General features: G+C 55.9%; 32 protein-coding genes and 3 pseudogenes (1 of these 35 cut by a window edge). 16 read left to right on the top strand and 19 right to left on the bottom strand.

All coding sequences use genetic code 11. The features are described from left to right. A protein-coding gene (locus tag J2X66_RS21680) for a phosphoribosyltransferase family protein (RefSeq protein ID WP_027923134.1) crosses the window boundary here: on the bottom strand, positions 1–304 show its 5' portion. 263 nt of this gene lie to the left of the window's left edge; the window shows 304 of its 567 coding nt (coding positions 1–304); its start codon is at positions 302–304; its stop codon lies off the left edge, out of view. 257 nt (positions 305–561) lie between these two features. Between J2X66_RS21680 and J2X66_RS21685 the strand changes: the two genes are divergently transcribed. Genes J2X66_RS21685 through J2X66_RS21695 form a run of 3 tightly spaced genes read left to right on the top strand, consistent with a single transcriptional unit; the run spans position 562 to position 2,861 of the window. Then, complete coding sequence (locus J2X66_RS21685) at positions 562–1,446, top strand: universal stress protein (RefSeq protein WP_310268287.1); 885 nt, start codon at positions 562–564, stop codon at positions 1,444–1,446. Between the two features lie 58 nt (positions 1,447–1,504). Continuing rightward, entirely contained in the window at positions 1,505–2,212 is a 708-nt protein-coding gene (locus J2X66_RS21690; protein WP_310268290.1) for a phosphoribosyltransferase, read from the top strand. Further along, positions 2,205–2,861 carry an alpha/beta family hydrolase gene (locus tag J2X66_RS21695; RefSeq protein WP_310268293.1) on the top strand — a complete coding sequence of 219 codons (657 nt, stop codon included), beginning with the start codon at positions 2,205–2,207 and terminating at the stop codon, positions 2,859–2,861. The genes J2X66_RS21690 and J2X66_RS21695 overlap by 8 nt, the downstream gene beginning before the upstream one ends. A 16-nt stretch (positions 2,862–2,877) precedes the next feature. On the opposite strand, the gene J2X66_RS21700 is transcribed toward J2X66_RS21695, so the two are convergent. Further along, a complete protein-coding gene (locus tag J2X66_RS21700; protein WP_310268296.1) occupies positions 2,878–4,245 on the bottom strand; it encodes an erythromycin esterase family protein in 1,368 nt (455 codons plus the stop codon). Between the two features lie 410 nt (positions 4,246–4,655). Here J2X66_RS21700 and J2X66_RS21705 point away from each other — a divergent pair, with 410 nt between their 5' ends. Further along, positions 4,656–5,312, top strand: a complete 657-nt coding sequence (locus J2X66_RS21705; protein ID WP_310268300.1) for a c-type cytochrome — start codon at positions 4,656–4,658, stop codon at positions 5,310–5,312. Between the two features lie 30 nt (positions 5,313–5,342). Here the strand turns inward: J2X66_RS21705 and J2X66_RS21710 are convergent, their stop codons facing one another. The 3 genes from J2X66_RS21710 to arcD all read right to left on the bottom strand — a co-directional run bounded on the left by J2X66_RS21710 (position 5,343) and on the right by arcD (position 8,333). Beyond that, on the bottom strand, positions 5,343–5,873 hold the full coding sequence (locus J2X66_RS21710) for a GNAT family N-acetyltransferase (RefSeq protein WP_310268302.1): 531 nt from the start codon (positions 5,871–5,873) through the stop codon (positions 5,343–5,345). Positions 5,874–6,211: 338 nt separating this feature from the next. Beyond that, the gene (locus tag J2X66_RS21715) at positions 6,212–6,754 is read right to left on the bottom strand and encodes an Hsp20/alpha crystallin family protein (protein WP_310268304.1); all 543 of its coding nucleotides are present in this window, start codon (positions 6,752–6,754) and stop codon (positions 6,212–6,214) included. Between the two features lie 88 nt (positions 6,755–6,842). Further along, the gene (gene arcD, locus J2X66_RS21720; RefSeq protein WP_310268306.1) at positions 6,843–8,333 is read right to left on the bottom strand and encodes an arginine-ornithine antiporter; all 1,491 of its coding nucleotides are present in this window, start codon (positions 8,331–8,333) and stop codon (positions 6,843–6,845) included. A gap of 279 nt (positions 8,334–8,612) precedes the next feature. Between arcD and J2X66_RS21725 the strand changes: the two genes are divergently transcribed. The 10 genes and pseudogenes from J2X66_RS21725 (at position 8,613) to J2X66_RS21770 (ending at position 19,675) form a co-directional block, all read left to right on the top strand. After that, positions 8,613–10,895: a heavy metal translocating P-type ATPase gene (locus J2X66_RS21725; protein ID WP_310268307.1), complete on the top strand. Its 2,283-nt coding sequence runs from the start codon at positions 8,613–8,615 to the stop codon at positions 10,893–10,895. 158 nt (positions 10,896–11,053) lie between these two features. Beyond that, positions 11,054–11,563: a cupin domain-containing protein gene (locus J2X66_RS21730; RefSeq protein WP_310268309.1), complete on the top strand. Its 510-nt coding sequence runs from the start codon at positions 11,054–11,056 to the stop codon at positions 11,561–11,563. Between the two features lie 619 nt (positions 11,564–12,182). Further along, on the top strand, positions 12,183–12,602 hold the full coding sequence (locus tag J2X66_RS21735; RefSeq protein ID WP_310268313.1) for a hypothetical protein: 420 nt from the start codon (positions 12,183–12,185) through the stop codon (positions 12,600–12,602). Between the two features lie 118 nt (positions 12,603–12,720). Further along, on the top strand, positions 12,721–14,019 hold the full coding sequence (locus J2X66_RS21740; RefSeq protein WP_310268316.1) for a site-specific integrase: 1,299 nt from the start codon (positions 12,721–12,723) through the stop codon (positions 14,017–14,019). 228 nt (positions 14,020–14,247) lie between these two features. Next, a pseudogene (locus tag J2X66_RS21745) lies at positions 14,248–15,681 on the top strand (ISNCY family transposase). Further along, positions 15,665–15,907 carry a transcriptional regulator gene (locus tag J2X66_RS21750; protein ID WP_310268320.1) on the top strand — a complete coding sequence of 81 codons (243 nt, stop codon included), beginning with the start codon at positions 15,665–15,667 and terminating at the stop codon, positions 15,905–15,907. The pseudogene J2X66_RS21745 and the gene J2X66_RS21750 overlap by 17 nt, the downstream one beginning before the upstream one ends. 582 nt (positions 15,908–16,489) lie before the next feature. After that, a complete protein-coding gene (locus J2X66_RS21755) occupies positions 16,490–17,458 on the top strand; it encodes a hypothetical protein (protein WP_310268322.1) in 969 nt (322 codons plus the stop codon). A gap of 267 nt (positions 17,459–17,725) precedes the next feature. After that, positions 17,726–18,307, top strand: coding sequence for a LemA family protein (locus tag J2X66_RS21760; RefSeq protein WP_310268325.1), 582 nt, complete (start codon positions 17,726–17,728; stop codon positions 18,305–18,307). Next, on the top strand, positions 18,304–19,491 hold the full coding sequence (locus J2X66_RS21765; protein WP_310268328.1) for a hypothetical protein: 1,188 nt from the start codon (positions 18,304–18,306) through the stop codon (positions 19,489–19,491). The genes J2X66_RS21760 and J2X66_RS21765 overlap by 4 nt, the downstream gene beginning before the upstream one ends. A 37-nt stretch (positions 19,492–19,528) precedes the next feature. Then, complete coding sequence (locus J2X66_RS21770) at positions 19,529–19,675, top strand: phosphoribulokinase (protein WP_310268331.1); 147 nt, start codon at positions 19,529–19,531, stop codon at positions 19,673–19,675. A gap of 330 nt (positions 19,676–20,005) precedes the next feature. Here the strand turns inward: J2X66_RS21770 and J2X66_RS21775 are convergent, their stop codons facing one another. Next, positions 20,006–20,614 (bottom strand): hypothetical protein, encoded by a 609-nt coding sequence (locus tag J2X66_RS21775; RefSeq protein WP_310268334.1) that lies wholly within the window; start codon positions 20,612–20,614, stop codon positions 20,006–20,008. A 329-nt stretch (positions 20,615–20,943) separates the two neighbouring features. Here J2X66_RS21775 and J2X66_RS21780 point away from each other — a divergent pair. Continuing rightward, positions 20,944–21,081, top strand: a pseudogene (locus tag J2X66_RS21780) (AAA family ATPase); the annotation flags it as partial. A 98-nt stretch (positions 21,082–21,179) separates the two neighbouring features. Here J2X66_RS21780 and J2X66_RS21785 read toward each other — a convergent pair. From J2X66_RS21785 to J2X66_RS21835, 11 genes are all read right to left on the bottom strand, one after another. After that, the gene (locus tag J2X66_RS21785; RefSeq protein WP_310268337.1) at positions 21,180–23,441 is read right to left on the bottom strand and encodes a P-loop NTPase fold protein; all 2,262 of its coding nucleotides are present in this window, start codon (positions 23,439–23,441) and stop codon (positions 21,180–21,182) included. Positions 23,442–24,096: 655 nt separating this feature from the next. Beyond that, complete coding sequence (locus tag J2X66_RS21790) at positions 24,097–24,702, bottom strand: hypothetical protein (protein WP_310268340.1); 606 nt, start codon at positions 24,700–24,702, stop codon at positions 24,097–24,099. 98 nt (positions 24,703–24,800) lie between these two features. After that, complete coding sequence (locus J2X66_RS21795; protein ID WP_310268342.1) at positions 24,801–25,073, bottom strand: hypothetical protein; 273 nt, start codon at positions 25,071–25,073, stop codon at positions 24,801–24,803. Between the two features lie 394 nt (positions 25,074–25,467). After that, on the bottom strand, positions 25,468–26,418 hold the full coding sequence (locus tag J2X66_RS21800; protein WP_310268345.1) for a hypothetical protein: 951 nt from the start codon (positions 26,416–26,418) through the stop codon (positions 25,468–25,470). Between the two features lie 110 nt (positions 26,419–26,528). Then, on the bottom strand, positions 26,529–27,458 hold the full coding sequence (locus J2X66_RS21805) for a hypothetical protein (protein WP_310268349.1): 930 nt from the start codon (positions 27,456–27,458) through the stop codon (positions 26,529–26,531). Then, the gene (locus J2X66_RS21810) at positions 27,455–30,727 is read right to left on the bottom strand and encodes a toxin VasX (RefSeq protein WP_310268352.1); all 3,273 of its coding nucleotides are present in this window, start codon (positions 30,725–30,727) and stop codon (positions 27,455–27,457) included. The genes J2X66_RS21805 and J2X66_RS21810 overlap by 4 nt, the downstream gene beginning before the upstream one ends. Continuing rightward, entirely contained in the window at positions 30,724–31,575 is an 852-nt protein-coding gene (locus tag J2X66_RS21815; RefSeq protein WP_310268356.1) for a DUF4123 domain-containing protein, read from the bottom strand. The genes J2X66_RS21810 and J2X66_RS21815 overlap by 4 nt, the downstream gene beginning before the upstream one ends. Further along, entirely contained in the window at positions 31,572–33,641 is a 2,070-nt protein-coding gene (gene tssI / locus J2X66_RS21820) for a type VI secretion system tip protein TssI/VgrG (protein ID WP_310268358.1), read from the bottom strand. The genes J2X66_RS21815 and tssI overlap by 4 nt, the downstream gene beginning before the upstream one ends. Positions 33,642–34,364: 723 nt before the next feature. Next, the gene (locus J2X66_RS21825; protein WP_310268362.1) at positions 34,365–37,175 is read right to left on the bottom strand and encodes a TrlF family AAA-like ATPase; all 2,811 of its coding nucleotides are present in this window, start codon (positions 37,173–37,175) and stop codon (positions 34,365–34,367) included. A 329-nt stretch (positions 37,176–37,504) separates the two neighbouring features. Beyond that, the gene (locus J2X66_RS21830) at positions 37,505–37,756 is read right to left on the bottom strand and encodes an antirestriction protein ArdR (RefSeq protein ID WP_310268365.1); all 252 of its coding nucleotides are present in this window, start codon (positions 37,754–37,756) and stop codon (positions 37,505–37,507) included. Between the two features lie 101 nt (positions 37,757–37,857). Further along, positions 37,858–39,069: a hypothetical protein gene (locus tag J2X66_RS21835; RefSeq protein ID WP_310268368.1), complete on the bottom strand. Its 1,212-nt coding sequence runs from the start codon at positions 39,067–39,069 to the stop codon at positions 37,858–37,860. A 407-nt stretch (positions 39,070–39,476) separates the two neighbouring features. On the opposite strand from J2X66_RS21835, the pseudogene J2X66_RS21840 reads away from it, so the two are divergent. Next, a pseudogene (locus J2X66_RS21840) lies at positions 39,477–39,605 on the top strand (serine recombinase); the annotation flags it as partial. A gap of 302 nt (positions 39,606–39,907) precedes the next feature. Here J2X66_RS21840 and J2X66_RS21845 read toward each other — a convergent pair. Both J2X66_RS21845 and J2X66_RS21850 read right to left on the bottom strand, forming a co-directional pair. Next, positions 39,908–40,279, bottom strand: coding sequence for a pentapeptide MXKDX repeat protein (locus tag J2X66_RS21845; protein ID WP_310268371.1), 372 nt, complete (start codon positions 40,277–40,279; stop codon positions 39,908–39,910). Positions 40,280–40,333: 54 nt separating this feature from the next. Next, the coding region (locus J2X66_RS21850) for a molybdopterin-dependent oxidoreductase (RefSeq protein WP_310268373.1) at positions 40,334–40,546 on the bottom strand (213 nt) is incomplete at its 5' end.

Raw genomic sequence — 40,546 nt, forward strand, 5'->3', positions numbered from 1 at the left:
CAAGGTCCAGCGCGCCCAGAAGCGGGTTCTCGGTCAATTCCGTGTGTGCATGCAGGACCTTGAGGTCATCGGCATAGCGCTTGACCTTCAGGGGGTACAGCGGCAGTTCTGGCTGGCCGGTCTGACGCGAAAGATGCTGCTGTAAGCGCTGTGCCAGAGGCTCGCCGCGGCGCTGGATGCCAATCAGTGCCGATTGAGCGGGCGGCAACAATATCGCCGCTTGGCGCGCCATCGCCTGCAGCACGCCATCGAGTTCATCGCTGTCGTACAAGCGCAACCGCTGACTCGCAAGTGGGGCAGACATTGCCGTCTCCTGTCGAAACCGATCAACCGCAAAAAAGTGCGGGACCACTGCCAACGTAATCCCGCTCGGCTCGGCCCTATTGATATTGATCAAGTACGGAGAAATGAAATGTCAATCCATGAGCGGCGTTCGTCCATTGATCGGTCTTGCGCAGGGATTTGATATAAATCAACGCCTGGGCGACATCAACGGAGGACTCTGAATCAAACGCTGGCGTCTGATCCGGCGCGTCAAGTCCCCCTGTCTGGAGTCAGATCATGAGCCAATATCAACGCTTGTTACTCATCATCAACCCGGCCCTGCGCCATTCCCCTGCGATAAACCATGCGGCCGCCCTGGCCAAGGCCAGCGGCGCGAGCTTGCATATTGCTGCGCTTATAAAGCCGTTGAAGATACTGTCACTGCTTGACGAAGGCGAACAGGAAAAGGCCCTGGAAAGCTATCGTCAGGACCATCGCGACTGGCTGCAGAACCAGGCCACCAAACTCCACGCCCTCGGGCTCGAAGTGACGGCGGAGGTGACGTGGGCCGACGACATGAAGCAAGACATTCTTGATCACGTCATGGAAATGCAGCCCGACCTGTTGATCAAGGAAGTGCAACACGAATCAGCGCTCAAACGCGCGTTCTTCACCCCGCTGGACTGGCATTTATTGCGCCACTGCCCGATACCGGTCTATCTGGTGGGCGGCGGTGGCCATGCCTTGCCGCGCAAGGTCGTGGCGGCGGTTGACGTTTCGGATATGGCGCCTGCAAACAGCGAACTGAACGAGCGGATCATTCAGCAAGCCACCCACCTGGCGTTGCAGTGTGATGCGGAGTTGCACCTGCTGTATGCCTGCGATCTTTCTGGGGTCTATCTGGCGGACATGGGGGGGCTGGCGCTTCAAGACATCACCAAAGAGTTGCGCACCACTGAGGAACAATCGTTCATTAAATTGGCCGGTCGGTACGGCGTCCCCTCTGACCGTCGGCATTTTGTTCTCGGGCACCCGGTCTCGGCGTTGAGCGATTTTGCCAGCGAGCAGCAGGTGGATGTGATCGTGATGGGCAGAGTCCAGTACCACGGCCTGGAAAAGCTGCTGGGCAGCACGACCGAACATATTCTGTACCAGGTGCCTTGCAGTGTCCTGGCGGTCTAGATCGGGCCAGACCATGTTGTAACGAAACGACAGGCGTCATCGCCTGGGGAGGTTTTTCATGAGTCAAAGCCCCTCATTGCAAACCACTTTGAAGGACCGGACAGACGCCGGTCGGCGTCTGGTGGAACCGTTGCTCAAATACGCACATTGCCCGGATGTCATCGTCCTCGCCTTACCCCGTGGCGGCGTTCCGGTCGCCTATGAAGTGGTCAAGGCCCTGGACGTGCGCCTGGACCTGATGCTGGTGCGCAAACTGGGCGTGCCGTCCAACCCGGAGTTCGCCATGGGCGCCATTGCCAGTGGCGGTATCCAGATCCGAAATGAAGAAGCGCTGCGGGCCCACCCGATTTCCCCGGCCGAATTCGACGTCGTGGTCGCGCATGAAACACGGGAATTACAGCGGCGCGAGCTGCTGTACCGGGGCGCCCGGCCACCCTTGCAGCTCAAGGGACAAGTGGTGATTCTGGTGGATGACGGCCTGGCGACGGGCGCCTCGATGATGGCGGCGATCCGAGCGGTGCGTATACAGGCACCTGCTCGTATCGTCGTTGCCGTGCCAGTTGCGCCGCTGGAAACGGTGGACACGCTGAGCTTTGAAGTCGATGAGGTGATCTGCCCACTCATGCCTGAATGGATGGTGTCGATCGGGTATTGGTACTTGAGTTTTCCCCAGATCTCGGACGAAGAAGTCATTGATTTGTTGCAACTGGCCTGGCAGAGAGAAGTCGCCACCAGCGCCAAAGTTCAGGGGAAGGTCGATGACTGAGTCGCACTACCGACAGCTGGATCTGAAGGACGTTGAGTTATCGGCCGAGCTGCGTCTGCCCGCCAACCCCAGCGCTCTGGTGGTCTTCGTGCATGGCAGCGGCAGCGGTCGTACAAGTCCGCGTAATCAGTATGTCGCCGAGTCGCTGGCCAGCAGGGGGCTGGCGTCGCTGCTGTTCGACTTGCTCACGGAACCAGAGCAACGGCTGGACAACCTCACCCGGGAGCTACGGTTCGATATCGCCTTGCTCGCCAGGCGACTGGTGGAAGTCATCGACTGGGTCGGTCGGGACGTGAAGTTGCACTCGTTACGAATCGGTCTGTTCGGCGCAAGCACCGGTGCGGCGGCGGCATTGTTGGCGGCGGCCCTGCGCCCGGAGGTGGTGCATGCGGTGGTCAGTCGGGGAGGGCGCACCGACCTGGCGGGGGCTGCATTGTCGCAGGTGAGGGCACCCACCCTGCAGATCGTCGGCGCCCAGGACCCGGTGGTGCTCGAACTGAATGATCAAAGCAGTCATGCCTTGCGGTGTGAGCAGCAGCTGGAAATCGTGGCGGGCGCGACTCATCTTTTCGAAGAACCGGGCGCCCTTGAAGAAGTCGCCAGACTCGCTGGCGACTGGTTCGAGAAACATCTGCACGGCCCCGACTGAAAACTCTTGATCGGCCTCACACGCCAAACGGATAGGTTTCGTCCTCCGGTTCGAGTCTCTGGCTTTTCGGCAACGCCAGTGCGGTCACGGGTTGGGTCTGTTCAATCCAGATCATGGCGTCGAACTGTTCAGCCAACATCGCTTCGAAGTAGTGACTGCCACGCTCGGTTTCAGGGCGGTAAATCACCCCGATGGCCCGTTCCAGCAACGGTTTGGACAACACCCGGCGCAGCGCTTTGCGCGTTGGGTCTCGCCAGTCGGTCAATGACGCCGGCACCCCCGTCTTGAGGAACTGATGCTCCCAACTGTCCGGGAGAGAGGGCCGGATGTCCTTGATGAGCATATCGCCGTCCCAGTCATCGGCCGCGGCCACCTGGCCACGGTCGGTGCTCATACCGATCAGCACGGCATCGCGCCCATAAGCACTGCGGCACAGCTGACCGATGTTGAACTGCCCCTTCCAGCCCATTTCCGTCGCAGCTGCGTTGCCGATATGAGAATTGTGCGCCCAGACCACGGCTTTGGCTTGTGGCCCCCGGTGCTCAAGCAGTGCCCGAAGTGTGTCGAACATGTGCCGGTCACGCAGGTTCCACGAGGCGGTCGACCCTCGATAAATCGCACGGTAATACTGTTCCGCCGCCTGCACCACCCGAGCGTTTTGCGCCGCATTGAAGAATGCCTCGTCGTTCTGGATGAGTCCGGCCAGTTGTTCAGCCAGCATGGCGTCTAGCTGTTCGATCACCGGTTGCTCACAAGGCATCAAGCCGGCACGTTCGACGAAGTGACCGTACAACGCGGGATCATCCTGCCAAGGGGTCAGACAGCCATAGCGCCGCCGGGCTTCGTGGGCCAGCTGTGGGTCGACCCGGTCCAGATAACTCAGCACCTCATGGATGGAGTTGCGCAAGCTGTATACGTCCAGCCCGCGAAACTCGACGCGACGTTCAGTGGCGAGGGTGTGGTTGTATTGATGCAGCCAGTGGGCGAATGCTTTCACGTCGGTGTTGCGCCACATCCAGGTCGGGAATCGGCTGAAGATGTGACGCTTCCACGCCGTGGGTGCCAACCCCCGGACATACTGGTCGACATGGCCTGCGTCCGGCCAGTCGGCTTCAACGGCTAAAATGTTGAACCCGTGTTGCTCGATCAACCTTTGGGTGATCGCTGCCCGGGTGCGATAAAAATCACTGGTGCCATGACTCGCCTCACCAATCATCACCACGCGCGCATCCGCATAGCGATCGAACATTTCACCAAAGGCGGATGAGTCCAGCGCCGGCAGAGGCTCGGCGTATTGGCGCAGAAGCGGTGCGATGGCAGCCTGGTCAATGTGCCGAGGTGAACCATACAGGTTATCCAGCATGTCTTGGGAGGGTGTGTTCATGACCGTCGTCCCCGTAAGGGTGGGTTACCGCCAGCGGTATTGCGCTTGCGCACAACTGCGGGAAATCAATCCGCAGGTCCTCGACACAGTGTGTTTAAACGCAAGCTTTTGTGTCGCTTCATCACCTGTTTGATTATTCCTACACCTTGATCCAGATAAACAATTGAGTTTCGTCAATGAAAGGTGCAAAGCCTTAAGAGAAGGTGTCGGGATCCAGTATGCGCGGGTTGCCGAATATACCCTGACGCAATGGCCGTTATTCCGAACGCAGGCTCGCAAGGCTCATTCTGCTCTGACCTTGTAAATGGTCTGCGTCTAGCTAGGCTCCAGCCTAGGGCTGTCATCAGCAGAGGGAATTGAACGGTAGGTGAAGGACGCGTATTGATCCGCTGAACACAGGGGCGTAGATCATGGAAGCATTTGGCATGAAGAGTTTTTTCAAGCGATCACCTCTTGCTCTTGCCCTCTGCTTGGCAGCGCTCGTGGGATGTACCCGTACGAGCGAAGAGCCATCGCAAACAACCTCGCCCATGTCCGGTATCGCCATGACCGACCAGGTTTGCGCCCAATGCCATGGACTGACTGGAGAGTCCTTCTCGCCAACGTTTCCCAAGTTGGCCGGGCAGCAAAAAGAGTACCTGGAGCTGCAGCTGGCTGACTTCAAGGACCATGCACGCAGTGATAAAACCGGGACTCAATACATGTGGGGATTTACCCATCTGACGCAGACCCAGATAGCCGAACTGGCCGACTATTTTTCAAGTCAGAGCCCCATGAAGGCGGATGCCGACACACCCGATGCCCGTGGTGAATTGATCTTTCGCCAGGGCTTGCCTGGGGCGGGCGTCGCGCAGTGCAGTTCGTGCCACGGTGCTGACGGTCAGGGCGATGGCCCGATTCCCCGCGTGGCGGGTCAACATGCCGCTTATATGAGTCGCCAGATCAAGGTGCTTCAACAGACCGGACTGCGCCCCCGGGACGCCCTGATGAAGCAAAATCATTCACTGTCGGAAGCGGATGCGGAATCTGTCGCCCATTACATGGCAACGCTGGGGGCAAAAAAATAATGGCTTTTCGCTGACAGCGCTCACGTCGTTTTACAGGTACAGGCCGTGAATCACCTGACGGGTATCGTAGGGATCGTTGCGCGTTTCGAAGCCCAGGGATCTGGCCAGCTCGCGCATCGGGGCATTGCTGGAGGCGTCGACCGCATACATCTGGTGAAAACCGTTCTTGCGCGCGGCCGTGATCAAATGCGTCATCAATAGCGTCCCCATCCCCAGATGCTTCCATTGATCGGCGACTGTCACCGTACATTCACACTTATATTCGCCCGTGCTGACATAACGGCTGACGCCGATCTCGATCAATTGGCCATTTTCGTGGACCAGTGCGATGTATGCCAGGCACTGCTTGTTGCCGGGTTCGTTGCTTTGCTTGAGAAAGCGCATGTGCCGGGACTCAGGGCACAGATGTTTGATGAAGCTGTACTCTCGCTCGCGGTCCTTTTCCGTCAGTTGCCGGATCAGCACGTGACGACCATCCTTGAGCGCTTCGATCCAGTATTTCCCTGCGACGTTGGAATAGGCTTCAGAGGCCCGATCATCAGGGTCTTTGACAGTGATCATGATGCGATCCTCCAGCCGTCTTCAAAGGTTGGCGCGCAGTGGCAAATCTCGCGATTCACTACTTTCTACTCCGCTGACTGCGCCTGGATTTGATGTGAATCAAACAGGCAGAGGGCGCAACGAACGCGGTCTTTGAACCGTTGCGTTGCACCTCGTCAACCAGGTCCATCATGAGTTGCCTCATCGTTACAGGGCAGCATTCTGGCGGTCAGACAATCAGATTCTTGCGTCGAAGAAAACATGTGATCACAGCGTTGACACACGCCTTGTTTCAGTCTTTTGCAATAAACATAAAAAGCCCCCACCGGTTTCCCGACAGGGGCAGGGCAGCCTGGGATTCACTCGCCTTTGATTGGCACGACTTTATCCGCTTTCATGGCCTCGGGCTTTTTCGGCAGCGAGATGCTCAACACTCCCTTGCTGAAACTCGCGTCGATCTTCTCGGCATCGACACCTTTGGGCAAGTTGAACACCCGCTCGAAGGAGCCGTAGTGACGCTCGCTGAGGTGATAACCCTTTCCTTTCTCTTCCTTGTCCTCTTTCTTTTCGCCCTTGATGATCAGGCTGCCGTTGGACAGTTTGATCTCAATGTTTTTCTGATCCATGCCGGGCAGCTCAGCTGTGATTTCGTAGCTTTTGTCTTTCTCGCAGATGTCCACGGCAGGCAGGCTGTGGCCGATCAATTCCCGTCGCCAGAGCGGCTCGACATCGAACAGCCCGCGACCGAATGGCGACAGCCCCGAGCCGCGATTGAAGTCCTCGAACAGGTGATCAACTTGTTGCCGAAGCTTTTCCAGGGGGCGCCAGACGTCTGTTGTCACAGGATGCTGACTGACTTTGCCGTCGCTATGAACCGGCACTTTTTTTTCACTGTTGCTCATTTTGATTTCCTCCTCTTGGGTAATAGAGATGGATCGCGAACACCCGTTTGGCGGTCCACCACGACAGAACAAACACGTGATACTGACCTTACAAGGCCAGTGTCCCGGACCACAGCATCCAGCCGGCGAAGGCTGCGGCCGTCCAGATAATGATCAACAGCCCGGTCTCAGGGCCGCTAAGCGGTTGTCCCTGGCGAGACCTGAGGGTGGACAGGTAAATCAATGAACCTGGGGCGTAGAGCAAAGCGCTGAGCAGCATGTATTTAGGCCCGGCGGCATACAGCAGCCACAGGCAATACAGCGTCGCCACAGAGGCGATGGCCATGTCGCGCAGTTGCAAGGCGCGGTGGCCGGCGTAGGTCTGGCCCTGCAAGGTCAGTTTCAGCGCATACACACCGCTGAACAGGTAGGGCAGCAGAATCATCGAGGTGGCCAGGGAAATCAGCGCAAGGTAAGTGGCGCTCGAGTACAGCGTCAGTAACAGGAACAGTTGAATGCAGCCGTTGGTGATCCACAGTGCATTGGCCGGTACACCTTGGGTGTTTTCCACGGCGAGCGTACCTGGCATCACCTTTTCCTTGGCGGGTGTGAACACCGACTCCGCCGCGAGCAGCGTCCAGGCGAGCAGGGCGCCCCCCACCGAAATGATCAAGCCGATGCTGATCAGCACTGCGCCCCATGGCCCGGCGGCAGCCTGAAGTACGCCGGCCATCGAAGGGTTTTTCAGGGCGGCTAACTCCGGTTGTTTCAGAATGCCCAGTGACAGCAGCGACACCGCAATCAGCAGCAACAGGGTGATGACAAAACCGATGACGGTGGCGCGACCGACGTTGGCGCGTTCTGCGGCGCGGGCGGAGAACACGTTAGCGCCTTCGATCCCGATGAACACCCAAACGGTGACCAACATAGTGCTTTTGACCTGATCCAGGGTGCTGCCCAGCGCGGGCGAGCCCCAGAAATCGACCGTGAAGGTTTCACGCTGGAAGGCCGCGATCACCAGGCCGATAAACAGCAGCAACGGTACGATCTTGGCTACCGTGGTCAACGCGTTGGCCCGGGCCGCAGTGCGCATCCCTCTGAGGATCATCCAGTGCAATGACCACAACACCACGGACGCGCCGGCAATCGCCGCTTTGTTATTGCCATCACCGAACAGCGGGAAGAAATAACTCAGGGCTGCGAACAAAATCACCAGGTAGCTGACGTTGCCGATCCAGGCGCTGATCCAGTAACCCCAGGCTGAGTTGAACCCGAGGAATTCGCCACCCAAGGCACGCGCATAGGCAAACACACCGTTATCCAGAGCCGGTTGACGGTTGGACAAGGTTTGATAAACCAGCGCCAGCGACAACATGCCGACACCGGTGATCAGCCAGCCAATCAGAATGGCTCCGGCGCCGGCACTGGCCGCCATGTTTTGCGGCAGGCTGAAAATGCCGCTGCCGATCATCGAACCGACCACCAGCGCAATCAGCAAACTCAAGGACAAGCGTTTGGGCTCCACCTTTCGCAAACTGCCTGCAAGTGGGTGGGCAGTCGGCGGGATGACCGGTTGGGTGCCTTGCAGGTGCGTAGCCATGGGAGCCTCCACGAAACGAGAGTTTCTGCACTCATCGAATGCGATGTGTGCGAATGCTGACTCTAATTTCTACGCGTCCGTCCAACGCCTGATTGATTTAGATCAGAAAGAAGGCAAACACCCGATTTCCCGGGCCCAACCATGACTTGTGTTGTAACGAACGCCGAAATTGCGGCGCCCCGCAGACACGAAAGACATTCGAGTCCTAAGCTCTACCTCGATGAACGACAGATGTTTTTACAGCGAGGCATGCACATCGCTTTCAAGGAACTCACTTCAATGCTCAGTAAGTGGCTGGACCCCGTTCTGTTGCTGCTCACCGCACTGACGCTGCTGGCCGGCGGCATTGCGTATGTTGCGCAAGAACCTGATTGGGCATCGAGGTGCTGGGCTGCGGGAAGTCTGGTGATGTCTGCGGTACTGCTCGTTGAAATTGTCAGGCGCCTGGCCCGGCGCGAGGCCGGTGTCGACCTGATCGCGCTGCTGTCGATCACTGCCGCCCTGGTCTTTGACCAGACACTGGTGGCGGCGGTGATTGCCTTGATGCTGGCGACCGGACGGACCCTGGAGTTTTTCACCAAGCAACGCGCTGACCGTGAGCTTCGTGCGCTCATCGACCGGGCGCCACGCTTTGCCTGGCTGCAGGAGGAGGGCGGCTTGCGCGAGATTCCGGTTGAGCAGGTCCAACTGCATCAAACATTGTTGGTGCGCATGGGAGAGGTGATCCCGGTCGACGGTCGGCTGCTAAGTCCTGCGGCCATTCTGGACGAATCGGCGCTCAGCGGTGAGTCGCTGCCTGTCACCCATCGAGAAGATGAGCAACTGCCCAGCGGCGTTTCCAACGTCGGTGCGCCCATCCTGCTAATCGCCACGCGAACGGCCGCGCAGAGTACCTACGCCGGCATCGTGCGACTGGCCGAGGAGGCACGTCGTTCGCGCGCACCTTTCGTGCGTCTGGCCGACCGCTATGCCTTGTTCTTCATCCCACTGACATTGCTGATTGCCGGATTGGCCTGGCAATTGAGCGGCGATCCTTTGCGCGCGCTGGCCGTTCTGGTGGTGGCCACACCTTGCCCTTTGATTCTGGCCGTACCGATTGCCTTCATGTCGGGCATTTCGAGGGCAGCGCGGCGCGGGATCTTGATCAAGGACGGCGCGACCGTGGAAGCGCTGGCCGGGGTCAAACAAGTGTTTCTCGACAAGACCGGCACGCTGACCAGCGGCCATGCGCGCCTGCAGTCGATAGAGGTCAACGGACTGGGCGATCCGCAGCGCCTGCTTGCCTTGGCCGCTTCGCTGGCGCAGGCCTCGACGCATCCAGTTTCCCAGGCAATTGTTGAAGCGGCCCATCAACGCCAGTTGCCGCTCAGCGTCCCGCAGACAGTAGAAGAAAGCCCAGGCTCTGGACTGTGTGGGCGCGTCGATGGCGTGCAGGTGCGTTTCGGCACATTGTCTTTTGTTCACAAAGCCCCCCCTGAAACCGACTGGGTCGCCGCCATGCTGCGCCACATGGATTACCTGGCGTGCAGTGGCAGCTTCATCGATGTGGATGGCAAACTCGCGGGCCTGCTGGTTTTTTCGGACAAGGTGCGGCGCGAAACCCCGCAGACTCTGCGTCGACTGCGCAACAGGGGCATCGAAAAGATCGTCATGCTCACCGGGGATCGCCTGGAAACCGCGGAGATGATTGCACTGTCTGCCGGGATTGACGAACTGCGTGCCGGGTTGACCCCCGAGGATAAAGTGCGGGCCGTACAGCAAGGCTGCCTGCGCACTAGCACACTGATGGTCGGCGACGGCATCAACGATGCCCCGGCGCTGGCGGCGGCCAACGTCGGCGTAGCCATGGGGGCGGGCGGTGCCACGGCTTCTGCACAAGCCGCTGGTGTTGTGCTGTTGGTGGATCGTCTGGATCGGTTGGTCGAGGCGTTGGACATTGCCCGGCGAACCCGCTATATCGCACGCCAAGGTGTGCTGGTCGGGATGGGAATGTCATTGCTGGCCATGGCGGCAGCCGCCTTTGGCTACTTGCCGCCGCTGATTGGCGCCGTGGTGCAGGAGGGCATCGACGTCGCGATCATCATTAACGCTTTGCGGGCATTGGGGCCGTTATGGGCGTTGAGGAGACGAGACCTTACCGCAGAGCACATCGATCACCTGCAAGACGAACACCAGCAACTCTCCACCGTGCTGAGCGATCTGCACCAACTGGCCAGCGACTTTGCCCAGCGCCCACTTGCGCAGGCACAGACAGACTTGCTGGAACTGGTCGACAAACTGCAAACATCACTGGCGCAGCATGAACACGAAGATGAAAACACACTGTACCCGCTGCTGACGCAAAGCATGCCGGGGGAGGACCCGATGTCGGCCATGAGTCACGTGCATCGGGAGATCTTTCGCCTCATCCATTTACTGGCGCGCATGAGCGGCGACTTCTGTGCCGACCCTGCAACGGCTTCTGCTGATGAGATTCAGCATCAGCTGATCCGTCTGGATACCCTCGTGCGGCTGCACTTTGATCAGGAAGAGGAACTGTTCCGTTATCTGGACGGGCGCTAGAAGTTTGAGTCCTTCGGGCTGCGTTGGGGTCTTGAGAGGTTCTTCCAGTTCCGAGCGGTTGCTAACTCGACTAAATGGGTATTTAGTCGAGTTATGTCGCCAAATACTGCAATCATGTAGACATATGCGTCGATAACGCTAAATAGGGGGTTTCCATAATGGCTTTAAAGACATCCGGTATAGAAGATCTGGTCGCAGCGCTCAATCTGGAACCCCATTTGGAAGGCGGCTACTACCGCAGAACGTATCAGTCGGACGATCAAAACATGGTCACAACAACCGGTGGCCAGCGTTACCGAATGACGTCGATTTTCTATCTTCTAACGAAAGATTCTCCCGTTGGGCATTTTCATCTCAACCAGTCCGATATTGTTCATTACTACCATTTGGGTGACGCCATCGAGTATTCGCTGATTTTTCCGGACGGCACATTGAAGACTGTCTTGATGGGCAGCGATGTCATCGCAGGAGAATGTTTGCAGCTGAATGTACCTGGCGGCGTTTGGAAAGCGTCGCGGCTTGTAGAGGGATCGGCAGGATTCGGTTTGATCAGTGAAGCGGTGTCGCCTGGGTTTGATTACGCGGATATGGAATTGGGTGATCGAGAAAGGCTCAGTGAAAGGTTTCCTGAGTATTCGATGTTGATAGAAAGGCTTACACGAGAATGAGAGCTTGAGGTGAATTGAGGGCTGTGAAATCTGCGTACAACCGGGCTGATTCTGAAATACGTTGTTACGTGTAATGTATATTATGTTAAACAAGATGCCATGTTCGAAATGTTCATGAGGTGTTCATTTCCACAAATCTCCGGTCGCTTTTTCACAAAAGCCCGTTTCCAAATGTCAGTGTCGCTAATTAATCGGAAAGGCCCACAATTACCTATGTTGTTGAAATTGTTAAGAAATATATTTGCTCGCATGAAGCACGGCCTAGGTTGTCGTTAATTAGCCGGAAACCACGGCTGAAAATGGTGAGATTCACAACGTTGTTAACGTAACTCCTATCAGTTCCGGTCGATTTTTCCGGTTGATTAATGGGTTTTTCCGGTTATCTAGATGCTCATATATGAACAGCAATTTCTCTCTAGCCCTTACGTGGAGGGCTTTGCAGCCAATTTCATAGGGTGAAATATTCGTTAAAAAAATGACGATGGTTTGGGCGTTTTTTCCGGTTAATTACTGCACGCCCCTCAATAAACAGCTTTAAATGAGGATGCATTGAGAGCTGGTATTTACGGTCCGACGCCCAATGCTGGATTATGGCTCTGCTTTTACACAGGAGCCTACTATGGCAGCGCATCGGAACACCGCCTTTCGGGAGCAGCAAATGCTCGAGGTCGCGAAGAAAGCCATCCTTGATAGTGGTGACTTTCTCTCTCTGGACCAAACGGCTCAGCGGCTTGTTTTGCCCCCTGTGAAGCTGGATGGTTGGGAAACGGAGGGAAAGATTTTTTCAATTCAGCATGGCGGCTGCTCACTGTTTCCGATGTATGCCTTCCTGGCCGACGCTGGTCACGGGCCGGTGCCTGGGCTGAAGGTGATACTCGATGTTTTGAGAACGAAAAAAGGAGGATGGGGAATCGCATTTTGGTTTGCTTCTCCCAGCAGTTACCTCGGAGGCAGTCGACCCCAAGATGTGCTTGTTTCCGATGGAGATGAAGTGTTGCTTGCGGCCCAAGATGAGGTGGCAGGTATCACCCACGGATAGCCAAGAAGGGTTCTACACATGTGTAATAACCGATAACGCACAGACCCGGTTGTTGCGGATTGCTAGGGCGCTGCTTAACATCGCATCAAGTCATCTCTATCGCTAATCTGGTAACCCCATGCCTGCGTCTCCGATTCCTTTGTTTGACACCTACCATCGTTTCAGAGACCTGAATTTCAGCCGTGTGTCTGACGAGCTACCTGTTATCACTCAGTACCTTTTCTCGTTTCCGTCAGAGCTAAAGGCTCAAGATGGTTACCTGGCGGTTCGCGGATTCCTGAAGTCCTATTCAAACAACGAAGCCACGTTCAATTCATACCGTACCCATGTTGAGCGTCTTCTGCTGTGGTCTCTCCTGATAGCCAAAAAGCCGCTTCTCGAGCTCAGACGCCACGATTGTGAGAATTTCCTGGAGTTTTGCTTACAGCCTCGTCCTGAGTGGATCGGTCCGGTCGTCAAATCGAGATTTACCCGGGTTGGAGGTCGCAAGGCGGCTGAAACCGACACCTACATCATCAATGAAAAATGGCGGCCTTTTAACGTCAAGATCGATAAACAGATCCGCAAGGTTGCTGCGGAGAACAGTAAAGACATAGATGACACAGCGTATAAAATGTCCGCTGGCTCGATGGGCCAGGTGTTTGCCGTGTGTGGCAGTTTTTTCCAGTACACCATTGACGAAGGTCTTATCTCAGAAGCCAATCCAATTCGGTCAGTCAAACAAAAATCCAACTATAAACAGCGCAACACGGTGATGAGTTCCGGAAAGGCGCTGACTCCGCTCCAGTGGAATTATGTGATCGAAACCGCAGAAGTCATGGCCGCAGAGGATCCTAAGCACGAGCGGACGCTATTTATTGTGGCCACCCTCTTCTCTCTCTATCTCCGAATTTCTGATCTCGTCGGTCGGGACAATTGGAAACCTACCATGGGGTCGTTCGAGTACGACGGTGAAAACTGGTGGTTCAACGTTGTCGGTAAAGGCAACAAGTCCGCGAAAGTTAGCGTACGAGACGAATACATTGAAGCCTACTTAAAGCGATACCGGACCACCCTCTCCCTTCCTCCGCTGCCGTCTCACAAAGAGAGTACTCCACTAGTCACAACTGTCAGAGGTCGAGCTGGCCTGTCAGATCGTTACATTCGTGCCCTCATTCAAATGGTGTTCGATAAATCAGTTCAGCGCATGAAGGATGAGGGTCAAACTGACTTGGAGATGGATAAACTTCGGTCGGCATCCCTGCATTGGTTGCGTCACACGGCGGCTACATTTGACGCACCCTTTCGCGATATCAAAGATCTCCAAGCGGACCTACGCCATGAAAGTATGTCGACCACTCAGAACACCTATTACAACTCGCTGGATCAGAATCGTGCCAAGTCAGTTAAGGGGCTCGGGATCAAGGACAGAGGTTAGGATTTAGCTAAAACCAGCAAGCCAGGCTGTGCTGCTCACTGCGTTCAGGACTAATCGCAGTTCGGGTGTGCGGTTTACTTGCGACTCCGTCACCCCCCTGTTGAACATAAACGCCGTTCTATCTAACGGGCGTGTTAGGGCCAAGTAGTAATGTCGCAATCCAGCCAATTAGAGATGTCGCCGTCAGCCTGATCTAGGGTTTAGCTCCTGCACCTGAGGAGGCCCGACATGGCAACGGCAGATTTTGGACGGATTACGATGAGCCTGCGTGAACTGGACCGGATCAAGGTCATTGAGTCGATTATCGAGGGTCGCCTGAAGCCCCACGCAGCCGCTCTGCGCTTACGAGTGACGTCGCGCCAGGTGCACCGGCTGGTACAACGTTATCGCCAGGCCGGTGCGCCCGGCCTGGCTAGCCAGCGCCGCGGCAAACCGAGCAATCATCAATTGCCCGCTGGTCTTGAGCAACGGGCCGTGCGACTGATTCGCGAATGTTATCCGGACTTCGGCCCCACGCTGGCCCGGGAAAAACTCGCCGAATGTCATGGCCTGCGCCTGGCTAAGGAAACGGTACGCCGGCTGATGGTCGATGCCGGTTTGTGGGTACCACGCAAACAACGTCCGCCGAAGATTCATCAGCCACGCAACCGGCGTGCCTGCCGTGGCGAATTGATCCAGATCGACGGCAGCGATCATCGCTGGTTTGAGGAGCGCGGGCCCGCCTGCACCTTGCTGGTGTACATCGACGATGCGATCAGCCAACTGATGCACCTGCATTTCACCGAGTCGGAATCGACCTTCAGCTACTTCACCGCCACCCGGGCGTATCTACAGCGTCACGGCAAACCCCGGGCCTTCTACAGCGACAAGGCCAGCGTGTTTCGCAGCAACCACAAGGAGCCCCAGGGCGGTGCCGGTCACACCCAGTTTGGCCGCGCCCTGTATGAGCTGAACATCGACAGCCTCTGTGCCAACAGCAGCCAGGCCAAGGGCCGCGTGGAACGGGCAAACCTCACCCTGCAGGATCGTCTGGTCAAGGAGCTGCGGCTGCGGGGAATCAGCACCATGGCCGACGCCAATGCGTTTCTGCCGCACTTCATCGCCGATTACAACGCACGCTTCGCCAAGGCCCCACGTTCCGATTACGATGCCCATCTACCGGTGCGCGACGACGAAAATATGGAGTTAATCTTCGCCTAGCAGGAGCCGCGGCGCCTGTCGAAAAGCCTGACCGTGCAGTACGGCAAGGTCCTGTATCTGCTCACCGATACCCCGCACAGCCGGCGTCTGGCCGGCCGCTACATCCAGATCGTTCATTACCCGGATGGGCGCATCGAACCGCGCGATGGTGCCACCGTGTTGCCGTGTGTGCCCTACGACCGGCTGAGTGAAATCAATCAGGGGGCCATCGTCGATAACAAACGACTGGGGCATGTGCTGCAGGTCGCCCAGACGGTCCAGGTCCAACGCGACAGCCGTCGCCCACCATCGCCCCCGGGGCGGCCAGGTGATACGAAACGTCTGACCAGCGTTCCAGGTCAAAAAAGCCAGCGAGATCTGTCTCCCGAAGACATCGCCGAGGCTCTGGGGATGCGTCGTCCCCCTCCCAGGCGCTGCAACGGCAAGCGAGCGAGAGGAACTGAGCATGCGCCAATCGATTAGCGCCGAGGCGTTGCACGCTCTGGTAGCCGCTGGGGCTGCCAGGGATGTGTTGGTGCTGCCGGGGCCAGACGGCATCGGCTGGCAGATACAGGTGCGCTACAGTGGCGGCGGCAAACACTACCCGCTGCGCTCGCGCCGTGAGCTGATACGGGTTTTTCGTTCGCTCGACTCACTGAATCGCTACGTGGAAAAGTTGGGTATCCCAAGGTACAGCGTTGAGCTTTAGCACATAAAGTCGAGTGCTGCGCCGCACTTCGATATCGCATCACAGTGGTACTCCAATACCTGAGCGGGCTACGACACTTACTGCTCGAAGGACACTCTGGTTGGCACCAGCGGCATCCGCTGGCGCAATCGGTCGCGCTTCGCAGGGGCGTGATCTTTTATCCTGACTAGTCGGGCTTGAACAACGGAACGGGAACGCACGTTAGGTCAAGTTGAAGCTCATGCCATTACGAGCGCTGGCACCCGCTTACCGTGCTTTAAATTACGTTTTCTGAATTGCCCCAATCCCTTTGATCCTGCGTGGTCGTCTTCGCCCGACGTCGAACTGCGATAGACGCTGATTGATTGCCCGGTACCAGATCATGATGCTGACGAAAGGCTTGAGCCGGATGAGGGGCGACTCTCATGTCCGACTCTTAAGGGACGGCGGCGCAGTGCGCTGCTGTTACCCGACAAATGTATGGTCAGCCCTGCGATTCACAGTTTTTTTTCCGGCAGGCTTACATTTACCGGGGCACTCGGCATCAGATACCTCGTTCTGTTTGGTTGTACGTACTGTTAACTTTCAATGAAAAGGCAAGATATGATCAAGATGTTTAGTGGTTATTGGGCGCAGCGCTTCGCAGACGAGATTGCTGCTGGACGCACCGAAGAGCAGATTCTGAATGAGGTGGAGATGCTTAACCTCCTGCGTAATGCCACGGGTCCGGTGGACCTATCCTTGTGCGCATCGATGCCAAACCTGCGGGACCTATACATTTGCTTACCCGAGGCTGCCGTGAGTGGCAAGGAGGCTATCGCGAAAATACCGAGACTGCGGAAGTTAGTTATTGCAGGGGACAATTTTGGCCCCGAGGATTTTGAGGCTATCGCGTGTAACCCGGAATTGGCAGAACTGACCATCAACGCGATGGAGATCTCCAGCTTCAACGCGCTGGCAACTGCTCCGAAGCTAAAGCACCTAAGTTTGAACAACGTTACAGGGAGCACCGCCGAAGCGGTCGCGGTTCTCGGCACACTGACACAATTGCGGATCAGCCAAACCGAGCTGGGGAGTCTGTCCCCATTGGCAGCAATGCCCAGGCTACGTTCTTTGGAGTTAAAGGAGATCAAGCTGGCCAACGTTAGTTTTCTAGCTGCGCCGAAGCTGGTCTCGTTTACTAGCGACGTGCTTGCAGTTGACGAGTCGGGACTCGGGATACTGGCGAAGAAGATGCAGCTGACTACATTCGACTATCCGGTCTCGGACCTGTCGGTGTTGGTGCACTGCACCAGGCTGACCAGTATCCGCGTGAACGCCACGGCGAACCTGGATTTCCCCGTAATCGCGCATCTGCCTATCACCAGCATTGATGTTTACTTCGCCACCAGCGAAACGCAGGCCGAGAATATCTTAGAGCGCGCCCGCGCGATCTGGCCCGGACTGCGTGCGACCGGATATCGTCAAGACTGGAGCATCCCCAAGCCAACTGGGCCGCATAATTTGACTTGCGAACCGTTGCGAAAGAATTCCAGCTTTCTTAAGAGGCTGTTTGGCTGGAGGGACAGCTGACGTCAACATTGGGGTCGGTTCCGGCTTACAACCATCACTGAAAATCGTGCTCAGGTATTGCGAAAACGCTTAGGGTGTCATTTCGCCCCCAGCCGGAACCGCCCCCCATTAGGTCCTGCTTTCTAGCAGCCTAACGCTTCTCCTTCAGCGGCGAACAAATGGAAACGTCCAATGGATGAAATTGGCGGGCCTGGCGGTAAACGGGCCGGCCGGCACTTCACATCTCTTTGATCATCACCAGCGCTACAAGCAACGGAAATATTCACTATGAACATAGAACTGATAATTGCGGGCGTGATTGTCCTGATCGTGGTTGTTGGGCTCATTGGTTGGATTGTGGGCGTTTATAACGGTTTGGTGATGCTGCGTAACGATGTGGATAAGGCCTTCGCCAACATCGACGTGTTACTCAAACAGCGGGCCGATCAAATTCCCGACTTGATGCGCGTCGTTCAAGTCGCCATGAACCATGAAAACGCATTGTTCACGCGTCTCAGTGAGGCCCGTCTGCAATACCTCCAGGCCAGTAGTCTCAACGACAAGGTTGAAGGTTCCAACCAGCTCAACAACGCACTTAAGTCGGTGATGGCGGTTGCGGAAAACTATCCAACCCTCATCTCGGGTCCCAATATGGTCGCGTTGCAACAAGCCATCTCGGCCGTCGAAGAGCGTATCGCCGATCGCCGCGAGTTCTTCAATGAGTCGGTCAATCTCTACAACATAGGTATCGCAACGTTCCCTGATCTGTTCTTTGCCAGGATGCTGGGTTATCAACGGACCCCGCTTTTGGTTATTGGCGACACCGAAAAACGTTATGACGGCGTGAAATTGGAGATTCCCGTGCTATGAAAACAACGGGTACGAACATCAAGAAAAAAATCTCGGCGTGGAGGATTCTTCTTGGTATTGGATTCGCCATAAGCTTTTGGGGCGTTTTCAGTGTTTGGCCTGAAGGAGTGATAGCGCTCTTTTTCCCACTGATTTTTCTGTTCATGCTCATCGACCGTTTGCGAGGGGGACTCTTCCGCACCGAGCAGCGGCTGGCGACCAGCCAAGTGCGCTCACTGGCAATAGGCCTGGTAGAACTGCGCGGTACCGTGGTAATGGGACAACCCCTCAAGTCGCCGGTATCTCACCACGACTGTGTGGGGTATCTGTGGATCGTCGAAGAAGGCAGTAAGGACAGCGACGGCAAGATGTCCTGGACCACCCTGTCTTGTGAGGCTCGCTGCAACGATTTTCGCCTGCGTGATGCGACAGGAGAGATTCGGGTGATCAGCGAGGGCATCGATTTGTTTGAAAACAAGCGACCCACTGCTTACGAGTCGATCTCGACCTATCGTCGGCAAGGTGACTTGCTTCTGATTCAGGATCAGGATGTTCTACTGGTTGGTAACGCCTGTGAAAACGATGGCGAGTTGGTGATAGCGAAAGGTCAGCAACGCGGCGCGATGTTTGGCGTCCTTGACATGCGGGACGTGGAGAACCGGCGTGTCATGTCGCCGCTGCTGCGCACGGCAGGGTTCTATGGCCTGACAGCTGGGCTGATCAGCGCTGGTATCCTCGCTCTGCCCCCTGAGTACTTATTTCAGTTGCTTAGCCTTGATGAACAGATGTCCGGGGTGGAGGCTTCGTATAAGTTTTTCGATTGGCTGTACCACGAGGGAGGAAACTTCATACCTCTCTTCGCGGCATTCGGCTGGATGGCGGTGATGTTTGTGCTGATGCTCGTCCCCCGCTTTTTTCTGCCCAAGGGTATGCGAAACGCAGTGCTTGGGGTTCTGGCGGGCTGGCTGACCTTGGGCGTTTTAGTGGGCTCGCCACTTACATTAATACTGGCCCTCAGCGGTACAAATCCGATCAAGGTGTTCTTGATATGGATGCTGATTCTGCTGGCGAGCCTGGTGTTTTCGCTTTTTGAGCAGCGAGGTTTGAAGGCTGTCGTGGCGCAGATGCTGAAGAGCAATCCATCGATGCCTCAAGCACCCAAAAAACGCAAAGCCGCTACTGACAGCGCGAACTCTGGTGAGTGAGTGTCCACGTCAGCTGGATGATCTGGAGTCGACTTTGATGCGTCACGGTTACCGACTCAAGGACTTGGTGGAGCAATTTGATGCCAAGCCTGCCGAGGTCAAAGCTCTGTTTCACAATATGCTTGACCCGGTCCGATCCGCCGAACTGCGCGATAAAATGCTGTCCGCCGGGCTGCCCATCTAACCTTTTTCAGTCGCAATCAATGCTGGTCGGCCGTGATGTATTGCAGGTCGATGCGAGTGAATGCAGGCTCATTCGCAATAAATCCCGGTTTGCGGCATCGGTTGGACGCAATTAATGTCGGCCGAAAAACGCGCTGATTGCAGGTCAGCGTGTTTTCGATTGCAGGTCGTTACAACTACCCGTTGCGCTCGCGCCGTGAGTTGGTACGGGTCTTTCGCTCTCTGGACTCGTTAAATCGTTACGTGAAGACTCTCGGTATCCGCGGGTACAGCGTTGAACTCTAAGAGTTTGTGCCTCGCCCCAGCTGCGATTGACAGCTTTCGGTCAGGCTCATCTGCTTCTCAACATCGCGAACAGCGTCGCCCAGTTCCCTGGCGCAGCATCGACTAGCGAATCAAGGTAGTTCTGTAGCCGGCCCGCTACGTCTGACAGCGACAGCCCCTCGGGTACAGGATCCTCACCGGTAACGATACCAATCAACGCCTCCGAATCTTCGTCGTTGACGCCTTCTGATCCTGCTGCGGCTTCCAGCAAGTAGCGCAGGTGATACGGAATGACAAAGCCTGGCTCGGGCGTACTTTCGCTGCGTACACGGCCTAAACAGCGAATGGCCTTAGCCAGCATCCGTGTGTCGAAGTTGCGGCTCTCTGGGTCACATAACAGTGAGTCGTCGATAGCGCAGCCCACGAGTTCGCGCCAATAGGCTTCGTCGTGCGCGCCGTCGCGTTGCTCCATGTGCTCGCTAGCAAAACGGGCCATCACCGTCGCATCAGGAATCAGTGGCGATATGACGAGGTCGCCCTGATAGTCGAAACCAAAAAAGTACAAGTCTCCGTCTAGTAACAGAGCCTCAATGCCTCCGATGTGCCCTTTACGCCCGCACAATGGTTGAGGAACTGAGGGCGCAGCAGGTGTATTTTTCTTGAAAAAGTTGAACATCTAAGCAAATCCTGGGTTTCTGAAAACTACGATATGGTCTCTGCCAGGGGAGGACACAGAATTCGACCCTGGCTATTCAGGATAAAAGATCACGCCCTGCGAAGCGCGACCGCCTGCGCCAAACGGGACGCCGGTTGTGTCAAGCACAGTGTCCTTCGAGCGGTGAGTGCCTTAGCTCGCTCAGGTTTTAAGGGGGCGTTTCCGGCTGAGCCGAAAACCGCTTAGCGTGTCATTTCGCACCTAGCCGGCACCGACCCCGCGGATGCTTGGGAGGACGGTACTGAAGGATGCTGGTAGGCCTTAAGTGCACTTTCTGTTTCATTGCTCCCCAAGTACAGCTGCACCTGACGCTGGCTTTGGAAGCCGGATACCAGACCGGCGAGCGCCCGGTGTCGGTGGATGTCGTCGAGTCCGTACTCTCACGACATATCGATGACCTGGAACCCACGTTGACGCGCAATGGTTACCCCCCCTTCTGTTCGCACAGTAATTTAAGGCTTGGCGCCCAGACGTCGAAGATTAATCTGAACGCTCAGGGATACGCACCATAACAGGCCAAGCGTGATCAGTCGTACTCGGACACCTCTCCACGTTGGTGACGCTCCAGCGTCTGCTCCACTAACGCAATGGCCTGTTGCGCGGAGGGCGTCAGGCTCGTCCGCTGGATTTGGTCTAGCCAGCTTTGACACACCGCGATCCCAAGCAGCTCGTCCAAGGTGGTGATGCGGACAGAGTGAACTTCGGACACGACCCCTCCCGAGTATTGTGTGCTTTTACTCACCAACGCTTGGGCAAACAACACAAAGCGCTCAGGTGTCGTGACCTGCCGCTTGACCCACTGGCTTCCAGCCCCATCAGCGAAGCCATCTAACCGATAGGCGAATGCCATAAAGTTCCAGTGCGCGAGGAAGGCTTCGGGGTTCTGATCCGCGTAAGCCAGCAGATCCGTGACAAACGTTAATTTGAGCTGCTCGAATCCCGCGTCTTCAAAATCTGTGGGCTTGGCTTTGCGTCGGCGCACCGTCTCCAAGGTCAATAAGTTCTCCATCACGACAAATCCCTTAGCGTTCGCGAACGCCCGCAATAGCAGTTGGCTGCGAATAGCCGGTTGCTCATGGCGTTGCAGGAATAATCGCAAGAGGCGGAATGCCTGCATCGGCGCAGACTGGGAGACAATCGAGGGGTCGCCGCCGATGACCACCTCGCCGGCGTTTAACAGCGTCTCCACTACTGCCGCGGACTGATCAAGGGGCAATTCGTCAATGTGAGTTTCCAGCCTACCCAGGATGGCCTGTTGCTGCGTTTGGTTCTGGTTGCGCAGGAGGTCGCAGAACTGATCACTATCGGTCATCAGCAGTGTCAGCGAATGCAGCAGCGAATTTGATACCCCGCCTTCCGGTAACGCGAGTTCAAAATAACGATCGAAGGTCTCAACACAGCACACCCTTGAGTCGCGTAACCACCGTGCACGGGCTGAGCCATCGTAGCTGGTGTTGCTGAAGACCCAATCCAAGGTGGGGAACAGTTGTTGAATGATTTGCTCGGCCGCGCCACGGTAGTGCTCCGGGGCACGCATCAGTATGCCTTGGATCAATGCCATGACCTGTTCTTTCTCGCCAGGGTCCTGATGCCTAGTCAGCTCACTGCCGGTCAGGATTGCCTTGTGCTGAGGCATGGCGTCATAACTGGCCGGGGCAAAGGTTCTCAGGCATTCCAGAGCAAAGAGATCCACGGCGTTGATTTCGGCCACGTCGACACCGCGCAACAACCGGCAGTGAAAGGTGAGCGTGGAGGTGTAACGGTAAACGTCGCGCAGACTGCGAAAAAACTGATTCAGCCCGCCCCGGTACATGCTTCCCCAATAACCGGCATCAAATTGGGCCGCCAGTTGGACTTCGCCGGACAGGATCGCATTCAAGCGTTCAAACAGCACCGACTGCAGGCGATCCGCAGAGAGGACTGGCACGCTAAAGGGCACCTGGATGATCTTCTCCAGGTATTCGGCACCTTTGAACCCCGCGCGCTCGAGGCCTTGCTCGACGATGTCGCGCTGGAACAACAGCAAGAACACCACGTTTGGGAAATCCATGTTGCCCTTGACCAGTTGAAACAGTGCTTTCATCTGATCCGACGAGAGTCGGTCGATGTCATCCATGACGATCAACAGTGGGTGCTCGCGCTTGGCCAGCAAGGTACGGATCTCACTGCGGATCTGGTGCAAGGTGAGCTCGGCCTCCTTGGCGGCGTTGTCCAGGCCCTCGGCACGATCGGACAAAAACTGTGCGCCGCGTTTGATCATCATGGCGCCAGCCGCCAAAGCGGTGCCGCCACTGGCCCAGGCCAGTACCGTCTGCGCCGCGGGATTCGCCAGCCAGGTGCTGAGGTACGAGGTGAACAAGGCGGAGCCCAGAAGCAGCGGTAGGTACTTGGTGACGCCTTCCACAAGCGCAGCGCCGGCATTCAGTTTTTTCCCATACTGACGCAGCACTTTGGCGAGACGCTTGCCGTCTGCGCTTTTGTCCTTGCGCCGGATGACGAGGGAAACCTCGTCGAAAAAAGAGGCGCTCAGCTTCTCTTGCCCAGCCCACTCCCAAGGGTTGAATTCGATGATTGCATGACCGGGGTCTGTCGCGAACTGACGCAGGGCCAGGTTCTTGATCGAGCTTTTGCCGCTACCCCACGGCCCCGTCAAGGCGACGACCAAGCTTTCCTTGTTCTTCCAACCCGCAATCGCTGAGGCCAGATTTTTCGCGAATGCGGATCGACGGAGCAAGTCCTGGTCATTCGTTTGGATCGGCCGGTCATCGGCGAAACCCAGATCATCCATTTGTATTCCTTAGGTCGTGGGGAGTATTTCCGTTGTAACCGCGAAACCTACAATCGATGAGTTCCTTTCTAAAGCTTCCATTGCCCTCTTTCTCTAAGGGGGGTTAAACGGATGATACGCGGTGGGGTCTTAGTCAGTTAGAAGGTTGGCAGATAAGTCATTTTTTCTCTGCCATTCAGCAATCCCTGCGCTTCAAGATTCGACTCGTCACGCTCTCCGCCAACGGAGCCGACCTCCGAGCACCAGGAGGGCTAGATGAAAAATCTCCCCAATACCCAAGAATTGCAGGCATTCGAAACACTCATAAGGTCTTTTGATTTTATGCTATGCATCGACCTTGAAGCGACATGCTGTACTGGTCCCCGGTGCCAGGCTACATGTCCCCCGGTGTCAGCCTTGTTGTCGCCCCCCCCCAATTGGATCAGGAATGTTGATCAGTGCTGTTTTTCCGTGATTAGTTGGGCAACATGCTGGAGCGATAAAGTGCTGACCAGGCCAACAGGGTCGCGCTTGGTTGCAGGGCAACACGAACCATTTCCTCGGCCCCTTGCCCTGTTCGTACGACACCAGCACACACAACATTGCCAACAGCTCACCAAACAAAAACGAAGCAGTCACCTTGACTTGAAAGCGGCTGCGCGCTTCAGGCCAGGACTTAGGATTCGGCTGAGCGATTCTTTCCCTGCGAACACGGATTAAAAATCTGGTTAATGCTCTCGCTGGTCCCTACATAGGTTTTGGTTCCTGGTACCGCCACAGCCGAGTAATTTTTGCGATCGGTGACCTGAATAAAATTTCCTTGCGCAGCCGTGAAGCTTTCAGTGTTTGGCGGCACTAGCACGCTCAGGAACTGGGCTTTTTTGTCGAGGGCCAAGGCACCTCCCACGGTAACTGGTGCCAGCATGACGGCCCAACGGTCACTGAATAGGTAGAAGGTATCGGCTGCGGCCCTGCCTCTTTGCAGGTGGGCACACTGCACATCGCTGACGTTGATGACTTTAGCTTGAAGGTAGATTCCGCCTTTATAGAGGGCCAGCACTAGCTTGGTCTTGGTTAGCACACCAAGGCCTTGCCTGGCTCTGCACACTTGCAAATCACCATATGGAAATAAGCACCAGTTGGTTTCAGTGATGGTGACGATTTCGTCTGCGCTGAGCTTCAGATCGCGTTCAATATTGGTGCGTGCTTCCGGGGTTTCGTATGGGATGGCACATGCGCTTAATAGCGCTGCGAGGGTGAGGGCGAGTAGCGGAGTTCTCATCAAGCGTCCTTTGCTGCTGCAAGGTAAATGTGAATGACGAATAGTTTTTTCATATCTTTTCCTACGTTCATCAACGCTCCCAATACCGAGCAGTTCGCTCAGCTTTTTCGGATGGTCTTGCAGATCGTTTTTCCCCGACCCGCTCGAGTAACTCGTTCAAGACAAACCAGAGTGTTTTGGTTGTGGATCAATCCCTGCACCTTGCCCCGCTTACAAGGTTCGGCCATCACGTCAGTAACAGCCTCGCTCCCCTGGAAAGTGAGCAGATTTGGAGTAATAAAGCTGATCCCGGCTCCGTGGCCTGGTGGTGCCATGATTACGGGAATGTCGGTGCCGTAACTGGTGGTGACGATCAGTTTTTCATTGGCCATCGTGATTCCTTGCGGTTTTCGCGGACGCGAAAATGGGCGTCCTTCTAACTCGGCCCAGCGGTTTGTCGGCTGGGCTTGGGGTGCCGCTGGATGACCTGGCGCGTAATTTCCCCTCAACGCTCAAGGAGCCAGCAGAGGTATAGCCTTAACGGGAGCCAGGCCTTCAAGAAAGTCGGCGCTAAGCGTTGCCGTTTCCCCCCACCGTTTTGATGCGCTCCACAAGGGCGCAACCAAGGCCGGTGATCGTTGTCTCGAATCGCTCTACAAGTTAAAGGTATTCAAAATTTAGTGTTACTCGCCTTGCAAGCCCATGAATACTGGGCTAATGGTTGTGTAGCTGAGTTTCTGTTACAAAGTCGCCCCGTTTTAGGACGTAAAAAATCACTCCACAACGTCAACAGCCCGCTTGCAGGTAGACAGAACGCTTGGCCATGTCCAGGCGCAGCCCTTCGCGGGAAAGTTGCCCCGCCTCTTTGTGGCGACGACTACGTATCCATTTGATCCACTGAAGCAACTCAACGTACCCCTGCTCCTCAATCAGCAACAAAAACCGCCGCCGCCATTGAGTGCTCGTTCTTAGACAAAGGCCACTACGCCGCTTCAGGTCATATCCCCCCAGACCATCCAAGACCCCTTGAAGGAATTCCACCCAGAGTTCCGGGTGACCCAAGTGCGCTAAAGCCGTGCCCGCTAACAGAGAAAAAGTGCTCGGACATTGACGTCGCCAACATTGAAACGTCGGTCGAGGCCGACTTTTCTCGACAAGTTGGGTATTCGTCGAGCCGCAGTTCGGGTAAGTCGCCGTTTGGATCGTCAACATGCTTTTGAGCCAGCCAATGACCGCCTGCCGCTGTTTTTCTATTTGCTCAGCTGGTTGCAGATTTTGGCGATCCTGCCGGGCGGACCACCACTGGTGCAACTCGGGGAACTCCTGCGCCATAACCTCCCTGGCCGCACGTACCCAGCGATAAAACGCGTTACAGGAAATGCCAATGAGCGGTGCAGCAGTTGGGCCGGGCCAACCTGCCAGCAGGTACACCACAAAAGTTGACCACAGGTGCATATGTTCCAGCCGGGCAAACGGCGTTCCGGTCAAACTGTTATAGCCCTTGCGGCAGGAACTGCATCTATAAGTCGGCAGGCGAAATCCTGGTTGCACACCTTTTGATAAATACACATTGGAACTGTCGCAGCGTGGGCAGCATCGATACTGCTGATAGGGCAGCTCATGCAGATGGCGGATGAACATATCCGCCACAGGACGCAGATTGACCGGCAAACAAACATCGTAGTCTGGTAACTCATCTTGCCCCGACAGGGGCGGTATCGAGCGTGTTGGCAACATGGTTTTTTCTGGCCCACAGAAACACGGACACTGCGCTGCCAGTGGCCATGGTTTAGGAATAGAAAATCAACTGTCCACTATGACGGCTGCAAAAGTCCGGCAGCTCAACATCAAGCCAGCTCTCTTGCCGTCTGCGCCGCTAATTCTGCCTCACGCGTGACAATGGCTACTTCCAACTCTAGGGAACGCTTGACCCATTGCTCGGTCGGCAGCGGTTTGGACCATTCGATGATGTCGGGATATGGCAGGTCGGGTGGCGGGTTCAGTTTCCAGCGTTCAAGCACATCTATCAGTAGCGTATTGAAAATAAAAATCCCGCAGAAGCCTTCCCACAAAGCAGTTATAAACCAGCCTCTCAACTTCGCAGCCTTGATAAGGTCGTCTAGGTAGGTAGCCCATATTCCTTTAGATCTGTCGAAGCGTGCCGTCTGATCTTCAACAGCGTCCGGCCCAATCTCCATGTAGCTACGCATGCACTCCCACAACGCCATGGCTGTGGTGCCGCCACCACAGTTAAACCCGAACCAAAAATGCTTGTTATCGTCCTTGGCCTGCGGATCAGGATTTTCAAAGCCAATAATCAATAGGCCCATCGTAGCTTTACCCGCCTGACTCACCGACGACTGCTGCGTGGCCGCCGCCGTCACGCTTTCCCAGGGGACAATCCAGTACTCGCCATCCTCTCGTGGCACACACACCTCGCGGCGTTGCCGATTAAAGCGCACCGGTAAAGGCACATCACGAAACAATCCCTGAATCACAAAGAGGATAGGGATGCCCATGATGATTAACGCTCCGCCCCACATTAGAGGGTCAGGAGTGATGTAACTCATTAATAGAAACAACATCACCCCTGGCCAGATCACCATCACCGCCGAACCGATGCTGTAGTTACCAATGTCGAGAAACACCTCGTTCTTGCGCCAGATGGTGTTGAGCACATCCGAGGGTTTTTCACCGGTGGGAATGGGTAACGGCGCCAAGTAGTCATTGCGCGAAAACATCCTTTTTTTTGTGGTGCCTGCCGGTGGCGTACTCATGCGCGGTCCTTGGGCTGCAGGTAAGTAGAGCCTGAACGCTCACTGTCGAGCGGGTAGCTTGGCACACGATCCAGTTCCGGTGTCGGATCGTCCCGCAGGGCAATCACGTCCCCGCTGCCACTCACGGTAAAGGCCACACCGCGTTCGCCGCCGATAAAGTTTCGAGCGCCCAGCAGCGCGGTCAATGGCGTACGATATCGCAAGCGCAAGGAGACCGTGCTGGGTGGTGTGCTAAGGACACCCTGCACTGAGCTGAAGGGCCCACTCAGGCGTAAACCTTGGCCTTCGTTGGCTGGGATCCAGCGACAGGTACTACCGGGCAGCCAGTGAGGTGCCATATCCCGCCATGGGCGAGGTGGTTTATAGGCGGAGTACGGGCTGTTTTTGATCAGGTCGCGAGACGCCTGAGTGTCGATCGGATCGCCGGCCATGCTCAGTTCCAGGTAGGCGCTGCTGGGCTCGGCCCCTGGCAAGTCGATGGTCAGGGCATTGATGACGCTCTGGGAGGCTAGCCCGGAAGGACCACTTGAACCGACCATCACCGAGCTGCTTTCTGCGCTGACGCGGGGGGTATACAGGATGCCGTACAGTTGGTTGAGTTCGTCTTGCTGTGCTTTGGTCGCAATAGGCTCTTGATTGCCAGCTCGGGCTTTTGACCAGCAGCAATAGTTGAGGAAGTTTTGCAGTGGGGTTTGCTGAAAGAACCAGGTGATCAGGTACAGCACGCCCAGCACGAACATGATCCAGTTCAGTGGGCCCATGCACAACGAGTAGCGCATGATCGCTGCTTCCACTTCCACTAAGCCTGCCAAGGCTCTTGCCGTCTGACCAAAGCCTAATAGCGCTTGAGCCCCATAGGCCGCTACTTGGCCCGTAACGACCGTCTTGCGCATCTGCAACCAAGGATCGATATGCGTCTGGCTGCTTTCCAGTTGTAGTTGCAGTGACTTGTATTCGTTTAGGGCCGCGCCAAATGACAATCCACCAATCACCCCACCAAACAGCGTCAAGGTCGGGGCCGCTGCTGAGCGAATCAGAAATCGATCCTTCCCCAACCCCTGCCGCACCTGACTATCAATCACCGCCGTTAACGCGGCGGCAGCATACAACGACGCAGACACCGTATCGTTGACGCGCTGGCTGTCGATCCCCTCCACGGCTCCGGCTTGACTCAAGTAGTTACTCGCATTGAGCGTGTTCAGCAGCAAGGCCGCCAGTGGCACGACCCCGCCGCTATTGGTCACAAAGGAGGAGTTCACGATGCCTGACACGCGTCCGACGCCAATGGCTTCCCCCGTGGTGCGGGCCCATTGAGTCAGCCCTTCCGCTTGTTGGCCCAGTAATCTCCAGACTTGAGTGCCACCCTCGCTTACAGACTGTAAACGAGCCTCGCTGCCCAGACGAGCAGCAACGAAGACGCCCAGCCAGGCACTGCTGAAGGTTGTTCCGCCTTTGAGCAACAGCAACGACGCAGCCAGACGGTTGACCAGCACGCTCCATGCGCCATGGGTATTTCGGGCCATGCTCGCGAGGTCATCCAGAATTGGCGCGGCCAGTGGCGCAAGTGCCTGATGGGTAGCCGCGATATTCTCGGCGGCCAGTGCGGCCATCAGCTCGCCCAGGCGAGTGGTGTTGTTAATGCCCGCATCGAGCGAGGGCGTCCAGGCGTGGAACAATTGTGTCAGTGCGCCGCCATCGGCGGCCCGCACGTAGTCGGCGTATTGTTCGGCGCCTTGGGCACGAACGCATTGGGCGGTCAGGCAACCGGTGGCCAGTTCGGTTAACCAGTGCCGAGTGTCCAGGTCATAGTAATCGACAAACCACGTGCCGCTGATTGAACGCTTGAGGTACACGCCGCGGTCGGTAAACAATGCTTTATGGCGTTGTTCGATGTGTTGGAAATGCGCTGGCGCGGTGGTATCGAGCCAGGTGTTCATCGCTGTCAGATCGATATACTTGCCGACCTTGGCACTGAGGAAATCGTTGTCGAGGTTGGCCTGCTTTTCGGCACGGTACTCACGTACCACGAACTCTGCCTCGTTGTACAAATCAGCCGGAATAAAGGCCCGTACGGGCGCAACGATACTGGCAATTCGCGCATCACGGGCGGAGGCTTCGCTCGCGCTCGGCTGACCGCCGTATTGACGGGCCTGGGTTTCATCCTTGAGCGCATCATCCAGTTTGTGCTGAGCATCCAGCATGACCTTACCCTGCTCAGGCGTAAGGGTGATGTCACGGCTTTTGTAGCGATAGCTGAGAGTGCCCGCCAGCTCAGCCCCATCTTCGCTGATCAGGCTGCGAACAAACCCGCCGATACTCAGGCGCAGATTGTTGTCACCGATCCATTGTTCGTGGCGCGCTTCCACCCATTCTTGCTCGTGGTTGATATCGCGCAGTACGCCCAAGTCATCATCCAGGCACGCGAAGACAGGGAACAAATCTTTGGCCTGCGCTTTGGCGGTTTCCAGCCAATCCTGAGTGCTCTGACCCTCCCACCGTTCGGCACTCCACTCGCCCGGAGGCTCATCGCTGGCGTCGGGGTGTTGGGCGATGACCTTTTCCCGTTCACGAGAACGGTGCATCGCTTCGGTGTAGGCATTGATGTTCGGGGTCGTTGGGTCTTTCACCGCGGTCGCACCCAGTGCATCCGTATCATCACCACCCCGTTGTTGGTCAGCCTTCATCGACCGTGCATAGGTGGCCGCGATGAGTTCGGCCATGACCTGATCGGCGTTGACCAGCGGTGGGCAATGAGGCGCCTGTAGCTCGTTGGCCACCGTGCGCAAGGCGACGTGACGCATGTGCGCACTGCGTTTGGCGCTGCTGTCGCTCAGCGCCTTGCTGTGTTCCGGATTCAGTGGAAACTCGCTATAGAGCATCCAGGCGTCATAGATTTTCTTCAGGGCCAGACCTGTCAGCGTGCCATCAAGCACGACGGTGGCATCAGCTTCCAGCGCTTGTTCACTCAGCAAACCATTCGACCCGATGGCATAGCGCTTGAGAGGCCCCCGGTCCTGCCACAGATAAAGAAAACCTCCGCGCAGGCGACGTGCCGCCATAGGGTGGCTCTGGGTAGCCACGCCGGGCACGCAGCAAGGATGGGCGGCTTTTTCTTCTGCCAGGGCATACCGCACGGGCACTACGAATATGTTGGGTTGGTGGGCTGGGCATGGAGTAATTGAACTGTTGATATCTTCGTGGGGCATCGCCTTGGCGGTCCGGTTAGCCTGAGCCAACCGATCAACCATGGCCAGTTTTTCTGCGCTCATGCGGAGAATTCCTTATCGGTGAGCTGCTGACGCTCTAGTTCAGCACTCAGGTTGTCCAGGCGTTGCTCAGGTAAAATCCCAGGTTCGCTGAGAATCTGTCGGTAAACGGCATGGCCGGGAGCGTCCGGAAAGTCATTGCCTAGTAAGGCGTGAAAGCTGGCCCAGCGGGTGACTTCATCGGCGGCACCGTAGCCTTGCCGTTCAGCGCTGAGCTGACAGGTTGTGACCCACTGCTGCTGTGCGGCGTGATCCAATCCTTGCAGGCATTGAGGGAAGTGCTGCTGACAATGTTCGATCAACTGCTGGGCAAGACGTAGCCGCTTGGCTTCGCTCAACTGAGCCAGTTGTTCTGGGGTAAGGCATAACCAAGGCTTTTCCGTATACTGCCCAATGGGCTGCTCAGGGTTTTCCTGACGAATAAATCCGGAGCTGTGAGCCAATTCCGGAAGCAAAATAAGTCGGATTGGCCCCATCAATCGATCACGCGCCTGGGGCTCCAGACCTGTCAGCCACAAACGCGTGATACGGGGGTCGTAGTAACGAAAAAGGACCGTGGCATCGCCCGCTACGCGGGCGTGAATCAGGCTGCGCAGGTGCTGAAATACAACGTCTTCACCGGCTTCTGACTCCAACCAGATACCCGCCGTTGCACTCCACTCCTGTGCAAAGATGCGGTCCAACGGGCTGCCGGGAAAAACCGAAACCAGTATCGGGCCAATATCCGCCAACTCGTTGTAGGCCGTGTGCTGATACAGCGACTGAAACTTAGTATTTTTCCCCTGATCCAGCAGGCGCTCGGACAGGTTGTCGATCTGAGCACCATCCAGCAGTAGATAAGCCTGATTCATGCAGTCAACTCCGCAAGTTTTTGACACACCGCACAGACCGGTGCGGCGTGACGTGCGGCCTGAATCAACGCCGATGTTTGCGTGACCAGTGACGGCGCAACCAACACCTCGGCGACCATCGGTATGACCGAAAGGGCCTGCTGCGCAGGGATTCCTGCGACCGGCGCACCACCTTGAACAATGGGTACGCTGCTGAAAATGCCCCCTGAGTTGATCACAATGAACTGTCCACCTGCCTCAAGCGTCAGGCTCATGCCCGCATCGATCACCACATTCACGGCGTTGATATGCGCCTGCGGCCCGGCCTGAATCACCAGCGTGCCACCGGCCGTGGTGCTGCTGTTGCCGGTGATCGAGATCACCTCGTCGCCACCAATCAGGGTGTTGCGCAGGCCTTCGGTGTTATGCAGTTCGTCACCCTTGATCAGGCTGGAACTGTTCTTGTCGACCTGTTCCGATCGGTCATTACCAATAAGGCTGTGGCTGTCGTGGGTGATCTGTTCGCGGCGGTCGTTACCAATCTTGGCGTCACTGTCATTGAGGACCAATTGCTCGATATCGCGCTGGGCACGCAGGTAGATTTTTTCCTGCCCCGCCCGGTCTTCAATCGACAGTTCGTTGTAACCGCCACTGCGCGGCGAGCTGTGACTGCGCAACACGGTTTTAGTTTTGTTCGCGGGCAATGGGTACGGCACAGGCATGACCTTGTTAGGCACGCACCCCGTGATTAACGGGTTGTCAGGATTGCCTTCCAGGTAGGTCACCACCACTTCCATGCCGATGCGCGGGATGGTCACCGCACCGAAGTTCTCGCCTGCCCAACTGGACGATACGCGCAACCAGCAACTGCTCTTGTCGCTGCCCAGTTCGGCGCGATCCCAATGGAACTCGACCTTAACTCGCCCGAACGCATCGCAGAAGATTTCTTCCCCCGCAGGGCCGGTGACGCGGGCCGTCTGGCTGACCAACACCGTTTTACGCGTCACCAACGGCGGACGGTAGAACACGTCCCAGGGAATCGCACTGAAGCTGTTGCGGTAACCTTGGGTGAAGCCGTCGTCGGGGTTGACGTCACTGGTGATCGCTTCCTCCAGAACCTGGGGCTGCTTGCCTGAGTGGGTCACACAGAGCAACAACCACAGGTCGTTGCACTGCTGACGCGGATGCTCAGTCAGGTCAAAGAAGTGGCCACTGCGCAGGATGGGCTGGTCGCTTTTACCTTCAGCCAACAGGTAATCGCTCCGGTGCCGCTCCAAGGATTGTCGGGCAAGCTGTTTGCCGAGCTTTTCATTTTCGATCAACACCGGGTAGCGGTAGTCTTCGAGCGCCGGAGTAAACTCGGCAGTGAACTGGCTTTCCAGCAACAGGCTTGGACGTTTTAAATCATAGGCCCGTCGTGTGGTCGTGCTGGTTCGGGTGCTGAAGCGCATGGAAAACTGACTGACAACCGGATGATCCGCCTCCAAGCCGGAGCCTTGCTGATACGGGGTGCCCCCCAGTTTGGGGAAATACGTCTGGTCGTCGGTGAACACCAGCTGATGACCATACTGACTATGCTGGTGGTGCCAAGAAATCCCATCTTCAGAGCACAACCTCTGGATGAATTCGAAGTCGCTTTCCCCGTACTCAGTACAGTATTCGCGCTCAGGGCTGGTGTTGACATGAAAGGTATAGGCATCGGCCAGGATGCCGTGCCCCTTGAGTACCTGAGCGATGATTTGCGGCACCGTCAGGTGCTGAAAAATCCGCTGGTTATGGCTGAACTGCAAATAGTGCAGCGCCGGCACCAAGGTCAGGTGATAACGGGTCAGGCGCTTACCGGCGTCACCCACGAGCACCTCTTCGATTCGCCCATGAATCCCTTCGCCATTCAGGCCAAATTGAAGGAATGCTGACTGACTGAGCAGGCTTTCCAGATCGAAATCAGGGGACTCGCTGATGAGTTCAACCTGGATCGCATACAAGCTGCTGATGGCTTCAGTGCCCTTAAAGGCCAGAACCTTGAAGTCGTTGCGAACAGAGGGGATCAGTAACGCGAAGTGCGCAGTATTGGCCGGCGCGAACATACGCTTATCCTTAAGCTGAGAGAGAAGACAACAAAGGCTTTCTGGCCATACGTGGCCGGAGCAAACTTAAAACCTCGATCACGCTAGCAAGCGCATAAAAAAATTAATGTAGGGAATTTCCTAAAGTTCGCGCGAACGCTGACTACTCGGAATGCTTGTCCGTCGACTCTGCACCGAGGCTAAATTAAGCACTGCACAGACGCTGACGCAAAATGAATAGATATCAAAAAGACTGAGTAATTATTTTTGACACCTAGAGAGATTCAAATAGATCTTTGGTTGACGGCTTCAAAATAAAGATAAGGTTTCTACCCCTGAGAAGATCGCCCGAATGCGCCAATCTTCTGACTGAATGCGTCAGCGATACCTGCACTTAATGAGATGGTCAGCCCGGCGAGGACCTTGGCGAGTCTAAACTTGCCGGGGCAAGCTTTTTACCGAGAGATGGATGTCGAGCCCCCGAAGCGTCACGGTAGCCACCACGCTTTCGTAATTTCTCTTGCGTTTGTCGAAGCGCAATGCGACCGCTCGATAGTGCTTCAGCCGGGCAAAGGCGTTTTCTACCAAGTGCCGGATGCGGTAGCCTCGGTGCCATCAGTGGCAGATTGGGGCATTCAAATGCTTGTGCTTATGGCTAGAGAGCGATCTCCCCTGAAAGGCACATGCCTCAAGAGATCGCTGGCGTGATGCCCACTAAACCCTGAGCGAATCCCTACGACACACCTAGAAATGGTACTTCTCAAATCGCCTCTTAAACGCTTCCTCCGATCCTTCCATGATGTCTAGGATGGCCGCTGCGGTTTGCTTTAAATCCGTGCCGCCTTGCGCCATTACGCGCCCCTTCCCACCTTCGGACATCAGCGCGTAGACAAATTCGCTATCCGCATTGACTGGTAGGTTGGCGTTATGCGTTGCCAGAATGAGCTGGCGCTGGGTTTTGGACTGCCTCAACAACGGTACCAGATCCTTGTAGATGAAGCTGGTGTCGACCTCGTCTTCCGGTTGGTCGATGACTATCGGGCCGTCCCCTCGGACTAGTAACAGATTGAGAATCGCGGTGTTACGCTGCCCCTCGGATAGCTGATTGCCCTCAACGCTGCCAATGAGAGTGTGATCCTGTCGGTAGAGCTCAATGTCAATTAAGTCTGGTACTCGTGATACACGCAGCATGCGCCATTTTTCTTGAACAGTTGTCAGGTAGGGAGGCAGTTCTGTTTTGAATTGCTGCAAGATGCTCGGCAACCTGAAGGTGTCCTCCATCAGCCAATCGATGTACTCCCAAGGACTGGGCTTCTGATGAGACGGAGAGGCCAGGAAGCTGCTGAGCAAACACTCGCCTATCTCGTCCCACTCTCTACCAATCCTCGATCGGCGGTCGGGCTCCAAAGTCCCCCAAAGCAACATGAACGCCAATCTGTTGGCCATAGGGGTGATGGTGACGCGAATGGTATTTTTAGTTTTTTCCGTGATTTCCAATGCGGCCTGCGTGCGCAGCCTGCACTGCTCCACCCAGATACCGAAAAGCCGATTTAGAGATTGTTCCAACTCGTCGGGCGTCTTCTCCAACACCTTCCACTGCAGCTCTTTGTCTTCCACGCTACGTTGCTTGGATTGCCTGGTTCGATCCAGTTCCTGAAGGCGGCTGACATCACTAGGCTGAACACCCTTTGCCGCGCATGCGGTGATGAAGTTGGAGTGAGCAGCGTCCAAATCCAATGTTATCTCGCGCCAATGCTGGTTTTCAGAGAATAGGGTGGAGAAATCGTTCCGCATCTCGGTGAGCAGTGCATCCAGTTTTTTCTGATAGGTCGCTCGGTGTAAAGCCACCTTCGCCGTCTGCTCGGTGAACCAATCAGAATGCGGCCAGGCCTCAGTAACCGCGACTAAGGAGCCTTTCACAGGAGTGAGACTTTCTAGGACTTTCTCGACGGTACTGACATCCTTTTCCAAGCCATCGCTTAAGTTCTGGACGTAGCGCTTGGCGTGGGCTGCGTGCTGATAGGCTGCCGCCTCACCCTGAACGTCCTTGCGCGCTTGCCACTGGCGATCAATCTCGACGAGCTCTTGCTTCAGGCCGTCGAGTTCGTGTTCGATGGCGCGCATTTGATCCTGTGCGGCGAATAATCGCTTGATGTCAGCAGCGACTGTACGCTCCTCCCCTTGAAGCTTTTCGAGCTCAGCTGCGCATATCTCGTCAATCAGCTCCAGTAACTGAGATTGTCCGCCTGGTGCAGTTAGCTCACTCAATTGTTGCTGGCTGTAGAACTGAATTGGCAAATGGCGCAGGTATGCCGAGAGATCGTGTGCAGTCCCTACTATCAGCGACAGGTCATCGCTAGGTGAGTAGCGCAGCACGTCGACCTGGCCTGGAATGCTTTCCCACTCGACTAAAATCTCAGTATTAGGAGTGAATGTCTGTTTCGCTCGTTGAACCTTGAGCTTCGCTTTCTCTGAAAGGGTGCCCGTCTCGTCCCGGGTAAACATAATGCGCAAGAGCTCTAGGATGGTCGATTTCCCGGTACCGCGAGCGCCAATTAACGTATTGAGGTTGCGCGAAAAATTTATTGTCTGGTCTTCCAAGTACTTCAGCCCTTTCACCGTGATCGAGACGATTCGCGGAAAAGTCTCGCTCTCGCTGGGGCTCGTTTTGTCCAAGCTGATCCTCGAGTCGGAATCGAGGAAGGCCTGCTTGAGCGCGGCGATAGACGGACGCGAGCATTTCACCCAGGTGTGTCGGTAGCCCAAAGAGTTGGGCTTAGGGTTGCCGTGTTCGTCCACTTTCAGAGATTTTGCGTCTGAGGACTGCACGAAAGCCGGCTGCTTTCCATTGCGAGCCCAGTCTCTATTTTTGCCAGTTAAGATGTCCGAAATCTTCTGTCCTAGCGGGTACTGAGTAACCTCCACTGCCAACAGGTTAGCTAGTTGATAATCAGGTCGGTTGTTGGGACGATTAAGCAGGCCGTCTTCTTGATCTGCGTGGGCGGCAATCACGATGCCGTCATTGTCGTCCTGTACGATTTTCAACAGCTTCGTCAAGCTGATTGAAGAGTCCTCTCGTCTCAGCGGCGTCGGTAAACCTCTTTCAAATCGTTGGGACTCCGGCAAGCCGAGCTGAATGAGCACTTTGTTTACCCGCTCAAGATCGCTGGATTTCTTGGCGGGTTCGAACAGGCAAAGCACGTGATAGCCGATATCAACTTCAAAGCCTGGCAGAATGTGGATCATCTCGCGCCCCAACTCCGCGGAGACTGATTTGTTTTGCTCGATCAAATGAGTCAGAAACCAATCTCTCGGATCAGCCTGACCAGAAAAGTTGTGGTCAGTGATGCCGATGATCTGCAGTTCGAGTTGATGGCACCTTCTGAGGAAAATCTTTGCCTTGCTGCTTATTTCGCTCTCATCGCAGAAACCTTCAACCTTTGGTCTGCGTGGGTTGCCTAGTCGGAGGTCGTTGTCGCTCCAGTGTTTGCTGTCTTCCGGTGTCTGAACCTGAAAGTCAGCTTTGAACCATCGCATTCCTTGGTACTGGCTCATCGCGGATCCGTAGAATTGAGGTGGGAGAATTGGCAGCCTAATGGGCCATCATGATTATCCGCAATAGGTATCAGCAATCTGCTGGTCGAGAATGATTTGAACGCGTGCAACTGATTGAGTCGCCCCAGAACTCATAGGTATAACCGGCTCAGGGAGAATTATGGTTGCCGAACCACTGTGTCCGTCATGGCCAACTAGCTAGAGTCAGTGTGAACGTCATCGGTCTTAAATCCCATAGCTCTGGCAATCACATAGTGAGCCAACTCATGATGGGCTACACGTAGCGCTCGGTCTCTGTGGTGCTGTTGAAGTTTGGTAGACATATTTTCCTACGTACTGGCCGAATCAGCCGCGACCCAGCATTTAGCGCCGTTGTCGTCGTCGCCACCTTCGGCAATAAAGACTTGACCGGCCTCATCCACGGCGTACACGCCAGGACGTTCGTGGCCAGCATCACGCAATGAGTTCTTCCACCCGTAAACAGAGCCTTGCCACACCAGCACGACGCCGCCACGGTGTTCTTGGTTGCCTGCTCGCCACCGAATGGCGGTTGCGCGTAGCGTTTCGATAAGTTCGCTCATGGTCGTTTTTCTCTCAATCTCGGGGGCTAAAATGCCCCCTCCCCTACGGGCTTGGCCCGCGCAATTTGCAGGCTAAAGGTGCAGCAGTAGTTCCAATACACCTAGCCACCCACCGGGTTGCCGACAGCGTCGTAGCGCTGCTGATAAATGTTAGCGCCGCTACACCACGTCACAACCCAGCCACCGTCCGCCAACGAGGTAACAGCTGTGTTGTCTTCAGAGTACGTGGTGGAATTGACCTGCGTCTCGTCTCCCACGTTGCCCCCCGATACAGCATAGCGCTGCTGATAGACACTCCAGCCACAATGCCATGTCACCAGCCAGCCGCCATCCGCCAGCGCGGTCGCGGCGGGAGTGGTTTGATAGCAGTTCTCGGTGGTATTGACCCGTGTCTCTATGCCCTCTTTGCCGCCCGACGCAGCGTAGCGTTGCTGATAGATGTCAACACCCGAATCGTCCTGGCGATTACTTTCCCATGTCACCAGCCAGCCGCTGTCCGCCAGAGTGGCAACGGCAGCCTTGTATTGATTCCTACTAGTGGTGGTGTTAACCCGTGTCTCGATGCCCTCCTTGGCACCTGACGCCGCGTAGCGCTGCTGATAGACGTCAAAGAGCGCGCCCCCCTCTCCCCAACCTTGCCATATCACTAGCCAGCCGCCGTCCGACAGTGCGGTAACCGCTGGGATATATTTATCACTGCTCTCGGTGGTAATGATCCGTGTCTCTTTGCCCTCTTTAGCACCCGACGCAGCATAGCGCTGCTGATAGATGTCAACGCCCGAGTCGTCCTGCAGATTGCTTTCCCATGTCACTAGCCAGCCGCCATCCGCCAGCGCGATCGTGGCGGGGTTGGTTTGATCGCCGTTCTCGGTGGTATTGATTTGGGTCTCTATACCCACTTTGACACCCGACGCCGCGTAGCGCTGCTGGTAGATGTCCCAATGCTCAGAACGATCTTGGCGATCGCTTTGCCATGTCACTAGCCAGCCGCCGTCCGCCAGCGCGGTCGCGACGGGGGCGTCCTGATTGCAGTTCTCGGTGGTATTGACCCGTGCCTCAGCGTCCACCTTGGCACCCGACGCCGCGTAGCGCTGCTGATAGACGTCCCAATGCTCAGAACCCTTGTGCCACGTTACCAGCCAGCCGCCGTCACGAAGCTGGGTCACATCGGCCGAACCGTGCTCACCAGCAATCGTCGTATTGACTTGCGTATTCAGAGCATTGAACGGAGCTTTTACTGAGCCAGCAAAAACAGAGGTAGCGCCTCCGGCCACGAGCAGAGCCAGAGAAAACGAAAGACCGCTTTTTTTCATCGGTAGAACCATCAAATTCCAGCCCTTGGGTGGTCAGGGTAAAAGATCACTCCACGAGGATGCGCTACCGTGTGCGCCAACAGGGAGACAGATCTTGCCTGTCGCCGTATTTTTCGTGCGCTTTCATTGCCGTCAGTACCTAAACGGGGTAGTACGCCGGAATCCTCGAAAATTTTGACGCTTTAGATAGGTGTAGCGGCTCGATAACATCGGCGGCCCGACCCGATTACATCGCTCGATTCGGGACCACATTAGCTGAGAATATCGGGCAACCCCGGCCCACAATAAGTGAGAATGAGCCCACATTGCGTAAGAACAACCCGATTACATCAATCTCGGCCCACATTAGTTGAGAATGAACATCGCATGACCGCGGTACTCCGGCGGCCATTAGCCGGTCACAGATGTTGCATCGCCGAGTTGAGGAATTGTTGAGCCTCGGACTGGGTATCCGCTCCACCGCTCGCTATGCCGACTGTAGTCCGGCTACGGTGCTGAAAATTCGGAACCAGACGCAAGCAAGTACCAAAATTTAGGCTCTCTGAGTCTGTTTGGTAGCGAATGTCTGCATTGTTAGTACGCTCATCGCCCAGGTCTTTTGAAGGATGCAGGGGCGGCATTCGATGGGCGCTCTTCTAATGTCGATAGCGCTCCGACTTCATTGGATTTGAAGACTAGCTGTCACCGCTCCTCGTTAGATGGCAAATAAAACCAACTCCCAAGGGAGGTAAATAGAGAATGGTCTGGGGCGCAGTGCGTACTTAGCGTCAAGAAATAAGTGCTAATTATAATATGAAAAATCAAAGTTGGAGGTTTCCTCCAACATAGGACTTCGGTTTTATTGGGCGTTAGCGTCCTTAGCCATTGAGTCCTTGCTCATAGAGTCTTTGGGCATTGCGTCTTTTTTCATCTCGTCCTTGCTCATAGAGTCTTTGGACATTGCGTCTTTTTTCATCTCGTCCTTGCTCATAGAGTCTTTAGACATTGCGTCTTTTTTCATCTCGTCCTTGCTCATAGAGTCTTTGGACATTGCGTCTTTTTTCATCTCGTCCTTGCTCATAGAGTCTTTAGACATTGCGTCTTTCTTCATCCCGTCCTTGGACATCGAATCCTTGCTCATGCTTTCGTTGCTCATGGTATTGGCTGCGAAAGCAGAAGCGGCGCCGGCAGCCAGACACATGGACAGTACAACGGTGGTCAACTTTTTCATGATGAAACTCCTTGGAGCGTTGGGTTATGGGGGTGTGAAATGATCAGGCCCCCGTCAACTACCACCGAACCAGTTGTAGCCCTGGTCTTCCCAGTAGCCACCGCTGTAGGTGTTGCTAACGAATATCGCCTGAATGTGCTTGGGGTTCTTGTAGCCCAGTTTGGTAGGCATACGCAGCTTCATCGGGAAGCCGTATTCGCGCGGCAGCACCGCGCCGTCGTAGGTCAGAGTCAGCAAGGTCTGCGGATGCAGCGCAGTGGCCATGTC

Origin of the sequence: Pseudomonas sp. 3296 (assembly GCF_031456615.1) — a bacterium.
GTDB classification, from domain to species: Bacteria; Pseudomonadota; Gammaproteobacteria; order Pseudomonadales; family Pseudomonadaceae; genus Aquipseudomonas; species Aquipseudomonas mucoides.

Bases quoted from the DNA above. Each gene is read 5' to 3' on its own strand.
- J2X66_RS21685 (WP_310268287.1), top strand. From the start codon at position 562: ATGAGCCAATATCAACGCTTGTTACTCATCATCAACCCGGCCCTGCGC.
- J2X66_RS21690 (WP_310268290.1), top strand. From the start codon at position 1,505: ATGAGTCAAAGCCCCTCATTGCAAACCACTTTGAAGGACCGGACAGAC.
- J2X66_RS21695 (WP_310268293.1), top strand. From the start codon at position 2,205: ATGACTGAGTCGCACTACCGACAGCTGGATCTGAAGGACGTTGAGTTA.
- J2X66_RS21700 (WP_310268296.1), bottom strand. From the start codon at position 4,245: ATGAACACACCCTCCCAAGACATGCTGGATAACCTGTATGGTTCACCT.
- J2X66_RS21705 (WP_310268300.1), top strand. From the start codon at position 4,656: ATGGAAGCATTTGGCATGAAGAGTTTTTTCAAGCGATCACCTCTTGCT.
- J2X66_RS21710 (WP_310268302.1), bottom strand. From the start codon at position 5,873: ATGATCACTGTCAAAGACCCTGATGATCGGGCCTCTGAAGCCTATTCC.
- J2X66_RS21715 (WP_310268304.1), bottom strand. From the start codon at position 6,754: ATGAGCAACAGTGAAAAAAAAGTGCCGGTTCATAGCGACGGCAAAGTC.
- arcD (WP_310268306.1), bottom strand. From the start codon at position 8,333: ATGGCTACGCACCTGCAAGGCACCCAACCGGTCATCCCGCCGACTGCC.
- J2X66_RS21725 (WP_310268307.1), top strand. From the start codon at position 8,613: ATGCTCAGTAAGTGGCTGGACCCCGTTCTGTTGCTGCTCACCGCACTG.
- J2X66_RS21730 (WP_310268309.1), top strand. From the start codon at position 11,054: ATGGCTTTAAAGACATCCGGTATAGAAGATCTGGTCGCAGCGCTCAAT.
- J2X66_RS21735 (WP_310268313.1), top strand. From the start codon at position 12,183: ATGGCAGCGCATCGGAACACCGCCTTTCGGGAGCAGCAAATGCTCGAG.
- J2X66_RS21740 (WP_310268316.1), top strand. From the start codon at position 12,721: ATGCCTGCGTCTCCGATTCCTTTGTTTGACACCTACCATCGTTTCAGA.
- J2X66_RS21750 (WP_310268320.1), top strand. From the start codon at position 15,665: ATGCGCCAATCGATTAGCGCCGAGGCGTTGCACGCTCTGGTAGCCGCT.
- J2X66_RS21755 (WP_310268322.1), top strand. From the start codon at position 16,490: ATGATCAAGATGTTTAGTGGTTATTGGGCGCAGCGCTTCGCAGACGAG.
- J2X66_RS21760 (WP_310268325.1), top strand. From the start codon at position 17,726: ATGAACATAGAACTGATAATTGCGGGCGTGATTGTCCTGATCGTGGTT.
- J2X66_RS21765 (WP_310268328.1), top strand. From the start codon at position 18,304: ATGAAAACAACGGGTACGAACATCAAGAAAAAAATCTCGGCGTGGAGG.
- J2X66_RS21770 (WP_310268331.1), top strand. From the start codon at position 19,529: ATGCGTCACGGTTACCGACTCAAGGACTTGGTGGAGCAATTTGATGCC.
- J2X66_RS21775 (WP_310268334.1), bottom strand. From the start codon at position 20,614: ATGTTCAACTTTTTCAAGAAAAATACACCTGCTGCGCCCTCAGTTCCT.
- J2X66_RS21785 (WP_310268337.1), bottom strand. From the start codon at position 23,441: ATGGATGATCTGGGTTTCGCCGATGACCGGCCGATCCAAACGAATGAC.
- J2X66_RS21790 (WP_310268340.1), bottom strand. From the start codon at position 24,702: ATGAGAACTCCGCTACTCGCCCTCACCCTCGCAGCGCTATTAAGCGCA.
- J2X66_RS21795 (WP_310268342.1), bottom strand. From the start codon at position 25,073: ATGGCCAATGAAAAACTGATCGTCACCACCAGTTACGGCACCGACATT.
- J2X66_RS21800 (WP_310268345.1), bottom strand. From the start codon at position 26,418: ATGTTGCCAACACGCTCGATACCGCCCCTGTCGGGGCAAGATGAGTTA.
- J2X66_RS21805 (WP_310268349.1), bottom strand. From the start codon at position 27,458: ATGAGTACGCCACCGGCAGGCACCACAAAAAAAAGGATGTTTTCGCGC.
- J2X66_RS21810 (WP_310268352.1), bottom strand. From the start codon at position 30,727: ATGAGCGCAGAAAAACTGGCCATGGTTGATCGGTTGGCTCAGGCTAAC.
- J2X66_RS21815 (WP_310268356.1), bottom strand. From the start codon at position 31,575: ATGAATCAGGCTTATCTACTGCTGGATGGTGCTCAGATCGACAACCTG.
- tssI (WP_310268358.1), bottom strand. From the start codon at position 33,641: ATGTTCGCGCCGGCCAATACTGCGCACTTCGCGTTACTGATCCCCTCT.
- J2X66_RS21825 (WP_310268362.1), bottom strand. From the start codon at position 37,175: ATGAGCCAGTACCAAGGAATGCGATGGTTCAAAGCTGACTTTCAGGTT.
- J2X66_RS21830 (WP_310268365.1), bottom strand. From the start codon at position 37,756: ATGAGCGAACTTATCGAAACGCTACGCGCAACCGCCATTCGGTGGCGA.
- J2X66_RS21835 (WP_310268368.1), bottom strand. From the start codon at position 39,069: ATGAAAAAAAGCGGTCTTTCGTTTTCTCTGGCTCTGCTCGTGGCCGGA.
- J2X66_RS21845 (WP_310268371.1), bottom strand. From the start codon at position 40,279: ATGAAAAAGTTGACCACCGTTGTACTGTCCATGTGTCTGGCTGCCGGC.